The 57,671-nt window shown below is 41.5% G+C and carries 45 protein-coding genes (2 of these 45 cut by a window edge); 24 read left to right on the top strand and 21 right to left on the bottom strand.

Translation table 11 applies throughout. The features are described 5' to 3' along the window. A protein-coding gene (locus tag BMX50_RS10220; protein WP_091210435.1) for a GH92 family glycosyl hydrolase crosses the window boundary here: on the top strand, positions 1 to 618 show its final stretch. It extends 1,665 nt beyond the left edge of the window; only the last 618 of its 2,283 coding nucleotides appear in the window; its start codon lies beyond the left edge, outside the window; its stop codon occupies positions 616 to 618. Between the two features lie 261 nt (positions 619 to 879). Here the strand turns inward: BMX50_RS10220 and BMX50_RS10215 are convergent, their stop codons facing one another. Then, entirely contained in the window at positions 880 to 1,494 is a 615-nt protein-coding gene (locus tag BMX50_RS10215; protein WP_091210434.1) for a trimeric intracellular cation channel family protein, read from the bottom strand. Between the two features lie 69 nt (positions 1,495 to 1,563). Next, complete coding sequence (locus BMX50_RS10210; protein WP_091210433.1) at positions 1,564 to 2,787, bottom strand: dicarboxylate/amino acid:cation symporter; 1,224 nt, start codon at positions 2,785 to 2,787, stop codon at positions 1,564 to 1,566. 144 nt (positions 2,788 to 2,931) lie between these two features. Between BMX50_RS10210 and BMX50_RS10205 the strand changes: the two genes are divergently transcribed. Further along, complete coding sequence (locus BMX50_RS10205) at positions 2,932 to 3,507, top strand: HD domain-containing protein (protein ID WP_091210432.1); 576 nt, start codon at positions 2,932 to 2,934, stop codon at positions 3,505 to 3,507. A gap of 12 nt (positions 3,508 to 3,519) precedes the next feature. Beyond that, the gene (locus tag BMX50_RS10200; RefSeq protein WP_091210431.1) at positions 3,520 to 4,398 is read left to right on the top strand and encodes a YitT family protein; all 879 of its coding nucleotides are present in this window, start codon (positions 3,520 to 3,522) and stop codon (positions 4,396 to 4,398) included. A gap of 405 nt (positions 4,399 to 4,803) precedes the next feature. Here the strand turns inward: BMX50_RS10200 and BMX50_RS10195 are convergent, their stop codons facing one another. The 3 genes from BMX50_RS10195 to BMX50_RS10185 all read right to left on the bottom strand — a co-directional run bounded on the left by BMX50_RS10195 (position 4,804) and on the right by BMX50_RS10185 (position 7,678). After that, complete coding sequence (locus BMX50_RS10195) at positions 4,804 to 5,847, bottom strand: adenylate/guanylate cyclase domain-containing protein (RefSeq protein WP_208864682.1); 1,044 nt, start codon at positions 5,845 to 5,847, stop codon at positions 4,804 to 4,806. After that, positions 5,847 to 6,224, bottom strand: a complete 378-nt coding sequence (locus BMX50_RS10190; RefSeq protein ID WP_091210429.1) for a response regulator — start codon at positions 6,222 to 6,224, stop codon at positions 5,847 to 5,849. The genes BMX50_RS10195 and BMX50_RS10190 overlap by 1 nt, the downstream gene beginning before the upstream one ends. Before the next feature lie 68 nt (positions 6,225 to 6,292). After that, the gene (locus BMX50_RS10185) at positions 6,293 to 7,678 is read right to left on the bottom strand and encodes a sensor histidine kinase (protein ID WP_091210428.1); all 1,386 of its coding nucleotides are present in this window, start codon (positions 7,676 to 7,678) and stop codon (positions 6,293 to 6,295) included. Between the two features lie 218 nt (positions 7,679 to 7,896). Here BMX50_RS10185 and BMX50_RS10180 point away from each other — a divergent pair, with 218 nt between their 5' ends. Then, entirely contained in the window at positions 7,897 to 9,561 is a 1,665-nt protein-coding gene (locus BMX50_RS10180) for an ATP-binding cassette domain-containing protein (RefSeq protein ID WP_091210427.1), read from the top strand. Continuing rightward, entirely contained in the window at positions 9,554 to 10,609 is a 1,056-nt protein-coding gene (locus tag BMX50_RS10175) for a glycosyltransferase (RefSeq protein ID WP_091210426.1), read from the top strand. Before BMX50_RS10180 ends, BMX50_RS10175 begins: the two co-directional genes overlap by 8 nt. Positions 10,610 to 10,840: 231 nt before the next feature. On the opposite strand, the gene BMX50_RS10170 is transcribed toward BMX50_RS10175, so the two are convergent. From BMX50_RS10170 to BMX50_RS10145, 6 genes are read right to left on the bottom strand one after another with little or no spacing between them, the layout of a single operon-like run. Further along, the gene (locus BMX50_RS10170) at positions 10,841 to 11,944 is read right to left on the bottom strand and encodes a glycosyltransferase family 4 protein (protein ID WP_091210425.1); all 1,104 of its coding nucleotides are present in this window, start codon (positions 11,942 to 11,944) and stop codon (positions 10,841 to 10,843) included. Then, a complete protein-coding gene (locus tag BMX50_RS10165; RefSeq protein ID WP_091210424.1) occupies positions 11,944 to 12,864 on the bottom strand; it encodes a hypothetical protein in 921 nt (306 codons plus the stop codon). Before BMX50_RS10165 ends, BMX50_RS10170 begins: the two co-directional genes overlap by 1 nt. A gap of 2 nt (positions 12,865 to 12,866) precedes the next feature. Next, positions 12,867 to 13,802 carry a GNAT family N-acetyltransferase gene (locus BMX50_RS10160; protein ID WP_091210423.1) on the bottom strand — a complete coding sequence of 312 codons (936 nt, stop codon included), beginning with the start codon at positions 13,800 to 13,802 and terminating at the stop codon, positions 12,867 to 12,869. After that, positions 13,795 to 14,799: a polysaccharide deacetylase family protein gene (locus BMX50_RS10155; RefSeq protein WP_091210422.1), complete on the bottom strand. Its 1,005-nt coding sequence runs from the start codon at positions 14,797 to 14,799 to the stop codon at positions 13,795 to 13,797. Before BMX50_RS10155 ends, BMX50_RS10160 begins: the two co-directional genes overlap by 8 nt. Next, positions 14,796 to 15,953 carry an amidohydrolase family protein gene (locus BMX50_RS10150; protein WP_091210421.1) on the bottom strand — a complete coding sequence of 386 codons (1,158 nt, stop codon included), beginning with the start codon at positions 15,951 to 15,953 and terminating at the stop codon, positions 14,796 to 14,798. The genes BMX50_RS10155 and BMX50_RS10150 overlap by 4 nt, the downstream gene beginning before the upstream one ends. Continuing rightward, positions 15,940 to 16,764, bottom strand: coding sequence for a class I SAM-dependent methyltransferase (locus tag BMX50_RS10145; RefSeq protein ID WP_091210420.1), 825 nt, complete (start codon positions 16,762 to 16,764; stop codon positions 15,940 to 15,942). Before BMX50_RS10145 ends, BMX50_RS10150 begins: the two co-directional genes overlap by 14 nt. Positions 16,765 to 17,007: 243 nt before the next feature. Between BMX50_RS10145 and BMX50_RS10140 the strand changes: the two genes are divergently transcribed. The 4 genes from BMX50_RS10140 (at position 17,008) to BMX50_RS10125 (ending at position 22,018) form a co-directional block, all read left to right on the top strand. After that, positions 17,008 to 18,510 (top strand): B12-binding domain-containing radical SAM protein, encoded by a 1,503-nt coding sequence (locus BMX50_RS10140; RefSeq protein WP_091210419.1) that lies wholly within the window; start codon positions 17,008 to 17,010, stop codon positions 18,508 to 18,510. Positions 18,511 to 18,513: 3 nt separating this feature from the next. Continuing rightward, on the top strand, positions 18,514 to 19,566 hold the full coding sequence (locus BMX50_RS10135; RefSeq protein ID WP_091210418.1) for a radical SAM/SPASM domain-containing protein: 1,053 nt from the start codon (positions 18,514 to 18,516) through the stop codon (positions 19,564 to 19,566). 170 nt (positions 19,567 to 19,736) lie between these two features. Beyond that, on the top strand, positions 19,737 to 21,200 hold the full coding sequence (locus BMX50_RS10130; RefSeq protein ID WP_091210417.1) for a B12-binding domain-containing radical SAM protein: 1,464 nt from the start codon (positions 19,737 to 19,739) through the stop codon (positions 21,198 to 21,200). After that, entirely contained in the window at positions 21,197 to 22,018 is an 822-nt protein-coding gene (locus BMX50_RS10125) for a class I SAM-dependent methyltransferase (RefSeq protein WP_091210416.1), read from the top strand. The genes BMX50_RS10130 and BMX50_RS10125 overlap by 4 nt, the downstream gene beginning before the upstream one ends. A 10-nt stretch (positions 22,019 to 22,028) precedes the next feature. On the opposite strand, the gene topB is transcribed toward BMX50_RS10125, so the two are convergent. The 3 genes from topB to BMX50_RS10110 form a co-directional block, all read right to left on the bottom strand. After that, entirely contained in the window at positions 22,029 to 23,888 is a 1,860-nt protein-coding gene (gene topB, locus BMX50_RS10120; protein WP_091210415.1) for a DNA topoisomerase III, read from the bottom strand. Between the two features lie 126 nt (positions 23,889 to 24,014). Then, positions 24,015 to 25,097 (bottom strand): phosphotransferase enzyme family protein, encoded by a 1,083-nt coding sequence (locus BMX50_RS10115; protein WP_091210414.1) that lies wholly within the window; start codon positions 25,095 to 25,097, stop codon positions 24,015 to 24,017. 81 nt (positions 25,098 to 25,178) lie between these two features. Continuing rightward, positions 25,179 to 26,204, bottom strand: a complete 1,026-nt coding sequence (locus BMX50_RS10110; protein WP_091210413.1) for a LacI family DNA-binding transcriptional regulator — start codon at positions 26,202 to 26,204, stop codon at positions 25,179 to 25,181. A 423-nt stretch (positions 26,205 to 26,627) separates the two neighbouring features. Between BMX50_RS10110 and BMX50_RS10105 the strand changes: the two genes are divergently transcribed. From BMX50_RS10105 to BMX50_RS10070, 8 genes are all read left to right on the top strand, one after another. Beyond that, on the top strand, positions 26,628 to 27,968 hold the full coding sequence (locus BMX50_RS10105) for a DUF3472 domain-containing protein (protein ID WP_167667857.1): 1,341 nt from the start codon (positions 26,628 to 26,630) through the stop codon (positions 27,966 to 27,968). Between the two features lie 24 nt (positions 27,969 to 27,992). Next, positions 27,993 to 29,342: a Gfo/Idh/MocA family protein gene (locus BMX50_RS10100; protein ID WP_091210411.1), complete on the top strand. Its 1,350-nt coding sequence runs from the start codon at positions 27,993 to 27,995 to the stop codon at positions 29,340 to 29,342. Positions 29,343 to 29,838: 496 nt separating this feature from the next. Further along, positions 29,839 to 32,949, top strand: a complete 3,111-nt coding sequence (locus tag BMX50_RS10095; protein ID WP_091210410.1) for a SusC/RagA family TonB-linked outer membrane protein — start codon at positions 29,839 to 29,841, stop codon at positions 32,947 to 32,949. A gap of 39 nt (positions 32,950 to 32,988) precedes the next feature. Next, positions 32,989 to 34,509 (top strand): RagB/SusD family nutrient uptake outer membrane protein, encoded by a 1,521-nt coding sequence (locus tag BMX50_RS10090; RefSeq protein ID WP_091210409.1) that lies wholly within the window; start codon positions 32,989 to 32,991, stop codon positions 34,507 to 34,509. An 88-nt stretch (positions 34,510 to 34,597) separates the two neighbouring features. Further along, entirely contained in the window at positions 34,598 to 35,998 is a 1,401-nt protein-coding gene (locus tag BMX50_RS10085; protein ID WP_091210408.1) for an aryl-sulfate sulfotransferase, read from the top strand. 10 nt (positions 35,999 to 36,008) lie between these two features. Continuing rightward, positions 36,009 to 37,025, top strand: coding sequence for a c-type cytochrome (locus BMX50_RS10080; protein ID WP_208864681.1), 1,017 nt, complete (start codon positions 36,009 to 36,011; stop codon positions 37,023 to 37,025). Between the two features lie 150 nt (positions 37,026 to 37,175). Next, positions 37,176 to 40,157 carry a glycoside hydrolase domain-containing protein gene (locus tag BMX50_RS10075; protein WP_091210407.1) on the top strand — a complete coding sequence of 994 codons (2,982 nt, stop codon included), beginning with the start codon at positions 37,176 to 37,178 and terminating at the stop codon, positions 40,155 to 40,157. Between the two features lie 7 nt (positions 40,158 to 40,164). Beyond that, a complete protein-coding gene (locus BMX50_RS10070; RefSeq protein WP_091210406.1) occupies positions 40,165 to 43,266 on the top strand; it encodes a DUF5107 domain-containing protein in 3,102 nt (1,033 codons plus the stop codon). Here the strand turns inward: BMX50_RS10070 and BMX50_RS10065 are convergent, their stop codons facing one another. After that, positions 43,267 to 44,085: a helix-turn-helix transcriptional regulator gene (locus tag BMX50_RS10065; RefSeq protein ID WP_091210405.1), complete on the bottom strand. Its 819-nt coding sequence runs from the start codon at positions 44,083 to 44,085 to the stop codon at positions 43,267 to 43,269. It abuts the gene before it with no gap. 61 nt (positions 44,086 to 44,146) lie between these two features. Between BMX50_RS10065 and BMX50_RS10060 the strand changes: the two genes are divergently transcribed. The 3 genes from BMX50_RS10060 to BMX50_RS10050 are packed head-to-tail and all read left to right on the top strand — an operon-like array spanning position 44,147 to position 48,146. Further along, entirely contained in the window at positions 44,147 to 45,487 is a 1,341-nt protein-coding gene (locus BMX50_RS10060) for a TolC family protein (RefSeq protein ID WP_091210404.1), read from the top strand. 2 nt (positions 45,488 to 45,489) lie between these two features. Continuing rightward, positions 45,490 to 46,545, top strand: coding sequence for an HlyD family secretion protein (locus BMX50_RS10055; RefSeq protein ID WP_091210403.1), 1,056 nt, complete (start codon positions 45,490 to 45,492; stop codon positions 46,543 to 46,545). Between the two features lie 5 nt (positions 46,546 to 46,550). After that, positions 46,551 to 48,146, top strand: a complete 1,596-nt coding sequence (locus tag BMX50_RS10050) for an MFS transporter (RefSeq protein ID WP_091210402.1) — start codon at positions 46,551 to 46,553, stop codon at positions 48,144 to 48,146. Positions 48,147 to 48,151: 5 nt separating this feature from the next. Here the strand turns inward: BMX50_RS10050 and BMX50_RS10045 are convergent, their stop codons facing one another. Together BMX50_RS10045 and BMX50_RS10040 are read right to left on the bottom strand one after the other, a co-directional pair. Continuing rightward, positions 48,152 to 50,563: an ABC transporter permease gene (locus tag BMX50_RS10045; RefSeq protein ID WP_091210401.1), complete on the bottom strand. Its 2,412-nt coding sequence runs from the start codon at positions 50,561 to 50,563 to the stop codon at positions 48,152 to 48,154. A gap of 318 nt (positions 50,564 to 50,881) precedes the next feature. Beyond that, positions 50,882 to 51,220 (bottom strand): helix-turn-helix domain-containing protein, encoded by a 339-nt coding sequence (locus BMX50_RS10040; RefSeq protein ID WP_091210400.1) that lies wholly within the window; start codon positions 51,218 to 51,220, stop codon positions 50,882 to 50,884. Between the two features lie 852 nt (positions 51,221 to 52,072). Between BMX50_RS10040 and BMX50_RS10035 the strand changes: the two genes are divergently transcribed. Next, positions 52,073 to 52,639, top strand: a complete 567-nt coding sequence (locus BMX50_RS10035; RefSeq protein ID WP_091210399.1) for an inorganic diphosphatase — start codon at positions 52,073 to 52,075, stop codon at positions 52,637 to 52,639. 171 nt (positions 52,640 to 52,810) lie between these two features. Here BMX50_RS10035 and BMX50_RS10030 read toward each other — a convergent pair whose 3' ends face one another. After that, positions 52,811 to 53,176, bottom strand: coding sequence for a hypothetical protein (locus BMX50_RS10030; RefSeq protein ID WP_091210398.1), 366 nt, complete (start codon positions 53,174 to 53,176; stop codon positions 52,811 to 52,813). A 108-nt stretch (positions 53,177 to 53,284) separates the two neighbouring features. Continuing rightward, complete coding sequence (locus BMX50_RS10025; RefSeq protein WP_091210397.1) at positions 53,285 to 53,818, bottom strand: UpxY family transcription antiterminator; 534 nt, start codon at positions 53,816 to 53,818, stop codon at positions 53,285 to 53,287. Positions 53,819 to 54,647: 829 nt separating this feature from the next. On the opposite strand from BMX50_RS10025, the gene BMX50_RS10020 reads away from it, so the two are divergent. After that, positions 54,648 to 55,949, top strand: a complete 1,302-nt coding sequence (locus BMX50_RS10020) for a WcaI family glycosyltransferase (RefSeq protein WP_091210396.1) — start codon at positions 54,648 to 54,650, stop codon at positions 55,947 to 55,949. A 13-nt stretch (positions 55,950 to 55,962) separates the two neighbouring features. On the opposite strand, the gene BMX50_RS10015 is transcribed toward BMX50_RS10020, so the two are convergent. Next, the gene (locus BMX50_RS10015; RefSeq protein ID WP_091210395.1) at positions 55,963 to 56,184 is read right to left on the bottom strand and encodes a hypothetical protein; all 222 of its coding nucleotides are present in this window, start codon (positions 56,182 to 56,184) and stop codon (positions 55,963 to 55,965) included. A 156-nt stretch (positions 56,185 to 56,340) separates the two neighbouring features. Between BMX50_RS10015 and BMX50_RS10010 the strand changes: the two genes are divergently transcribed. Continuing rightward, entirely contained in the window at positions 56,341 to 56,730 is a 390-nt protein-coding gene (locus BMX50_RS10010) for a response regulator (RefSeq protein ID WP_143065141.1), read from the top strand. Between the two features lie 19 nt (positions 56,731 to 56,749). On the opposite strand, the gene BMX50_RS10005 is transcribed toward BMX50_RS10010, so the two are convergent. Beyond that, positions 56,750 to 56,980: a hypothetical protein gene (locus BMX50_RS10005; RefSeq protein WP_091210393.1), complete on the bottom strand. Its 231-nt coding sequence runs from the start codon at positions 56,978 to 56,980 to the stop codon at positions 56,750 to 56,752. Positions 56,981 to 57,183: 203 nt separating this feature from the next. On the opposite strand from BMX50_RS10005, the gene BMX50_RS10000 reads away from it, so the two are divergent. Next, positions 57,184 to 57,671: the 5' portion of a polysaccharide biosynthesis/export family protein gene (locus BMX50_RS10000; RefSeq protein ID WP_244280936.1), read on the top strand. Its footprint extends 304 nt past the window's final position; only the first 488 of its 792 coding nucleotides appear in the window; the start codon lies at positions 57,184 to 57,186; its stop codon lies off the right edge, out of view.

Here is a 57,671-nt window from a genome sequence, read left to right as displayed (position 1 = left end):
GATTTAATTGGTGGCAGGCAGAAGTTTATCGCCAAACTGGATTCAGTGTTTACCATGCCGCCAGTGTTTGATGATAGCTATTATGGCGGAACCATTCACGAGATCCGCGAAATGCAGATCATGAACATGGGGCAATATGCGCATGGCAATCAACCTATCCAGCATATGATTTATCTGTATAACTATGCAGGTGAGCCATGGAAAACCCAGTTCCACGTGCGTGATGCTATGGAGAAGTTATACAAAGCAACTCCTGATGGTTATTGCGGCGATGAGGATAACGGTCAAACATCGGCCTGGTATGTATTCTCGGCCATGGGCTTTTACCCGGTAACTCCGGCCAGTGACCAATACGTTTTGGGTACGCCGCTGTTCAAGAAAATTACACTAAACCTTGAGAATGGTAAAAAGGTAGTGATTAATGCAGCTAACAACAGTCCTGCAAATAAATACATTAATACCTTAACTGTTAACGGTAAGCCGTATGATTTAACATGGTTAAGCCATTCTGAGTTTAAAAAAGGCGCCGTGCTTAACTTTAATATGGCACCTCAGCCTAACAAAGCAAGAGGTGTTAAGGTTAGTGATGTTCCGTATTCGTTAAGTACGGAAAAATAACAAATATTTCGTCATTGCGAGGTACGAAGCAATCCCAAACCGTACAGAGGGATTTACGTAGCCGCTCTCTAATCGGGGATTGCTTCGTGCCTTGCAATGACGTTTTTAGATATTAACAACAAAGGCGAGGTAAAACCTCGCCTTTGTTGTTAAACGGCAACTGCCGCGGGCTTTCAGCCCGTGGTGAACCATAGTGTGTTAGCTTTCAGCTGACGTAAAAACAAAATCCGAAATCGAACATCCCAAAACCAAAATCCAGAATCAATGCCATTCTTCACGATATACAAACTTGGGCATTTGCCAGTTATATTTGATAGAGAGCAGGCGTAACGCTAACCCTATAACACAAGCTATTACAATAGATACCCCGGCTGGGGCACCCAAATGTTCAATCCCTAAATAAAATGCCCCGGTTACAATGGATGCACTGGCATACACCTCTTTACGGAACAACAGTGGTACTTCATTACACAATACATCGCGCAGGACACCTCCCGCACAACCTGTTATCATGCCGCTTAGTAAAATGATAATGATGGGCAGGTTAATTTGCTCCGCTATCTGGCAGCCTATAATAGTAAATACTACAAGCCCTAAAGCATCGAGATACAGGAATAGGGTTTTCATTTTGGTCATGAGGCGTGCAATAACAGCGGCCAATATGGCGGCCACAGCAGTAATCACCAGATACTCGGGGTGTTCAACCCAACTCATGGGATAGTGATTAAACAAAATGTTTCGTACTGTACCACCGCCAAGCGCCGTAACCCAGGCAATAATGCAAACACCAACCCAGTCCATATCACGCCTCCCGGCAGAAAGGGCAGCTGTCATGGCCTCAGCAATGATCGCGATGATGTATAGTATATGCAGCATATAGGTAGTGTTAAAGGTTTATGTAGAGCAATTTAATAAACAAAAATTGAAACCACCATAGTTTATCTTTTAGGGGGCTTCGGGCTTCATCCAACCTCTTCCCTCGGTAAACCGGGCTACCAGCATAGCGGCAACAGTATCCCCGGTGGCGTTCAATAAGGTTGCCATAGGGTCTACAAGTGTACCAATGATAATAGCCGGAGGAAGGGCTTCCGGAGGGAAACCATAGGCCGAAATAAAAAGCAGTTCGCCTATATAGCCGCCGTTGGGAATACCACCTTCAACAAGGCTCACCAAAACGGTCATGGCAAGGGCTATGATTATAGTTTCGGCATTGTTAAAGCTTTTGCCAAACAGCGCAAATACCACAGCCATTTTTACTATAGATGAGATGCTTGAGCCATCTTTATGCAAAGTGCCCCCAAGCGGGATAGTGATGTTGGCAATAGCATCAGAAATGCCCATTTTTTTAGCGGCATCCAAATTTGCCGGGATGGTTGCGATGCTGCTGCAGGTTCCCACTGCTGTAGCCGACGGAACAATGTTGTTTTTCCAATACCGTTTAACTGCACTTACGCCACCGGCAATAAAGGCGTATAAGCTGAATATCGCCAAATAATAAAACGCGCCGACACCGTAATATAAAGCCATGGAGCGCGCATAGCCACCAAACAATTGTGGACCGAACACGCCGACCTGATAAGCAAAATAAGCACCCAGACCAATGGGGCCAATCCTCATAATGAGGCTGAATATATTTTTGAAAACCTCATTACCACTATGTAAAAAGGCTGCAAATGCTTTGCCTTTTTCGCCCGCATGCAGTGTTGCAAAGCCGGTGATCACCGCAAAAATGATCATGGCCAACATGCTTTTGCGTGATAGTAGTTGGTAAAATTCGCTGGTGGTAAAAAGGCTTGTTAACTGGTCGCCGAAAGGTTTTTTGGTGATTGCTTCAGTTATGGGACTGGCGACCAGATGCTGATGAATTGGGAAGATCCAGATAGCTATAATAGTAACTATAGCGGCTACTAATACGGTAGACACAAATACAGCTGAAGTAACGCCTAATAATTTGCCCAGTTTTTGCGAGCGGTCTAATGCAGCAATTGCCGAAGCTATGGCGAAGAAAACCAGCGGCACAACGGCAGTGAACAGCAGGTTCAGAAAAATATCGCCTATCGGTTTTATAACCTCAACTTTATTGCCTAAAACAGCTCCGGCAATACTGCCAATAATGATGCCCGTTATTAATAGGATAATGCCTTTGTAGTTTTTAAACCAGCTGTTCATTGTGCTAAGATAATTGTTAGGTTTTGTTTTTACTGTAAGTACAAGTATCGGCATCCATGAATATTTACCCTGACCAGACTATTTGCAAGTGTATTTGCCGCAAATGCACTTGCTCGTTATATTAGCGTCCCATTATAACACCGAATGCAAATACTACAAGCCGGGGATTTTATCCTCGACAAAATAAAAAACGAACTCCCCGAACATTTTCATTACCATAATGCCGATCATGCGCTTGATGTTTATACTGCTGCAAAACAAATTGCGGCAGGCGAGGGGATAAGCGGATATGATCTTGACTTATTACTCACCGCTGCTTACTATCATGATTCGGGTTTTTTGTTCGGGCAAGCCAATCACGAGGAATCCTCCTGCAAAAATGCCCGGCAGTATTTACCTCAATTTGGTTATACCTCTGATGAAATTGAGCGGGTTTGCGATATTATTATGGCAACCAAAATGCCGCAAAACCCTCACAATCATTTGGGCCAGATAATTTGTGATGCCGATTTAGATTATTTGGGCCGAAATGATTTTTTTATCCTTAGTAAAAGGTTATTTTCGGAACTTGTAATTACAGATCACCTTGAATCAGAATTGGAGTGGGACAGGCAGCAGGTGAAGTTCCTGCATAGTCATCATTATTTCACCCAAACAGCGCTCAGGCTCAGGGATGAAGGTAAAAACGAGCATTTGAAAATTATCACAACAAAAATTTAAATACTGCTATTAATGACACAACCGGGTTTAAAAATTGAAGAAGTTTTAAAGGACGTAGTAACAGTAATTATCGGCATTTTATTCTGCGGGTTCGCTTTAAAGGGATTTTTGGTGCCTAACAGCTTCTTTGATGGCGGGGTAACCGGTATTTCGCTTCTTCTTCATGAGCTGTATCATTTCAACATAGCCTATGTAATCATCATAGCCAACATCCCTTTTATTATTATGGGGATGTTCCAGGTTAATAAATCTTTTGCGCTAAAAACGCTTGCCTGCGTAATTGGTCTTGGCCTGTGCCTGCAGTTTATAGAGTACCCGGTTATAACTCAAGATAAATTGCTGGTATCTATTTTCGGTGGTGTATTTATGGGATTGGGTGTGGGGTTATCGATAAGAGGAGGCTGCGCGTTGGATGGTATCGAGATATTAGCTTTATACACTTTAAAACGTAGTAGCTTTACCATCAGCGAGATTATTTTAGGTATCAATATTATCATCTTCCTGGTAGCAGCAGTTGAGCTTGGTTTACCTACGGCGTTGTACTCCATTTTAACCTATTATACGGCATCGCGCACCATCACTTTTGTTATTGATGGTTTGGAAGAATACACAGCGGTAAATATCATCTCTGGTCAAAGTGAGATCATTAAAGAACGACTTGTGATGGAACTCGGTCGCGGGATTACCATTTACAAAGGTGAACGTGGCTTTATGAAGGAGAGTTTTGATGTTCATCAACCGGTAGATATCATCTTCACCGTGGTAACCCGTTTGGAAGTACGCCGGTTAAAAAACCTGGTGCATAGCATCGATCCTAAAGCTTTCGTATTTACTAATAGTATTAAAGAAGCTGCGGGCGGCGTGTTGAAGAAAAAGGTAAGGGATCATTAATATCCCAATTTGTCATTGCGAGCGAAGCGTGGCAACCGCACGGAAGCAGAATGGCTCTGTACAGCATGCGATTGCTTCGTCGTTCCTCCTCGCAATGATATGTAATATAAACACAGCAATGCCATCCCAAAAGGATGGCATTGCTGTTAAATAACAAGACTACTTCGGGTTTAGCGGAGCGTAACCCGGAGTGGGCATTACTTAAGCTTTCAGCTTAAGTATTTCATGATCCAGCTCTGTTTGGAAATCCGATTTGTGTATAATAAATTGTTGTTGATAATATCAACAATCGCAGAATCTCGCCCTGCGTCTGTAATCGATGGTAAAAATGATAGGTGAAGTTGGAAACTTCAATGATACTACACCACGGGTTACGCTACGCTAAACCCGCGGCAGTTATTTTAATCAATCCACAACCTCGTAGATCTCCACTGGCTTTAACTTATTCTTTAAGCTCACCTCTCCAATTTTATTGAGGGCGAAGGAGCCTTTTGCCTGCTCATAAACATCGGCACTAACAATGATTTGGTTGGCCTGTGCTACTGTTTGCAGGCGCTGGGCCAGGTTTACAGTATCGCCGATAACAGTATAATCCAGCCGTTTTAGCGTGGCCGAACCTATATTGCCCGAGATCATCTCGCCCGAGTTGATACCGATAGAAACAGAAGGTTTAAAAGTTTTATCGCCCGCCTGGATTTCATCAGCCCCATGCATTTTGTCACGGACGGCCAAAGCTGCATCAATGGCACGGTCAAGGTGGTAATCGCCGCGGAAAACAGCCATAACGGCATCGCCCATAAACTTATCTATATGGCCATTTTGAGCAATGATTTCTTGCACCATGACGTCAAAGTATTTATTGATCATGCCTACAACGGTGTTGGCAGCAACGTGCTCGGTAATGGCGGTAAAACCGCAAATATCAATGAATAGAACCGTTGCTTCGATTGTTTCATTACTTAGCAGGCTGTTCTCAAACTCCTTGTGCGTCATGAAGTTGAGCACATTCTCGTCAACGTACATGCGCAGGATATTGTTTTCCTTAATGGCCTGCATGGTTTTTTTGAGTTCGATAACGTGTTGCAGTGTTTTTTCGATGGTGATATCAAGATCTTCAAAGTTTACAGGCTTGCAAACAAAATCAAACGCGCCACGGTTCATGGCTGTGCGGATATTATCCATATCGCTGTACGCAGAAACCATTACCGCTTTTAATATAGGATTGGCATCGGGCAATTTGGTAAGCAGGGTTAGCCCATCCATTTCCGGCATATTGATATCGCTTAAAACCACATCAATATCGGGGTGGGAGGCCAGTTGAGTTAACGCTTCAAAACCGTTTTGGGCAAATACAAATTCATACACGCCTTCCCGTATCTTTTTCCTGAATTTTTGCCTGATCAGTAATTCCAGGTCCTGCTCGTCATCTACTACCAGTATCTTGGCCATTATTGTTCTAAGTGTTTAAGTTTGTCTTTTAAATTGTTAAAATCAAGCGGCTTGGTTAAGAAATCGTTGGCACCAAGTTCCATTGATTGTTTGTAGTTTTCGTCATCGCCATAAGCGGTGATCATCATTACCACCGGTGGTGGTTTTTCATAATTGTGCCTTATGTTTCGTAATAGTTCCAAACCACTCATGCCAGGCATGTTAATGTCAGATAGGATCAGGATTACCTGCGAATGGTGCTCTTCCAAAAAATGAAGTGCCTCTTCTCCGGATAGCGCAAAATTGAACTCTACTTCGCCGCTTTTGATCTCTTTTCTAAAACGTTGTAAAAACAAGGGCTGAACATCGGCCTCGTCATCAACAACAAGTATTTTCATAGTACTTCAAAGTTAAATTTTTGTGTGGTTTTATTTGGGTTAAACGTAAAAATTACCTGCGTTTAACTTTAGGCAATATTGCCAACAGGTATACAAATTACAAACCGCGCAAATTCGCCCTCGGCCGTTTCAACCTTCAACTCGCCGCCATGCCCTTTGGTAATAATATCATAGCTCATAGAAAGGCCGAGCCCCGTGCCCTGCCCGGTAGGTTTGGTAGTAAAAAAAGGTTGATAAATTTTATCCAGCACCTTTTGCGGAATGCCTGTACCATTATCTTCCACCGTAATTTGCACCATATTGACACCTGATGGCGACTGTACTTTTTTGGTATTAACCGTTACTGTCGGCTCATACCCTTCGCCTAAAACCCTTTTCTTTTCGGTAACAGAGTAAAATGAGTTATTAAACAGGTTAAGCAACACGCGGCCCAAATCCTGCGGGATGGCCTCTATTTTACCAAGTTCGGGATCAAAGCTGGTTTTCATGCCGGCATTAAATGATTTGTCCTTGGCACGCAAACCATGATAGCTCAGGCGAAGGTATTCATCGGCCAGGGCGTTGATATCGGTTGGTTCTTTTTTACCGGTTGTTGCGCGCGAATGCTGCAGCATGCCCTTTACAATGGCGTCGGCGCGTTTACCGTGCTGGTTTATTTTGCTCAGATTTTGGGTGATGTCGTTGATGATATCGCCCGCATCTTCCTTCACATTGTCGGGTAGTTTGTCAAGCACTTCTTCTTTTAGTTCTTCGAGCAGTTCGATACTTACTTCGCTAAAGTTGTTCACAAAGTTCAGCGGGTTCTGGATTTCGTGCGCTATGCCAGCGGTGAGCTCGCCCAGCGAAGCCATCTTTTCCGATTGTATAAGCTGCGCCTGGGTACTTTGAAGTTCTGATAGTGCCTGTTTAAGTTCTTCGGTTTGCTTGGTTAACTCGGCAGTGCGCTCACGTACCTCACTTTCAAGGTTTACCTTCATAGCCGCCATCATGCGGTTTTGCGCCTGCTCTGCAAAGCGCTGTTTACGCTCATTTTCGAGTGCTTTGGTTTGTTTTCGGCTGATGAGCCAAAGTGAAAATGCCCAGATGAGGGAGAACACAACTAAGCTTTGTATCATATTGTCGTGGTTCCCATAAAACGTAGGGAACCATTTTTCTAATAAATCTTGTATTAAACCGGCAATAGCATAGGGTATCAATGCAAAGGCAAGTTGTTTGCCCGATTTCAGGTCGTCGATATAGTAAGGACATATTACCACGCCTAAAAAAAACAGGTGAGAAATTATCGTGGTCAGCTTCTCGCCATGGTCAAAGCTTACACCAAATATGAAAATTGCTATAGCTACATAATAGCCTATGTTAAGGTATTTGTTCCATTTGGTTAGCAGCCCGTCATTCTTCAGGTGTCTCCTGTATTGGGTAATCACAAATACGGCAAGGAAAGGTTCTAAACTCATGAAGGTTGTTTTACTTCTTTATATAAATGCGAAGCCGAAATTTAACAATTTTACAACGATTATTAAACTATGCCTGTAATTTATCGGAGTAGCAGATTGAAACAGTGCATTTTTAATTGTTTACTGCTCGTCTTATCTTACAAAGCAACCCTAAAGCTGTGTAAAACGTAATCAATAATGAAACCAGCGATGAACCTGGTTTTATTGTTATCGCCCACTTGAAGCAAATTTTAAAAAGTATTCTGCTCATTCTTAATCAGTCTGAAAAGCGAAGGCTTATTGGGTTAATTATTGCGGATATTGTTATCGCCCTGCTGGATGTTACTTTTTTAGCAATGTTGCTGCTAATAGTTAATTTTTATACACAGCAGGGTGTCAGGAATAACTATGATTTTTTACCGGCCGGTCTTGTCAATGATAAATCATTGTTGCCTATTGCGATTTTCCTGGTGCTTTTTGCCATTAAAAATTGCATAGGTTTCTTTGCTCAAAACGCACAGCATCATTTTTTTTACCAGGTAGCGTCGAGACTGTCGGAGCGTAATATCCGAAATTATCTTGATGCAGATTTTGATCAGTTTATCCAGGTTGATTCATCGATACATACCCGGCGAATCAGCCAGCAACCTATTGAATTCAGCCATTATATCCTCACCAATTTTCAGCAAATAATATCCCAAATAGTATTGATACTTTTTACCATCGGGGCCATTATGCTATATCATCCGGCTTTGTTTGTTTTGTTGTTTGTGTTGCTGCTGCCGCCCGTTGCAGCTTTGGGTTGGTTTATCAAAAGCAAGCTAAAATCCATCCGCGGACAAATCAAAACCATGAGTGAAAAAACGCTTCAGCATTTAAATGAATCATTGTCTGGCTATGTAGAAAGTAATATCTATCAAAAAAACGATTTCTTCAGTCACCGTTTTTTTAGCTATCAGCAGCAGCTTAATCAAAATATAGCATTGCAGCAAACCTGGCAAAACCTGCCATCGCGTTTGATGGAAGTATTTGCTGTGCTGGGCTTTTTTATTCTCATCGCAGTAAATAAATTAATCGGCGAAACGTCTGTAGTTAGCATCCTTGCCATAGGCATTTTTGTAGCCGCCGCTTATAAGATCATCCCCGGTATTGTAAAAATTCTGAATAGCGGCGGGCAAATGAAAACCTATGAGTTTATCCTGGCCGATTTGATTATTGAGCAAAGTGGAAGGTTACAGATAAATGAAATTATTGACGATCGTATCACATCGCTGAAATTTGAAGGCGTAAGTTTTAGTTACCCCGACAAATCCGTTTTGGACGAACTATATTTTAAGATGCTTTCTGGTGATATTGTAGGTGTTTCAGGAAACTCGGGGCGTGGTAAAACAACTATCATTAACCTCATCGTAGGTTTTTTAGAGCCGGCTTCGGGGGGGATCTTTATCAATGGTAAAAACGCCGATGCGGTAATGCGCAGGCTTTACCGTAAAAACATCTCACTGGTAAAACAACAACCTTTTTTTATATACGATACCATCCGTAAAAATATAATACTTGATGATGTAGCCGCGGATGAGCAAAAGCTGGCAGAGGTATTAGCGTTTTGCGGTTTAAATAAACTCATTGCCGGATATCCCGAAGGTGCGGGCAAGATCGTTACCGAAAACGGCAAAAATATAAGCGGCGGACAGCGGCAACGTATTATGCTGGCACGCGCACTCTATCACGATCATGATTTATTAATACTGGATGAACCTTTCAGTGAGGTGGATGCTGATGCCGAAAATGAGTTATTAACCAAATTGCAACAACTGGCCCTGCAGGGCAAAATGATTATGCTTATCACTCACAACAAAGCCAGTTTGGCTATTTGTAATAAAATAATATCGCCCAATGGATAACCGTAGTAAAGCATTAGTTATCCTAAGCCCGGGTTTCCCTGAAAACGAAGCTGACACTACCTGCTTGCCACCTCAGCAGGTTTTTGTCAGGGCATTAAAGGCCGAAAACCCGGAACTGAATATCATTGTATTAAGTTTTCAATATCCATTTTTTGCCGCCGAATATGATTGGCACGGCGTACATGTAATTAGTTTTGGAGGAAAAGGTCGTAATAGATTGTTCAGGCTGAAGATCTGGCTGCGGGTTTGGTTCAAATTATTGCATTTAAACAGGCAATACAAAATAGCGGGCATTTTAAGCTTTTGGCTTGACGAGTGTGCTTTGATCGGGCACTATTTTGCCCAGATGAAAAATATTAAATATCGCAGCTGGATGCTGGGGCAAGATGCTAAAGGCGGAAACCGGTACGTTAAGTGGATAAAACCAAAAGGAGAGGAGTTGATAGCACTGTCAGATTTCATAGTAAGGGAGTTTAACGCAAATTATGGTGTAAAGCCAGCTAATATTATTCCGGTAGGGATAGACACATCGTTGTTTGGTCCGTTGATTGAAAATAAGGATATTGATATTTTGGGTGTGGGATCACTGATTCCCTTAAAGCGCTTTCATCTTTTTATCGAGGCTATTGCTATGTTGAAGCAATATTACCCGGACATCAAAGCCACCATTTGTGGCGATGGCCCGGAAAGAACGAAATTGTTATCTGCGATCGGGTTAAACCATCTTGAAAATAACATCACCCTGGCAGGTGAACTGCCGCATGATGAGGTGTTTAAAATGATGCAGCGTTCAAATGTCCTGTTTCATCCGTCAGAATACGAAGGTTTTGGAGCTGTTTGTCTTGAAGCTTTATATGCTGATGCCAAAGTGATAAGCTTTGTAAGACCGATGGATGCTGATATCTCCAACTGGCACATTGTGAACAGTATGGACGAAGTTAAGACGGTTATTTGCGGTATTTTAGATAAGCCCGGCTTGAGCAATGAGCCCGTATTGGTTTATGATATAAGGGACAATGTCAAAAAGATGGTGAGCTTGTTTGAATAAATGTTAGTGTGAAAAATATGTCATTGCTGTACGAGGAGGGGCGACGAAGCAATCTCGTAGCTATGTATATCCGATATGCATAGCTACGAGATTGCCGCGCTACGCAATGACATGGCTTTTATTTGTTTTCTACAACTGGTCGAGGCTTAGCGATAGCGTAACTTCGACCTAATACAATGGAAGCATTCAGCTTCCAAGTTTACTCTCTTATGTACGTTGTGAGCATAAGATCTATACAAGGCTCGCTGCTATCCCTTCAATTCTTTCCGCAATGGCTTCAAATGATAGGTTTTGCTTATAATATTCAATGGATAGTTTTCGTTTTTCTGCAACGTTTATTTGGCTTGTTTGCATGAGTACCTCAAGCAAGGCAGCTTCATTCCCCGGTTCATATAACATACCGCATTCACCATTATTGGTGATCATCCTGAACGAAAGGATATCGGTAACCAGCGGCACACATCCGCATGACATGGCTTCGCAAATAGCAGTGCCGCTGCCTTCATAATGCGATCCGGATATAATAAAATCAGCACGATTATACCAGTAAAGCAAATCGGCATGAGGGACTTTACCTATCAGTTCAATAGCTCCTTTATTTGGCGAAGCGCTTATTAGTTCCTTGATCTTGGGTAATAGCTCTTCTGTATGATAGATCATAAATAGCTTTGCCTTGGGATAACTTTGGGCAAAAGTTAAGAATGCCCTCACAACATTCAACGGATCTTTATTATCATTTAAACGGCCTACCCATAAAAATACAGGTGCGCCTTTTGCGCTCATCGGAGATTCAGCTTCTGAACGGTCAGTCGGGAAAAATACGGAGGAAACTTCCATCACCTCGTGAATTTTATCCGCCGATTTCAGGTTGCCGGCGGTTACCCATTCCAGCCCCATATCATGTGAGGCAAACAGGTAAGCATCTGCATATTTATCGGCCAGCTTTTGCAGCGTTTTTTTGATTCCGCCACGGAATGGTTTTTCGGCGTGGTTTTGAACAATGATGGGCGTGTGTTTACCCAACATCAACCCCAATTGAATCAGTTGTACCGGTTGGTGCAAACCATGGAATATCACTATATCCGGGTTTAAGCTTTTAACATACAAGTTAAGCCCGAAATTAAAATGAAGCTTTTTTTTGCTGAAGTTTACAAAATGGTAGGCAATGTTATTGTGATTAACAATGCCTTCATAGTTGATCTGCTTCACGTTGATCACCTCATGTCTCTTGCTTAGCTGGTCCATAAGTCCGGTATAACCCAGGGTTCGGACAAACCAGGCTTGCGGATCACTAAACTCGGGTGTATAGTTATAGCTAACGAAAACGTATCTCATTAAAATAGTCCTTCTATGCTGTTGTAATTGCTGTTTTGAAATTGTAGGAAACCTACATGGTATAATGATTCGGGATTAGTCTTTATAGCCTTGTTGTTGATCACCTTACCAATCATGAGCATATGGTACCCCATTTTTTTATGCTCAAATACCTGTATCTCTTTATACCCACCCGAACATGCCGGTACGGGAAATCCAAATGTCTCGCTCCTAACAGTGGCAAATGGTAACTGATCAACCGGTGTTGGAGATGTACTGGAATGTTTCCCCAAATTATAAACCGAATTGATATCAACTGTATCCGTATCGCAAACCACAACTTTACCGGCGTTCAGGATCTTATCTAATGTGATATTGGTTGTACGTAACCCCAACAGATAAATGCCCTCTTCCTCAATAAAACCATGAATGTCCATCGGGAATACATTACAATATTCATCATCTGCATACGAAACAATAATAATACTGCGGGGATAGGAGTACAGGGCACTCACTATCTTCCGGCTATCGTAAGTGTTCTTTTTTGACCGAAGAAAATACCTGAAAAGCATTTCCCGTTTCAGTGCGTTGAGCTGATGGTTCCTGACATGCTCTATTCTGAACAAAAGCAGGTTGCCTTTTCCGGTATCTATCGTTTCTATAAGCGATACGTTTATAGAAGCGCTCAACATTCCGTTGGTTTTAAATTCGACAACCGCATTCGCTACGTTCAGGTTTATCGCTTCATTAGCAGGCAACCAGGCCGCCATACAAAACGGATCGAGGCAAATCATGCTGTTGTTGCGGGTTATATCAATGCTTTTGCCTGCAACGCTCAAAAAAACCTTCTCCCTGATCTGGCTTTTTTGCAGCCGGGTTATGTAGAAGGTTTTGACGGGATTCCCGTTAAACAGTAATTTTTTGATAGGTTGAGTTATCATATCTAAAAAATATCTATATCAGCAAAAGCGAATGCAATTTTATCAAGCGGCATTCGCGCACCAAGGTCTTTAACAATTACCGGGAATGAGGGGATTGGGTTAGCATAACGTTTCAAAAATGCATTTAGCGCCGATCGTTTATCGGCCTGAAACTGTAGTTTCCTTAGTCCCAATTGCCGGGCTATTTTCTTAAGCTTGGGTATAATATCCGGTAGGTCATCAGCCTCAATGTCAATATCGCCTACCACCATACCGTCTGCAATCCTGAACCAAACCGAAGAGTTCCCTGCTTTTATAGTGAAACTTTCGGTATATGTTTTATGGCCAAGGTAGCTGCTGTCTCTGTGCAAGCCACTGAAGCCCTCGCCAATTAAAGAGCTTGTGAAACCTTTTTGATGAGATGCATGCTTTTTAATTACGTTTTTAGCATAAAACCGGTACAGCCCTTTCAAAACCGGGAATTTATTTGCCAATTTTTCCAACGGGAGTGCTCTAACCGGGATAATAAAACATTCCATCTGTGCCGATACCTGCCAGTTGAGCTTGTTTACAAAGCCCGGCAGGGAGTTTTGATTGGGAAATCCAAACGCGATCAGGATTTTTTCATGATAACAAAGCTCGTAGGTAAGTTCGGCCAGTTTAATGAACAGCCCTTTGCCCCTGTGATGGGGATGGGTCATCGTATCTGCCGATTGCGCCGCTAAAACCGGCTGTCCGTCATAGTCAATAAAACAGGGGATTACACCATAAAAGGCCGCGGGTACATCACCTGCATAGGCCAGGTAGCCAGTGTACATTGCACCGGTAAATGCCGTGTTATACTTTCTGGCGAAAAAGTCCGACGGTACTGTTTTGCCATAGACAGCTTTGTGCAAACTGGTCATGTCAGCAAGCCGTTCGCCGGTTAAACGCTCTATCCTGTACCCGTCGTTATACATATCTCCCCCTTATTATGGCGTTTAACTGGTTAGCCGTAGATATGAACGAATTAACGGTTAAGCGTTCACGCATGGTGTTATCCTGCCCGTCTTGGGGTTTAATAAAATCTGTGGCAAGCAGCTGAGTGTACCCGGCTGCTTTGGCATCTTTTAAAACCTGCTTATGGTATGAACCATAAGGGAAAGCAAAACTGTTGATTTGCCTACCGGTTAGGTTTTCAAGATACTCCTTGCACATCGCCATCTCGCTGGCTGCGGCTGCCGGGTGGATACATGCAAGATCATTATGGTAATAGCTATGGGCTCCAATAGTAACAAATGCTGAGGCAGACATGGTTTTAATTTGCGCGGGAGTCATCTGCAGCCAGTAGTCATCATCCTGTTGGTTTGTTTTAAAGCCGGTGAGTTGCTCAAGGAAACTCATTAGTGAAGCTTTTTCGTCGAAACTGCCGGCTCTTAGCTTGTCGGCGTAAGGAATACCATTTACATCTACGTATTTGTTGTTCCGGTTTTTGTGATAGGTGTCATTTTTATACGTAAACCTGTCAGGGCCATAATACCCGGCAATGCTCAGCATATCGTTCCACAAAATATCGAAACCCGCATCGCGGATGGCTGTAACAAAAAAAGTAGCCGGGACGCGGTATTTGGTAAGCAAAGGCAAAACGTAATGGTAATTATTGGCCAGCCCGTCATCAAAAGTAATGCAGACGTTGAATTTTTCATTACTGAAATTCCCCGCATAGTAATCATTGAGAGAAACCACGTTGAAGTGCTTTTTATAGTACTGCAGATGCTCTTCAAACCTTTCGGCTGTCAAAAACAGCGTGTTGAATTTATGTGGATCGCTTTTGCAAACATTGTGATAAAGGACAATACGACTTCCACGGGCATTTTCATATAATGCCTTATCCAACCCCAAAACATGCCGGGCATCGCCGCTTAAATAAGCAGCCTTACGCTTTGATCTTGACCATATTTTTTTCAGTATGCTCATGCTGCGGGCTGGACTGGGTAGGGTACAGGAAAGTCTGCGTCGGGTTTGTAGCGTTTTATTTCGGCTATCAACTCATGAATATTGCCTTGCACATATTTGAAATGAGTGCCGGTGAATACCTTGCTGTAGTTTTGGGTAAGCATACCGGTAAGCTGGTGATAAAGGGATTCATCAAACAATAAGATTTCACCCTTATGCATCACCAGTAAAATATCATCAGGAGTTACATTATAAAACGCCTGCAAACCTGGTTTACGGTTTGCTTTGGCTATAACAATATCAGCATCAAGTCCGGCGGTAATGCTGCCGGTATTCAGTTTCCAGGTTTGGGCTGGTAATGATGTAAGTGAATGGTACAATTCATGGTCGGTAAGCATTTTAGTTTTGCGTGCAAGCCGTATGTGATACCATATATCCCAATACCCGGTTAGCGTACTATCAGTGCCGAATAAAATACGGGTTTTTGTTTTCAGCTGATCAATGGTCGCCGTTTTATTCAGCAGGAAGTAATTGGATTCGGGACACCAAACCAGTGCTTTAAAATGTTTGGCTTGTTGGGCATCCATCGCTACGCCATGTATCCCTATTAGTTTGCGCTTAAACAAATTCCATTTAATCAATTCGTCAATTTCGGTGTGGGCTTCAGCGTTTGTCCCTTCGCCGGTGTGGATCACCACCGGTTGGCTTATTTTGAGCGGATGGTTAAGCCGTTTTTTCCAGTTTTTCTCGAATTGAACCGAATGGATATTCTGGCAGTTCTCAAATATGGTGATCAGCGGATCAGTTATCGTTGTTTTTTCGCCATGGTTTACAACCGTGGTTACGCCGCAAAGCAGGTTTTTATAAACGCCCCAGTGTTCGCGTAGGGTAATGGGAATTTTTAGTACTGATGCAATCTCATCTGCATATGCCTTGTGGATGTGTTTTCCCCACTCGGTATAGCTGTCATATATTTTATTCCCAAATTGCGGAAAAAGATTAAAGTCAAGATGGTCATGTGAGTTTATAAGTCCCGGAAAAGCAATGGCGTCAACAAAGGTTAGTTGTTCGCGATCATCAGCAATGGAGGGGGCAACCTGCGTAATTTTGCCCTCGCTTATGCTTATGCTCACGGCAGCATCGTTTTCCGGTATTGTCACATTATTCAGTACCATTTGTTCTTCTTAAATGCAATCCGTAAATAATGGGGAAGCCTTTATATCGGTCATAGACATGAAGCGCATTTTTATCAGCATAATAATGCTTCATGCTTTCAACTATCTTAATTTCTTCTTCGGTAATCAACTCAAAACCGTTTGTGAGCAACAGGTTTTTAATAGTATTTACCGGGTGCACATAGTTTTCAACCGCTATAAAACTGCTGCCATGTTTAAATGTGCGTTTGCCGCCGTTTGCCAGTGTTTGCGGATGGAAATCAGTTATGATGATATCGCCGTTTGGTTTCAATATCCGCATCCATGCCTGCAATGCTGCCTCAATGTTTTTAATATGGGCAACAGTAAGGGTTGAAACTATAGTATCAAAACTGCCCGAAGGCATATCACTAAACAGATCATCTGTAATGCGGTAAATATTTGCTGACGGAAACTTTTGCTGCAAACGGGCCAGCATTCCGCCCGACGTATCAAAGCCCGTTAAAATTCCGGGATTTAAAGCAAAAATCTTTTTCCAATGCCTGCCTGTGCCACAACCTATATCCGCTACTTTTTTATCTGTAATAATTGTACCTGTAACCAGTTGCGGGAACAAAATCTCATCCAGGTCGAGCATCAGGTTGCCGGGCTGTTGATCATAATTCTCGGCCCAGATGTCATAGGCATCCACCGAATTTTTCTCCATGATGTTGGGAGGAAAAAAACGCTGCTTAATATAATTCTTTACAGTTTTGATCACGGTACCGGGGTGTTTAATGATGAACCTTATATCAGCAAATACGGCTGTTAAATAATAATGGTTGCCAGCCATTTTATTTATAACAGCAGGCAACCCTGGGAAAAACCGGGGCGTATTTATTAATGTGAAAGCGATAGTGCAGAAGCTCAGATTAATTGTTGTATGGGCAATCCCCCGTATTTGTGATTGAGTATGGCAGTGGGTTTTATTTGGATGTAGGCTTTGTAATGGCAGGGGTGCTTTACAGGCCGCTTAAACAAAAAATAGGCCCATTGCCGGGGGATTGAAGGCAAAGCAAAGTTTTGATACTAACAAATGAATAAAATATTATTATTTAATCCGCGCAGCGCCAATAACAAATATCGTATACCAAATTCGATATTGAATATTGCAGCCTCGGTTGATGGGAAATATGACTGGGTTATTGTTGACGGTAATTGTGAACATGACCCAATGGTGAAGATAGACAGCTATTTGAGCACCGGCGAATTTAAATATTTCGGCTTCACGGTAATGCCTGGTCCGCAGTTAAAGCAGGCTATTACAGCTGCCAAAACAATCAAGCAAAAATATCCGGATACTAAAATGATCTGGGGCGGGTATTTTCCTTCAAATCAGCCCAACGCGGTTTTATATTCTGGCTATGTCGATTTTATTATCAACGGCCCCGGCGATCACGCATTTCCTGCATTGATTGATGCTTTGGAAAAAAATGAGCCCTATGAGTTTATCCGTAACCTCATTTATAAAGCAACAGACGGAAAGATCATCAAAACGGCTAAAGAAGACCTTTTAGACCAGGACAGCCTGCCGCCGTTGCCATACAACAGGCTTAATGATTTTTACCCTATCACCAAGTTTTTGGGTAAAACCTATCTGGGCGAAAAAACGATGGCCTATCACTCCAGTATTGGTTGCCCTTTCACATGCTCATTTTGCGCCGTGGTGCCTATTTATGAAGCGAGGTGGAAGGCAAAATCGGCCCAGAATGTTTATAACGACGTAAAGTATATTAAGGACAAATGGGGGGCGGATGCTATTGAGTTTCATGATAATAACTTTTTTGTATCAGAAAAGCGGGCGGTTGAATTTGCCCGTTTGATAAAACCCGAAAACATGACCTGGTGGGGTATGGCCCGCATCGATACCATGTCTAAATTTAAAGATTCGTCACTGGCCGCTATCCGTGAGTCGGGATGTAAGATCATCTTCTTTGGAGCCGAGAGCGGGAATAATTCTATCCTTGAGCAAATGGACAAAGGAGGTACCCAAACCGGCGAGCAGATCATCGAGTTTGCCGAGCGCCTGAAAAAGTTCGACATCATTCCCGAATATTCATTTGTGCTTGGCACGCCGGCTCCAACGCAGGAACAGGTACAATCGCAAATTGATTTTGAGATAGATTTTATCAAAAAGGTAAAGGCGGTGAACCCTAAAACCGAGATCGTGATTTATACCTACAGTCCGGTGCCTACCGAGGGTTCTGAACTTTTTAAGCAGGTAATGAAAAGCGGTTTCCGTTTCCCGGAAACGCTTGAAGACTGGATTAGTCCGGCCTGGGAAGCCTTTGATCTTCGTAAAAACCCGCTTACGCCCTGGCTCACGCCGGAGATGATAGATAAGATCAGGAATTTTGAAACGGTACTGAACGGGGTGTATCCAACAGTAACCGATATCAGGCTGAATATGATCAAACGCATGGCTATTAAATTGGTGGCTACTATGCGCTATAAGGCAAGTATGTACCAGTACCCTTACGAGATTAAGTTACTACAAAAAGTCTGGCGCTACAGGCAGCCCGAAATACAGGGATTTTAATTTATGCAGATGACCGGCCAATCATTATATCATACCTTTCAGCGTTTCCGTACACTGCAAACGCACCGCATTGCGGCTTTGCCCATCGTGATCCTGATGCCGCATAGCGCCTGCAACTGCCGCTGTGTGATGTGCGATATCTGGAAGGATAATAAAAACCTGAAACAGCTTACCGAAGCCGATGTAACCGATCTTTTAGGTGCTTTAAGGAAATTTGGCACCAAACAGGTACTGATGTCGGGAGGAGAGGCTTTGTTGAATACTAATTTTTTCAGGCTATGCGAAATCTTACGTGCCGAAAAGATCAAGGTTACACTGCTTTCAACTGGCTTATCGATTAGGAAAAACGCGTTCAATATTTTAAGATGGGTTGATGATTTGATTGTTTCTTTAGATGGTGACGAGCTTTTGCATGATGCTATCCGCAATGTTCCGGGGGCGTTCAGTAAGTTAAAGGAAGGAGTGGAGTACATCAAATCTCTCGAACCCCAATATCGCATTACAGCACGCACGGTAATTCATCGGTTAAACTACAGGAACTGGCCGGCTATTATTGAAGCAGCAAAGCAGATGGGCATAGATCAGGTAAGTTTTTTGCCTGCCGATGTTAGCAGCCATGCCTTTAATCGCCAAACGGCATGGGCCGAACCCCGGCAGCACGAGATTTTGCCCACCGAAAATGAGCTTGCCGAATTTCAGGAAATAACAAATCAGGTACTTGCCAATAAAGGTGATTTTACCAACAGGTTCATTGCCGAATCGCCTGCTAAGATCCAGGATATTTACGGTTATTACGCCGCTTTTTACGGTCATAATGCGTTCCCGTTTAAAAAGTGCAACGCGCCCTGGGTATCGGCAGTAATTGAGGCTGATGGTGAGGTTCGTCCCTGCTTTTTTCATGAGGCGATAGGTAACATCAGAGATAATGCATTGGAAAACATTTTGAATAGCAAAGAAGCGATCAACTTTCGCAAAACATTGGATATGGCTAATGATCCTACCTGTGTTAAATGTGTGTGCTCGCTTAATTTATCGCCATTGGCGAGGTTGGATTAATAAAATAGAAAAAGTACGGGCTCGTGCGATTCCCTCCCTTGGGAGGGTGTAGGGAGGGGTTTCATCTACAAATTTAAACGTTTTTGAAAAGACGGATAAACCCCTCCCTGCCACACCGTCCTACGCGCCCCCTCTCAAGAGGGGAGTTAAAACAAAGGGCTTAAAAACGTATGAACAATATACTGTTTACACATTCTTATTTTTTACGGTTCGATCCCAAGCAATGGGGTATAGGGCAGCCTTACGCTCCTTTGGGAACCATATATGCAGCAGCTTTAATGCGGGAACATGGTTATAACGTAAGCCTGTTTGATACCATGTTTGTAAGCAACCCCGATGAGGTAATACCGGTCATTGAGCAGAATAAACCCAATTTTTTTGTGATCTATGATGATGGGTTCAACTACCTCACCAAAATGTGCCTCACCAACATGCGCGAAGCAGCCTTTAAAATGGCTAAGCTGGCAAAGGAAAGAGGCTGCACCGTAATTGTATCAAGTTCCGATTCGACCGACAGATATGCCGCCTATCTTGCCGAGGGTGCCGATTTTGTTATCCTGGGCGAAGCCGAGCAAACCCTTGTTGAGCTTACCGAACACATCCAAAATGGTAACACCGATCATTTTGCGATAAAAGGCTTAGCATACAGGAACGGCAGCGAGATTATTAAAACACCGGCCCGCACCGTGATGAAGGAGCTGGACAGCTTGCCAATGCCAGCATGGGACCTCGTAAATATGGACGGCTACCGGGAAATGTGGGTGAAGAACGCTGGCTATTTTTCAATTAACGTGGTTACCACCCGCGGTTGCCCTTTTAAATGTAACTGGTGCGCAAAACCTATTTACGGCAATCGGTATAATTCACACAGCCCGCAGTATATCGTGAATGAGATCAAAATGCTGAAAGAAAGATATGGTATGGATCACATTTGGTTTTGTGATGATATCTTCGGATTGAAATCGGGTTGGGTGCAGGAATTTGCCAACCTGTTGGGGCAGGAAAATATCAGGATCCGTTTCAAGATCCAGTCGCGGGCCGATTTGCTGGCAGAGGAGGAAGCCGTAGAAGCCCTGGCTATCGCCGGTTGTGAAAACGTTTGGATAGGCGCCGAAAGCGGATCGCAAAAAGTACTTGATGCCATGGATAAAGGCATTACTATCAACCAGATCCACACTGCCACGCACCTCATGAAGGCGCATGGAATTAAACCATCGTTCTTCATCCAATTTGGTTACCCGGAAGAAACCCGCGATGATATCACGCTTACTATTGATATGATCAATCAGCTGCTGCCGTACGAGATTGGTATATCTGTATCGTACCCGCTGCCCGGTACCGGTTTTTATGAGCGTGTTAAAACAGAGTTGAAGAAGAAAACCAACTGGACGGATTCCGACGAGATGGCGTTGATGTTTAAGAATACTTATCCTGCATATTACTATAAGCAACTGCATAAATACGTGCATCGTAACTATCATAAGCATCTGGCCAAAAACAGCCTCGAAAAACTGCTTAAAGATCCGTTTGGAAGTTCGGCAAACAGTATTAAGAAGGCATTATCTATGCTTTATTATGCACCGCTTACCTATTTTGAAAAACTGAAGCTGGAAAAATTTGAAAAAGCAATATGACCGGAGCTTCATCACATATAAATGAGCAATTTGCCGAAGCTGCGTTTAGCAATCAGTCGGTAATTTTTGATGAGCTGTACTCGGGCGATACCATTATAGCTTACAAACGCAAACGGGTGCGAGATCATATTTTGCAATACCTTAAACCCGGGGGCAATATCCTGGAACTGAACAGCGGTACCGGAGAGGATGCCCTGTTTTTTGCGAAGACAGGTTTTAAAGTCCATGCTACCGATATTTCAAAAGGGATGCAGCAGCAACTTCAGGAAAAGGTAGTAAAACATGGAGTACAGCATTTAGTAAGCAATGAACTTTGCTCGTATACCCAACTTGAACAGCTCGACAATAAAGGCCCTTACGATTTAATTTTTTCCAACTTCGCGGGCCTTAATTGTACTGGTGAACTGGACAAAGTATTAAGTTCATTTGCCGGATTGTTAAATCCGGGGGGGATGGTAACTTTAGTGATATTACCAAAGCTCTGTCTTTGGGAAACCTTGTTGGTATTTAAAGGTAAATTTAAAACGGCTTTCCGCCGTTTTTTTAGCAGCAAAGGCAGAAAGGCGCATGTTGAGGGAGTATATTTTGACTGTTTCTACTACAATCAGTCGTACGTAAAAAAACGCTTAAAGCGAGATTTTTATGTATTAGGTATTGAAGGATTGTGTACTATAGTGCCGCCATCTTATATCGAAGGTTTTGCCGAAAAGCATCCGCGTGCTTATAAAATATTGACCGGTTGGGAAGATAGCCTAAAAACTACCTGGCCGTTCAAATACATGGGCGATTACTATATTATTTCGCTCAGAAAAAGGTAAGCCAAACCATTTATGCAGTTGCTTTAGTTTCGATGGTTTGTGCAGTTGGAATTTTTAATGATTTTCCTTGTGCCAGCAATTCAGAAGTAATAGCCCTTGTGTAAGTTTTGATCTCGTTCTGAAAGTCAGTAACAGACGCACCTGAACGGATCTCTTCCAATCGTTTTTCCCATGTTCCGGTAAGTTCGGCCTGGGCTATCTGCTGATTTTTTACTACTTCATAAACCGCAATGCCGGTAGTGGTAGGCACCAGGTTTTTCTTTTCCCTGATAATGTAATTGCGTTTTAACAGGGTTTCAATGATGGCTGCCCTTGTTGCCGGCGTACCCAAACCGCTGTCTTTCATGGCATAGCGAAGTTCTTCATCGTCAATTTCTTTGCCGGCTGTTTCCAGCGCCTTCAGTAAGGTAGCCTCGTTATACAACGGTCGGGGTTTGGTTTGCTTTTCGAGGAGGGCTTTGGCTGTTATGGGCAGGTTTTCACCCTGGGTTACTTTTGGTAGCGTGGCGTTTTCTTCGTCTTTTTTATCGTCTTCTTTATCGTTGAACACAGAACGCCAACCTGCAGTATGGATCACCGTACCACTGGCGTTGAACTTCGCGCCAGATTGTACCACAATTTTGGTTACCTCTTTAATACAATCCTGATGAAATGCCTCCAGCATACGGCCTGCTACCATATCATAAACAGCCTGCTGGTCTGGCGAAAGTTGGTGCGGGTTCTCGCCTGTTGTAAGTACAGCATGGTGATCGGTTACTTTTTTAGCATTTACACTTCGTTTGTTGAGCGTAGCGCTGCCTAATGCAATGGCTTGTTTACCAAAAAGCGGGTGCTGTTCCAGTTTTTCAATTAATGCAGGTACACCTGCAAAAACGTCGTCACCTATATAACGACTGCCTGTACGCGGGTAAGTAACCAGTTTATTTTCGTAAAGGTTTTGGAGGATGGTAAGGGTTTGATCGGCAGTAAAGCCTTTACGTTTGTTGGCTTCCTGCTGCAGGCTGCTCAAATCATGCAATAGCGGAGGTGGTTCTTTGCGCGGTTTCGCCTCCACCTGTAAAATATGGCCGCCCTGCGGAAAGCCGCCCTCAACATCCTGTACCTGGTCAAGCACAGCTTGTGCTTCCTCTTTTGTTTTATAGTTTTCGGAAGATATGGCTTTAAATACCTGCCCGTCTTTATCAGGATGGATACTTACCTGGTAAAATGTTTCGGGTACAAAGTTTTTGTTTTCAAGATATCGCGAACAGATCATGGCAAGGGTGGGGGTTTGCACCCGGCCCAATGAAAGCACTGCGCCGCGAATGCCCGATGAAAGGCTTAACGCCTGCGTGGCATTCATCCCCACTAACCAATCCGATTGTGAACGGCAGTGGGCCGAATTGAACAAGGTATCATAATCACTGCCCGGCTTTAGGTTACGGAAACCTTCTTTAATCGCCTCATCTGTTTGCGATGAGATCCAGAGCCGTTTAAACGGCTTTTTGCATTTTAGATAGTAATAAATATAGCGAAAGATGAGTTCCCCCTCGCGCCCGGCATCCGTTGCTACTATGATCTCAGTGGCTTCGTCAAATAGCTTTTGGATGGTATCCAGTTGTTTTTTTACTGATGGGTCATCTACCACGCCATCTTTGGTTTTTACCTTACGAATGGAAAGTTTGAATTTTGGAGGCAGCATAGGCAGGTGCTGAACGCTCCAGCCGTAATAACCATATTCCTGTGGTGCAGCAAGTTGTAACAGGTGGCCGAAAGCCCAGGTAAAGGTGAAACCTTTGCCTTCAATATAACCATCCTTTTTGGTGTTAGCCCCAAAAACTTTGGCAATTTCCCTGGCTACTGATGGTTTTTCGGCTATAATTACTTTCATGAATGCTGCTCCCCATGCATTAGTTTATACCAATGCTTACTAATACGGGCATCGAAAGTATGAATTTAGCGAGGGCTGTGCAAGGTTTGTTGGTAACATTATGCCCCCGGTTCTCATATCTAACTGTTAAATACTATTGGTGGCGGCCAGTAATTCCTTATTAACGTCGGTAATGATGTCATTAAATAAAGGTTCGGCTTTAATATAACCTTCCAGGAGCCTAAACTGGTTTTTAGCCCTCAGCAAATTATGCCCGTCATATTGCGCACCGTAATAAATATCATTATTCAAAAAGTCGGTTAAGAAGCGGAGCCCTTGCATATAGATCATCATCTTACCCGAAAAAATAAAGTATTTTTTTTCATTTTCAGTAAGAATAGTGCCTATTTCGCTCATGTAGCCTTTGTATATAGCCCTGAAAAAATCTGTTCTTATCACAATTTTGTCCAGATCTTGTTCTTCCTCATTTGCAGGCGAAAGATAGGTGCGCATCATATCACCAACATCACTTAAGTAATAGCCTGGCATTACAGTATCCAGATCAACCAAGCAAAGCGCGTTTTGCGCATCATCAAACAATACATTGTTTATTTTGGTATCGTGGTGTATAACCCTGAGGGGGATTTCGCCGTTAACTGTAAATTGGTTATACGTATGCAATATACCAATATGATCATGAGCTGCTTTTACTTCTTTAGCAGCCCGTTCCAGTTTTTGAGGTTCGGCAGTTTTTAAAGCTTGCTCAAATTGTAAAAAACGCAATTTCAGGTTATGAAAATCCGGAAGTGTGTATTTAAGTTTGGTAATATCAAAGAGGTTTAGCAAGCGGGTAAACCTGCCAAACTGTACAGCTGCGCTATAAGCCTCGCGGGTATCCTGTAAAAAATTTACCGTATGTGATCCTTCAATAAATGGGAAAAGTCTGTAAAACTTATCATCAGAATAAATAACCGATTCCCCTGTTATGCTTTTTAATGGTGCTACAAACAAGTAATCCGGATTAGTTTCATCCAGGTATTGCTTTATTAACGCCAGGTTGTTATCAATGTAAGCGGGATGTTTAAAAACCGAGTTGTTGATCTGCTGAAGAATAAATGACTGATGAACACCACTTATTTTATAAGTATGATTTATTAAACCTGAGCCAAAAGGCAGTATATTGTAGTCAGAAACGTTTAATCCAAAATTTATAAGGATATCATCAAGCATATTATGGGCGTTAACTCATCAAACATAACTAATTGTAAAACGATAGCCATGCGCAAACGTTTGAGTGTTTTTTAAGAATGCTTATTTTTTGTTTTCGACCAGTTGTGATTCAATAATTACCTTGTAAAAGGCGCTTGGTTCGGTGCTGCCAGTGTCCTGGTGGTGCAGCAGGTCCATCAGGATATCGGTTGCCTTTTGCCCTTGTAAATAAGGGAATTGCTCAACAGAAGCGGCAGGGATGTTTTCCATATAATGGATGAGCGGTAAATTGGCGTAGCTTACAAATTCAAGGTCTTTATTAACCCTGATGTTTAATTTGGTTGCATGTTTAATGGCAAAAAGCGCCACATAATCGTTAAAGGTTACAATAGCGGTTGGTTTACGTTTGCTGGCCAGCAGCTCATCCAATGCTTTTTTTGTGCCCTCTTCGGTAAGGTCGCATGAAACTATAAGCGACGGATCGTATTTAAGCCTGTTCTTGGTCATGGCTTTGATATAGCCTTCTTTGCGTTCGCCGGTGGCTACCATGGTTTGGGGCCCGTTGATCATGCCTATTGCCCGGTGTCCTTTTTTTAGCAGGTAGCTTACGGCTTCAATAGTGCCGATTTCCATGTTGCATGCCACGTAGTGAATGTTGGGAATGGAAGGGATCCTGTCGAAATAAACTACGGGAATATTGTATTTCTTTAAATTTTCAAAGTGTTGATAGGATGAGGTACTTTTCCCCACGGATACGAGCAGTCCATCAACCCGGTGATTTTTCATTTTTTCAACCAGTTGTTTTTCCTTTTGCTCATCATCGTGCGACTGTGCCAGCAACACCGTATAGTTTTTTTTGTAGGCGGTATCTTCAATGGCACTTATGGCCGATGAGAAAAAAGCTTCCGAAAGTTCTGGTAAAATAACCCCGATAGTATGGGTTTTACCCTTTTGCAAAAAAATGGCGGTTTGGTTTGGCTCGTAGTTTAATTCGCCAGCCAGTTTTTTAACTTTTGCCCTTGTGGTTAACCCTATGCTTGGATGGTCATGCAAGGCCCTGGAGACTGTAGACACCGAGATACCTAATATTTGCGCTATCTCTTTTATAGTAGTTGGCTTTGTTTGCATTAATGATGGGCTAATAGTGTTTATATAGTTAAAGTTAAGCGATTATTATGAAATTATGGCTTGTTGTGGCTGTATTGCAAACGTTTGCGTAGTCTTTGTTAGTCCCGATCACCGGTTTGCAAATGTTAATTGATTGGTATAATGGAGATTTTAGCATTTGCTGTGTTGCAATTTAAAGTATTGAGATTACCCGGACTAAAAACCGGCGGCCAGCATCTGCAATGAAAATATTGAGAGAAATAACCGGTTGGCAGAGCTGTTTATCTTCGTTTTTCAATTAAAAAGCATAAACTCCTGGATGCTTGATAAAAGCCCGTTTTTCAAATAATGCCAGTTATAGGATAATTACAGCCATTTTTCAAACGTTTGCGTTGAAATTGAAGCATTTAATTCTTTATGAAAGCCACTAATGCGACTACATTTATGAACCGATACTTGTGTTATAATCTGATGATGAAGAAAACCATTATAATTTGCCTCTCGCTACTATTCATTATTGTAAGCAACAGGTTTGCCAGCGCGCAAACTGCACACATCGACGCTTCAAAACTGCGCCACGTGATCCCACTTGGCGGTAATGCCTGGGTAAATGCTCCTGATACCATTACCGACGAAGGATTAATTGGCCTGAAAAGCGCTAAATCAACAGCCAATATTTATTTCAGGGTTAGTGTTGCGCAGAATCTGCAGCTTGCGCTGGTGATACGGGTGCCGCAAGGCAGCAGCACTATACAGCTATCGGCAGGAAAAAACACCTTTGTTAAAAAATTAAATAATACCGCATTTGATACCATTAGTTTTGGAAAGCTTCATATTACAGAACCTGGCTATATAAAAGTAAGTTTAAAAGGGATCAATAAAACAGGTGCTGTTTACGCAGATGTATCTGACCTGGTAGTTACCCTGCAAAAAACGGATAACGATATTGCTTACGTTACCAAGGGAAGTTCATTCCATTTTGGCAGGAGGGGGCCATCTGTACATTTGCGTTACCCAGTGGCAGCAGATAAAGAGAATAAGGTAAAATGGTTTTATAACGAAATTATAGTACCAAAAGGACAGGACGTGATAGGTTCGTATTTTATGGCCGACGGATTTGGCGAGGGCTATTTTGGTATGCAGGTAAATTCGGCAACCGAACGGCGTGTATTATTTTCGGTATGGAGCCCTTTTAATACCGAAGATCCTAAAAGTATCCCTGATAGCATGCGTATTAAACTTGTTAAACACGGCAGTAATGTACACATCGGCGAATTTGGTAACGAGGGCTCGGGCGGACAAAGCTATATGCGTTTTCCATGGAAAGCAGGACAGGCTTACGCTTTCCTGCTAAGCGCAGAGCCTGACCAGGCGAAAAAAACAACTACTTATACTGCATACTTTAAAGATGTGGCTGCTGATAAATGGTTTCTGATAGCCAGCTTCAACCGTCCGCAAAAGGCCACTTACTTAACGCATTTGTATTCGTTTGTGGAAAATTTTGAACCCGAAAACGGTGATAAGACCCGCAAGGCATATTTTACTAACCAATGGATAGGAGACAGCGAAAATAACTGGCTGGAGCTTACGCATGCTATTTATACCGGCGATGCTACAGCCAATGCCAACTATCGTAAGGATTATGCAGGAGGGAAAGAAGGCGATAAGTTCTTGTTACAGAATGGCGGTTTCTTTAATAATTATGTCCCGCTTAAAACTCCGTACGATCGCAGCGCAACAAAGCAAAAACCTTTAATTGAATTTGAAAAACTCCCCAATAAATAAGCCCCAAAAACCTCAAAATTATATATGGAAAGAAGACAATTTTTGAAAACCAGCGCAATTGCGGCAGCCGGTTTTAGCATTTTACCTTCAGGAAGCCTGTTTGCTTCGGCTCCTGCAAAAGTCCGTTTAGGTTACATTGGCGTAGGTGCCCGTGGCATGAGCCATATTGCCGAAGGTTTGCTTCGCGATGATGTGGAGATTATTGCTATTTGCGATACGCAGGAAAGTTCACTGAAAATTTGCCGCGAATACATCGCGAAAAAAGGCCATGCACCTGTAAAGGAATACACCGGCGGATTGGATGCCTATAAAAAGGTGCTGGATCATAAAGATATCGATGCGGTAATTATTGCTACGCCATGGCAGTTTCACCACTCCCAGGCTATTGACGCTATGAAGGCAGGGAAATATGTAGGTTGCGAGGTAATTGCCGGCCTTACGGTTGAAGACCACTGGGATATCGTTAACACTTCCGAAAAAACAGGTATCCCATACATGACGCTTGAAAATGTTTGTTACCGTCGCGATGTGATGGCTGCCTTAAATATGGTGCGCCAAGACCTGTTTGGCGAGATTGTCCATTTAGAAGGCGGATATCAGCACAATTTACGAGGCGTATTATTCAATGACGGCAAGCATTATTACGGCGGTGGCGTTGAGTATGGCCCTAAAGCTTTGAGCGAAGCACAATGGCGCACCCAGTTCAACATAGATGTAGATGGCGATATTTACCCAACCCATGGTGCGGGCCCATGTATGCATTATGCCAATATCAATGCAGGTAACCGTTTTACCAACCTGGTATCGTTCAGCAGCAAAGCAAAAGGTTTGGCGGCTTATGTAGAAGAATTATCGCCCGGCCACCCGAACGCTAAAATCCATTACAAAAACGGCGATGTAATCACTACCATGATCAACTGTGCCAATGGCGAAACTGTAATGCTGAGCCACGACACTCACCTGCCGCGCCCGTATTCATTAGGTTTCCGTGTACAGGGTACTAAAGGTTTATGGATGGATGTAAACAAAAGCGTGTATATCGACCATAAATCAAAAGAAGATGATTCATGGGATCCGGCAAAAGAATGGTTTGATAAATATGACCACCCGCTTTGGAAAAAATACGAAAAATTTGCCGAAGGTGCGGGTCACGGTGGTATGGATTGGTTTGTGTTTAATGCTTTCGTAGAATCGGTTAAGCAAAAACGCCAAACGCCTATTGATGTTTATGATTCTGTTACTATGAGTGTAATTACTCCTTTATCAACAAAATCCTTGAAAGAAGGTAATGCCAGCGTAGCGTTTCCTGATTTTACCCGTGGTAAATGGAAAGAGCGCAAAAACACCTTTGCGTTTGATGATAGCGGCTTTTAATTATCGTTTATATTTTTTGCATGTTTTATGTTTAGCCTGGCCAAAAGCCGGGCTTTACTTTTTTAAGGGGTGATAGTAAAAAAACATGTGCGAGCGCAGCGTGGCAATCGCATGCTATACATAGCAGAGCTGCCCTGCATCCTTGCGATTGTTACGCTGTGCGCTAAATGACGTATGTCCATTTCAACCCGCTCATAATCAAAATTTTCCATTGTTGGCTCTAAATACGCCGATTGCATAGCATTGATGCCCCATCCTCAATGTTAAATGCTTGTTTAAGACCTCAAATAATCTCAATTATTGACTGTTGTCATCGCAAAATACTTTGACTCAAACGTTTGCATAGGCCTGATTTTGCCGAAAACAAACGTTTGCGCTGTGTTTGCAGGGGCGTTTTTTTGCTTTCAAAATCCGGTATCTCTAATTTCCAATATTAAAAAACAAGGCTAAATCGCAACAGAAAACTAACAATTAATTAATACTAACACCACCACGTATGATTAAAATTTACTCAAACCCCGATCAGGGCTTCAGCAAACACATTTATTTAAGGAGGCAGATTAGCGGCCTTTTTAAATTGATGTGCTGTTGCCTGCTACTATTATTGCCGGTACTTGCCAATGCGCAAACAGTAATCAACGGTAGCGTAAAAGATAAAGACGGTCCCGTAATTGGCGCCACCGTTACCCAAAAAGGTGTCAAAAATACTACAACAACCGATGTTAACGGCAAATTTAAAATTACATTAAAGGGCAATTCAACAATATTGGTTGTTTCTTATGTTGGGTATAAACCACAGGAAGTATCAATTAGCGGTTCCTCTGACGTAACTATTACTTTGCAGGAAGACCTCAATAAACTGAACGAAGTAGTAGTTGTAGGCTACGGTACCGTTAAAAAAGGCGACCTTACCGGATCCATCAGTTCAATCAAAAGTGATAACCTCACGCTTGGCGGTACTACATCTAACATCGGCCAGGCTATTCAGGGTAAAGCAGCCGGTGTGCAGGTACAACAGGCCAGCTTTGCGCCGGGCTCAGGAATCAATATCACCGTAAGGGGTGGTAACTCCATCAATACTTCTACAGCACCGCTGTATGTGGTTGACGGTTTCATTAGTGAAGCCGGTAGTCAGGTTAACCCGAACGACATTGAAGATATACAGGTGCTGAAAGATGCATCTGCAACTGCCATCTACGGTTCAAGAGGTGGTAATGGTGTTGTTTTGATCACTACCAAAAAAGGAAAAAACGGTAAAGTTTCTTTAGATGCTGATATATCTGGCGGTACGCAATATTTAACCTATAAGCCCAAGCTGTTAACCGGTCAGCAATATACCGATATCCAAAATGCTACCGCCCTTGAAGATGGTAAGCCCCAACCTTATCCATCAAGTTTCCAGGTGGCCAATACCAACTGGTTAAAACTGGCAACCCGCAATGCTACAGTTCAAAATCAAAGCGTTAGCTTAAGTGCAGGCGATCAGAATTCAAAATTATATATCGCCGGTAACCACATTAAACAAGTTGGTGTGCTGCAACATACCGGTTTTGAAAGGTACACCGCAAGAATAGGCGCCGAAAAAACGGTGAATGAAAACATTAAGATCAGCGGTAATTTTTACGGTGCAAATTCAACTTCAACTTTACAATCATACACTGGCGATATCACCGCACCATTGTTCAGTTTACTTACGGCACCACCAAACGTAGCACCATATAATGCCGATGGTACTTACAATTATTACGTTACCCAGGGCACCAAAACCAATGCATTAGCAGGTTTACTGGAGCCAACTAATAACAGCGGTAATAAGCTGATCAATGCCAATGTTGGTTTGGATTATAAAATCATCAATGGCTTAACTTACCATTTGACTGCAGGTACAGAGTATAATCAAACCACTACGGGACAATACCTGCCAACAACAACAATTGCAGGCGCAAAACAGGGTGGTGTGGCTGCAGAGCAGATCTATTCAAACTTCAGGTGGATTGCTGAGAACTATTTGACTTATAAGTTCAATATTAAAAAAGACCATGATTTTACCATATTGTTAGGTACATCAAACCAAAAAGATGTTGCCGAATCATTACTTTCCGGTGCAAAAGGTTTCTCAACTGATGCGTTCCTTTATTATAATTTAAATGCCGGATCATTAAGCAATGGTTACGGAAGCAGCAAAGCGGAGGCTTTTCTTACCTCGTACTTCACAAGGTTAAATTATGCTTATAAGGATAAGATCCTGGCGTCATTCTCTTATCGTGATGACCGATCATCACAATTTGGTTCAAACAAGCGCTCAGGCTTTTTCCCAGCTGGCGCTGTGGCTTATAAATTAACTGATGAAGATTTTGTAAAAAATCTGAATACCTTCTCTAATTTAAAAGCCCGCGTAAGTTACGGTGTTACCGGTAACGACCGCATCCCTGCAAGTTTATATCTCGCAACCTTTGGCTCCTATAACACAGTAATCAATGGAAGCGGGCAATTACAACCAGGTATCGAGCCCAAAAACCTTGCAAACCCTAACCTTCAATGGGAGGCAACAAGACAATTGGATATTGGTTTAGATATGGGTTTTGCTAACGGCCGTATCAACGCAAGTATTGATTATTACAGTAAAAAAACTACCGATCTGCTTATCCAGGTACCGATTGGGGCACAATGGGGCGCTACTAACGGAACACAATGGATAAATGGCGGTGCTATCCAAAACAGGGGTATTGAGCTTTCGGTAAATACCAGCAACCTGCGCAGCAAAGACCTGTCATGGAATACTACAGTTACATTTGCTTACAACAAACAAAAGGCGTTAGATTTAGGTCCGGGGGTTACAATAATAAGCACTAATACCTCCAACCCAAGCGGTACTGTTTCGGGCCAGGAGTTTACAAGGGTTGTACCAGGCATTGAGCTGGGTGAATTATATGGGTATGTATACCAAGGTGTTATAAAAACAGGGGAAAGCTATGCCCCGCAACCAAATTCAAAAGCAGGTGACCCTAAATACAAAGATGTTAATGGCGATGGTGTAATTACTCCGGCCGACCGTACTTACCTGGGTAACTCAAACCCGCATTACATGGCCGGTTTTGGTAACGATTTTCATTATAAAGGCATCGATCTGGGTATATTTTTCCAGGGGGCGTTTGATTACTACCTGTACAATATGAACAACATGGTACTGGAATCAACAACCGGAGCAGCTGCATTGAACAGGTTTGTTGCAGGTAAAAACGAAAATACATCTATCCCGCGTGAAGGTTATTACCTGAGCACCTATGGTAGCTACGTAAACTCACGTTTTGTTGAAAATGCCTCTTATGTGCGTTTGAAATCGCTTACGCTGGCATACAACTTCCCAGCCTCGTTATTTCAAAATATGAAAATTTTACAGGGCATCAGGATTTATGCCGAAGCGCAAAACCTGTGGACCATTACCGGTTATAAAGGTACCGACCCGGAAGCAAACGTACATGCCGATGACACTGGCGCGCACCCTGGCCAGGTTCCAATCCGGTCGGCTCTCGGAGGTGGTTTAGATTTTAACTCCTTCCCGGCATTTAAAACGATAACATTCGGTATTAAGGCATCTATCCATTAATGAATTATCCATTTAAGGGATCAACAAAATTTAAATCAAATGAAAAAATATAATATTCTACTCCTTGCAGCTGCGGTGGTTACTCAGTTTTCCTGTAACAAATCCAGCCTTGAACCTAAGATATACAGCAGTTTAACAAGCCAAAACGCGTTTCTTACCAAGTCAGACGCTATTGCGGCTGTGAACGCGGTTTATGCACGCCTGAAAGGTCCTTCGGTCGGCGATAACTATGACTATTGGACAGTAAGGCATTTCGCCCTTACCGATTTAACCACCGATGTAGGCCATTGTAGTTATGCAGGCGACCCTGGACAATTATCGTTGGTGCAATGGAACTCGGCCAACGGTTTGATAGCTGAGGATTACAAGCAGATTTATAAGCTTGTAGCCAATGCCAATAACGCTATCTACAATATCGGAGCAATGAAGAGTATCACAGATGCTCAGAAAAGTCAGTTTTTGGCTGAAATGAAATTTCTGCGTGCTATAGCTTATTCTGATCTTACGGATGCCTGGGGGCCGGTGATCTTAAACACCGAAAAAGATATAGCCAATCCTGACTATAAAGCCCAGACTCCTCCAAGTCCTGTTGCAGATGTCGATGCGCTGATGATCAGCGATCTGCAAAATGCAATCAATGTATTGCCTACAGATTATACCAAAAGCGATATTTATACAAGTAATGATGTTGGTCGTGCTACCAAAGGTGCAGCGATGTTTCTGTTGGCCAGGATCTATCTGCGTGAGCATCAATGGCAAAAAGCTGCTGATTTAACCAAACAGGTAATGGATTTGGGAATCTATCAGTTATATCCAACCTACGAAGGTTTGTTTAAAGAATCGAACACCTGGTGCTCTGAAAATATCTTCTCGGTATTAAGCGATGCCAACGTTAATGGCACTGAATTATTGAACCACTTCGGTCCGCTAAGTCATCCGGTATTAACCGACAGGTGGCAGTACTATGCGGTAACCTGGGATTTTTACAACAGTTATGGCGATGAGGATGACCGTAAAAAAATGTTTTTTACCCAATACCAGGGTGTTGACGGATTAACGCACAAACAAGCTCCATCGCAGGGTGCTACCGCTCCGGATGGCGTATTATATATGCCGGATGTTGCAACCATGAAATATGCGGATCCAAACGGAGCCAACGCATATTATGATGGACATAGTGTTGACATTTTACGCTATGCTGATGTGTTATTGAGCCGTGCTGAAGCTTTAAATGAACTGGGCGGCCCAACTGCCGAGGCTGTTTCATTGGTAAACCAGGTTAAAGGCAGGTCACACGCCAAGTTATTGGTGCAGGCTAATCTTACCCAGGCAACTTTCCGCGACGCTTTATTACAGGAACGCGGTTGGGAGCTATATTACGAGGGTAAAAGAAGGGCCGACCTGAAACGTTTTGGAAAATATGATGTGGTCGTGAATGCTTACTTAAAACGTATTGGCCAAACCAATACCGTACAGTTGCCGCGCGACGAGTATTTCCCATATCCGCTTAACCAGGTTAACATTAACCCTAACCTGAATAATTCGGGCAGACAACAATAAGCATACAATTCAAATATTGGTAAAGAATATACAGCCTTTAAAAGGTTGTATATTCTTTACTGTTTAACCGGTATTACAAATTTTAGTGATGAAGGATTGGTTTAAAGTCTTAGCGGCGGGGTTATTAGTTTCAATCATCTGCGGGTGCTCTGGCGGTAACCTGATAAAGGAAATTCATATAGGTTTGTACAACAACAACGAGTTAAAGATTAAGCTTGATGTTATGACCAGCAAGCCTGTTGACCTGTACGCCGAATACTGGATAGAAGGTAAGCTGCCGGTAAAATACCGGTCGACCACTACTGGTAACGGCACATCGTATAAGCTTGTACTTTGCAATATTTTGCCTGATACCACTTACTCATATCATATCGTAACTGTAGATGGTGGCGATACGGTTGTGAGCAAACCTCATACCTTTAAATCGCACCAGTTACCTCTGTTTTTGCAGGAGCAATTTAATGCAAAAGTTGCTGCTAAAGCCACCTTGCCAGCTCAGTTTAATGATGGCTTGATGCTAATCAACAAACGTTACGCACCGGGTGTGGCGTTTTTGGTTGATGCCAAGGGACAGATCAGGTGGTACCACATGATTGATAGGCTGGGATTTAAGGTGATCAACTTTACAAAGGATAAAACCTTGCTTTCTATTTTAGGCCGCAACGACGAACCTACAAGTTACGGCAGCGAGATTTTGGAGATCAATATGCTGGGCGATACTTTGCTCCACCTCACCAAAGGACAAGGAGATTTTAAACAAACCATTCATCATGAAATCCTGAAGAATGATAAAGGCCAGCTGGTAACCATTTTTGTTGATAAAAAAATCATGGACCTCACATCTGTTGGAGGTGATAAACAGGATACCGTTAACGGCGATGGGATTATGGTGATGGATAAAACCGGTAAGCAGCTTTATAAATGGAGCGTGTTTGATGTAATGGATCCGCTGAAAGATCCGAAGATCCTGAAAACTAAGAAAGACTGGATGCATGCCAACAGTTTAAATTATGATGTTGATGGCAATTATCTGATGTCGTTTTATAACAACGGGCAAATCTGGAAGATTGATGCCCATAATGGTAAAGTGATTTACAAGTTTGGTAAGGGTGGCACCATTGCTATGCCTGCCGACTGCAACTTTACCCAGGCTCACGCTGCCCACATCAATAAGCAGGGAAACCTCATGTTTTTTGATAACGGGGTGGAGAAACACCAGTCGGGGGTGTATGCAATGAAAATTGACGAAAAAAATCAAACGTCGACCATTGCCATGCACATAAAACTACCTAAAGAAATTTTTAACGGCCGTATGGGCAGTGCCTATATGATCAATGATACAACCACATTGGTATGTTGCTCCAAAAGGCACATTGTGGTGTTGGCAAATGATAAAGGCGTTTTACAATGGACGATGGAAACATCGGTGCCAACTTACCGTGCCGGTTTTATCAAATACGAACAACTTGATCCATTTTTAAAACCATAGATCATTAAAAATGAAAAAGAAATATCAATATATAACTTTCCTGTTGCTATTATTTGCTTTGGCTAACGCGATGCAATTAGTATCATGCAGCGGCGGCAGGGCCGAAGAGGCGGATAAAGTTGATTCGGCAGCGGTGAATAACCTGGTTGCTGTGGATACCTCCAAAATGCCCGGTGGTAAATACGGTGATGCGGTGCGTTATGGTCGTGAATTGATGTTGCATACAGCATACTATATCGGCCCTGAAGGCATTAATGGCCATTATACCGGCAATAAAATGAATTGCACCAATTGCCATCGTGATGCAGGCACACGGCCATATGCTTTTAACCTGGTGAGGTCGTTTCGTGATTATCCACAATATAGGGCAAGAGAGGGCAGAATTTTATCTTTGGCCGAGCGCATCAACAATTGTGTAATGCGCCCTAATCTGGGCAAACCTTTACCTTTGGATGGAAAGGAAATGATCTCGATCATGGCCTACCTGAAGTTTTTGAGCGATTCGTCAAATGTGTCTAAAACCACCAAAGGTTTAAAAAATATGGAGGTTGAGTTGCCGGATGTAGCCGCATCATCAGACAGGGGCGAGGTTTTATATGCTCAAAATTGTGAGCGCTGCCATGCCAAAAACGGCGAGGGTAAAATGCGTTTTGATAATGTAACCTATGAATATCCGCCGGTATGGGGATTATTGGCCTATCGTCCGGGTTCAAGTATGCACCGTGTGGTTAAATTAGCGCAATGGTTAAAGGGTAACATGCCTTATGATAAAACCGCCGAAGGCAAACCGTTCCTGACCGATGCCCAGGCGCTTGATATTGCCGCTTTTGTTAACGACGATAAAAAGCACAAACGTCCGTTGCCTAAAACCACCAAAGAGGTTGATTATCCGCATTACGAAGAAAAAGCGATTGATTATGATAAAGGGCCCTTTAAAGATCCTTTCTCAGAACAACAGCATAAATATGGGCCGTATAAGCCGATAATTGATTATTGGGAAGGCAAGGGGATTACGCCTTCTATTTAAAAACAATACAAATCCAACTATGTCATTGCGAGGAGGAACGACGAAGCAATCTCGTAGTTATGCATCTTTGATATGCATTGGCTACGAGATTGCCACGCTGCGCTCGCAATGACATAGTTTTATTATAAAAAGACTGACTAAATTTATTTCATGAAAAAACAATTTTTAGCTATCACTTTCCTTTTATCGGGCTTTGCTGCATCGGCACAAAAAGTACCTTATACCAATTGCGAAAAATGCTGGCTGGCCGATTCATTAGGTAACCATCGTGTGGTGTTAACCTTTAATGGCACAGGTAAAGTGGCTAAAGCAATCATCAATTGGAGACGCAGGGATAATGAGCCCGAAAACAAGCGAATTATCATTGAGGATGCTAAAACCAAACAAAAAATTACTAACGTAAAAATCGGCTCAATAAACCGTGAAAGCGGCGAACTGTATTTTGAGCCAACATCGGGCAAGGGCACTTATTTTGTGTATTATATGCCTTATAAAAATGAGGGGCGCTCAAACTATCCTAAAGGAGTCTATCTTAAACCAGAAAATACAGCCTCGACTGAATGGCTTAACGCTGTAAATGGCAAGGCACCCTTAGCTTCGGTAAAAGAATTTCAGTCGATAGATGCTTTTAACAGCTTTTATCCGATGGAGGTGATTGCCACTAAAGCAGAGACTGAGGCATTGCTGAATAAGCATAAGTCTGAAGCATTTTTAGTTTTTCCGGAAGATAGAATGAATTCCATCCGAATGACCAAAGACCTGCCGCAACGCTGGATGGAGTTTGGTCCGCGGACCACATATACTGGTGAAGCTGCCCGTGGAGAAAACTTTGCATTTCAGCTTGGTATTTATGCGTTGCAGAATATCGAAAATGTACAGGTAACATTCAGTGACCTTAAATCAGCCACTGGTAAGGTTATTTCAGCTTCGGCACTGTTTTGTATTAATACCGGAGGTACTACATACGATGCTAAACCGCTTACTAAAGTTGTAAATGTAGCCAAAGGTGATATCCAGGCCTTATGGTGCGGTGTTGATGTACCGGCTGCGATATTACCTTCGGTTTATACAGGTAAAGCCACCATCGCCATAAACGGAAAACCTGTAAAAACAATTGCTTTATCTATAAAAGTAAATAACAAAGTATCAAAAGATGGCGGTGTAAGCGAGCCTTATAAAATGACCCGCCTCGGTTGGTTAAACTCAACCATGGCACAGCAAAATACCGTTATTGCGCCGTATACTCCGCTTGAGATTAATGGTAATACAATAAGTTTGTTAGGCCGTAAAGTAGAAGTAAACAAGGATGGTTTCCCAAAACAGATCCAGACTTACTTTACGCCCGAAATGACGGAGTATGCAGCAGCTCCCAATAACCTGCTTACCGAGGGTATCCACTTTCATTTTATTGATGCCGCAGGGAAAAAGATAAACCTGAAAAGTCATGGCCTACAGTTTACCAAAAAAGAAGCCGGAACAGTGCAGTGGACGGCAGTAAGTGCCAATGATAGTCTGCAGATGGACGTAACCGCTTCGCTGGAGTTTGATGGCTTTATGTCTTATACGGTAAAAGTAAAGGCCCTGCAGGATGTTAGCCTGAAAGATATTACCATGCACATCCCTTTTAAAAAGGATTTTGCCAAATACATGATGGGCTTGGGGCAAAAAGGTGGCTATCGTCCTGAAAACTTTGAATGGAAATGGGATGTTGCTCATAAAAACCAGGATGGTGCCTGGATAGGCAATGTGAACGGCGGTCTGCAATATTCATTGAGGGACGAAAAATATGTCCGTCCGCTGAATACCAATTTTTACCTGCAAAAGCCTTTATTGCTCCCAACTTCATGGGGTAATGATAGCAAAGGTGGTATTAAGGTAGCTTTTGATGGTAAAGCAGTATTAGCCAATAATTACAGCGGCGAGCGCGACCTGAAAAAAGGCGATGAGCTTTATTACAACTTCACGCTGTTGGTAACGCCTTTTCATACCATCAATACCGATTTTCAGTGGGCTACAAGGTTCTACCATTCTTACAAGCCTATCGATACTATTAAAAGTGCAGGTGCAACGCTTATCAATATTCACCATGCAACGGCAATAAACCCTACCATCAATTATCCGTTTATCGCATGGCAAAAAATGAAGGCCTATGATGATTCGGCACATGCTGCGGGGTTAAAGGTGAAGATCTACAATACCATCCGTGAGTTGTCAAATCATGCATACGAAACATTTGCTTTGCGCAGTTTGGGGCATGAAATTTATTCGCCCGGGAAAGGCGGTGGTTTTAGCTGGTTGCAGGAGCATGTGGGCGATGATTACATAGCTGCATGGTTTGTACCAGAAATAAAAGATGCAGCCATCATTAACAGTGGCATGAACCGCTGGCATAACTACTATGTAGAGGGAATGAACTGGCTAACCCAAAACGTAGGTATCGACGGTATTTACCTGGACGATGTGGCTTTCGACCGTGTTACCATGAAACGTATAAAACGTGTATTAACCAAAGATGGTCACCCGGGTATTATCGACTTGCACTCAGCTAATCAATACAATAAAAGCGATGGTTTTAATAACAGCGCCAACCTGTATATGGAGCATTTCCCTTACCTGAACCGCCTTTGGTTTGGCGAGTATTTCGACTACGAAAAAAATGATCCTGATTTCTTCCTGACTGAAGTAAGCGGTATTCCGTTTGGTTTAATGGGGGAGATGCTGCAAGGCGGAGGTAACAAATGGCGTGGTATGGTTTACGGGATGACTAACCGTATGCCATGGAGCGATGGTGCCGATCCGCGCCCCATCTGGAAGGCCTGGGATAATTTTGGCATGAAGGGCACAAAAATGATTGGTTACTGGGTTGATGATAACCCGGTGAAAACCGATAAAGCCAAAGTAATTGCAACCGTTTACAAAAAAGACGGCGCTGCCATGGTGGCTGTTGCCAGCTGGGAAGATGCCGATACCGATTTTCAGTTAAATATCGACTGGAAAAAATTAGGCATCGATCCTGCCAAAGCAACTATTACTGCTCCCGAAATTAAAAGCTTTCAGCCAGGCAAAACATTTGGCTTGAATGACAGGATCCCGGTTGAAAAAGGTAAAGGCTGGCTGTTGATCATTAAATAACACGGTAATGAATAAAAAATGGTTTATCGCCGTATGCCTTTGCATTGGCGGCCTGAGCGCTTTTGCCCAGCAAAGGGCAAGTGTGCGTGAGTATACTAAGGGTATTACCACTTATCCCTTTTCGGATCCTAACCCGATACCGGCATTCACCAATATTTATCCGTATTTCCGTTACGACGGATTTACGGATAAACCGGTGCAAAAGGAATGGAAAGTGGTTGAGCTGGAAAACACGTACATCAGGTTAACCATTTTACCGCAGATAGGCGGCAAGATCTGGTCGGCCATTGAAAAATCGACAGGTAAACCAATTGTTTACGAAAATCATGTGGTGAAATTCAGGGACATTGCCATGCGCGGCCCCTGGACAAGTGGGGGCATCGAACCTAATTATGGTATCATTGGGCATACACCAAATTCGGTTACCCCGGTCGACTACCTGACCCGTACCAATGCCGATGGCAGTGTAAGCTGTTTTATCAGCGTACTCGATCTGCTTACCAACACCACCTGGACTATGGAAGTAAATCTTCCGCCAGATAAGGCTTACTTTACGACCAAATCATTCTGGCATAATTCAACACCAATTGAACAGCCTTATTACCATTGGATGAATACCGGGATTAAAACAAGCGGTAAACTTGAATACATTTTCCCCGGTACCAAATACCTTGGTCACCAGGGCGAGTATGCCGAATGGCCCATCAACAAGCAGAACGGGAAGGATTTGTCCTTTTATGATAATAACAACTTTGGCGGTTATAAATCATACCATGTGTTTGGCAAGTACACCGATTTTTTTGGCGCTTACTGGCATAACGATGATTTTGGCATGGCCCGTTATGGCGGTTATGAGGATAAAGCCGGTAAAAAGATCTGGATCTGGGGATTATCAGATCAGGGCATGATCTGGGAAAAACAGCTTACTGATAACGATGGGCAGTATTCCGAAATTCAATCGGGCAGGTTATTTAACCAAACTGCTGCTAAGAGCACGTTTACGCCGTTCAAGCACAAAGGCTTTGCGCCGGGCTCATCAGATACCTGGACAGAATATTGGTATCCGGTATTGAAAACCAAAGGCTTTGTACAGGCCAATAACTATGGTGCGCTTAATGTTGAGGCTGATGCTGGCTGGTTGAAACTTTACTTCAATCCAGTTCAACAGATTGCCGATACGCTAACGGTAAAGCAGGGCGACAGGGTGGTCTACAGTAAAAAGATACGCTTAAGCCCTTTACAGTTATTTGCCGATTCGGTTAAAGCAGATGCCGGGGATGTGCTGGTAACTTTGGGTACTAATAAGTTAATCTACAATTCAAAGCCTGAAGCTGATAACCTTAACCGTCCGGTTGATTTGCCAAAAGATTTCGACTGGAACAGCGCTTATGGGTTATATACTCAGGGGAAGGAATTCATGGATCAAAAAATGTATCCCGAAGCTGAAGAAAAACTGCAGGTAGCATTAAAGAAAGATTCATACTTTTTACCTGCTTTGGTACAATCGGCAGCATTGATGTACCGTAATATGCGCTATGCCGAGGCTTTGGCTTTTGCCAAAACTGCTTTGAGCATCAATGCCAATGATGGCGCTGCAAACTACTATTATGGCACTATCAATGCGCAGCTGGGTAATGTGACTGATGCTAAAGATGGTTTTGATATGGCCGGTTTATCTGTTGAATACCGCAATGCTGCTTACTCGGCTTTAGGTAGTTTATATCTAAAAGAAAAGAACGATATAAAGGCTCTGGAGTTTGCTTCAAAGGCTCTGGATTTTAACAGATACGATGTGTCTTCGCTACAGGTGCAGGCCATAGCTTACCGCCATTTGAACGAGCGCAAAAATGCCGAACAGGTTTTAGATACGATACTGGCCTGCGAACCACTTAATCACTTTGCCCGCTTTGAGCAGTATCTATGGCAATCATCTGAAGCTGCTAAAAGTGGGTTTACCTCAATGATCCGAAATGAGCAGCCTATTGAAAGTTACCTCGATCTGGCGGATCTGTACGATCATAATGGCTGTACCGTAGAAAGTGAAAACGTTTTAAAGCTTTCGCCAGCCAATGCGCTTGTGGATTACAAGCTGGCCTTTTTGCAGTATAAGCAGGCAAAGCCATTTAGTGAGGCGTTAAATAAAGCCAATGCAGCAACGGCTGCATTTGTATTCCCTTTCCGCAATAGCGATGAAGAAGTGTTGCAATGGGCTATGCAACAAAGCAATAACTGGAAGCCAAAGTATTTCCTCGCGCTGCTTTATAAAGACCGTAATCGTATTGATGAGAGCAAAAAACTATTTGCTGAATGCGGTAACCAGCCCGATTTTGCGCCTTTTTATGCGGCAAGAGCTGCCATCGAAACAGGCGACAATGTCCTGGCCGATCTAAACACGGCAGCCAAGCTTGATAAAGGCTGGCGCTACAACAAGTTGCTTGGCGAGTATTATGTTAATAATAAGCAATATGTCAAAGCATTAACTACCGTTGAGCCGTTTTATAGATCGCATCCCGATAATTACATCATAGGCATGTTATACGCCAAAACATTGCTGCTCAACAAGCGCTATGGAGAATGCGGCAAGCTTTTATCGCGGATTGATATTTTACCGTTTGAAGGCGCAACTATTGGCCGGGAGTTATACAGGGAAACAGAATTAATGCAGGCGGTTCAAAAGATTGACACTAAAAACTATAAGGCAGCTTTAGGTTATATTGCAGATGCCAAAAAGTGGCCGGTAAACCTCGGCGTAGGTAAGCCTTATGCCGAAAATATTGATGAACGTTTGGAAGACTGGATGAGCTATTTGTGCTATACAAAAATGGGCAACACTGGTGAAGCTAAACAGTATCTGCAAAAAATAACAGCCTTTAAGCCTCAAATTGATAATACGGTAAGTAATTTCCTACCGGCTAATCATTTGGTGACTGCATGGGCTATTGAAAAGATAAATGGCAATACAGCGGCAGTTAATTGGTTAAACGCGGAGATCAAAAAATATCCGGATGATAAAGTGATTGAATGGTGCAAAGAGGTTTATGAGAGTAAAGCTTTTAAACAAAGTGATGTGAGCGATGCGAGCATCAGGATATTAAAGCGGTTGATGTAATTACCTCAGCTGTTTAGCAAATTCTGATGGCCTGATATTAGTGAGCTGGTAAAATATTGCGCTAAAGGCCGATAGACTGTTATATCCCAGTTTATAAGCGATTTCGCTCATGGACATATCAGTTTGAAGCATCAGCTCAATGGATTTAACCATTTTTAGTAGCTTAAAATACTGTAAAAATGAAGTATGCAGGGTTGACTGAAACAGGCGCGAAAGTGTCCTTTCGCTGAAACCGGTTTCTTCGCTAACAGATGAAAGGGTTAAAGGCTCAAAAGCGTTTTCGTTGATATAATCCAATACCGGGTGCATGCGGGAATTATCGGTAGTGGGCAGGGCTACAGGTAATGCTTTTTTGCTAATCTCTGGTAGTATCGCTTTTATTCCCGCTAAAAAATGAAATGCCTGTTCATCGGGGTGTACATCTCCGTTCCATCGTTCGGAGTAAATAAGCATCTGTAATAATAAATTGTTGATAGGGTAGATGCCGCCTTTCGTGTAAAAAGGATTACTATCATCATCGTGCCAGTAAAAATACACCGTGCGCGTAACTGCCGATTTATGCATCTCCACAAAATGCATCATACCACCCGGGATCCACACATAGTGCCTTGCTGGTATCACTAAAGTTTTATCGGTTAGGTGGATGTATGCGATCCCGCCTTCAATATAAATCAACTGTCCTTTTTTGTGGCTGTGGTTTGGGAAGTTTCGTTCTGTTTTCCAGTTAATTACATAAACTGATTCAGGATGTTTATCTATATCCCTGAAAAAGTTTTCGGCAGTAACCGCATCTATGTTTTGGCTGGAATGAATAAGCATTTGGCAAATTTAAATAAAATAAGCTTTTAACAACTACCGAACTTTGTGCTATTAAATCACCATGAACTTTAATAGTAAATTTTATCTGGCCTTGTTGCCAGTTTTGTTGTTGGGCATTTCAATAAAAGCACAACAACCCATAGCTGATACCAGCAAAAACCTTCCTTTAACCATAGCACAGGTTTGGCAAAAAGCAGCAATTAACAGCAAAGCTGTTCAAATTAAGCAATTACGTGTAACAAGCAGCGCGGAGGCCATTAAAGATGCCAAAGCCGAACGTTTGCCCGAGATTGGCATTAACGGCGAATATGCCCGTGTGAGCAATATGCCGGTTTACGAAAACGGTATTTTTAATACGCCTACTCAATTTCCGGTTTTGCACACTACCTATACCGTGGGTGGAGAGGCTTATTTAAACATTTATAACGGCAATAAAACCAACCTGGAAATTGACGCCCGTAAACGTGAGAATAATATAGCCGGCGAACAGCAAAAATTAACCGTATCTGAAGTGAAGCTACGTGCCGCGGCTTATTACCTCGATATGCAACGCAGTATCATATTTAAAGATCTGCTGTTGAAAGATATCGCAGCGCAGGAAAAACAGCTTTTACAAATCAAAACGCTCCAAAAAAATGGTGTGGTATTAAAGAGCGATGTGTTGAGGGCCGAGTTAAAACTCTCCAAACAAAAACTCTCGTTGGTTCAGTTAGATAATGACCTCGCGATAGCCAATCAAAAGTTGAACATCCTGATAGGCTTGCCTGATGAGCAACGTGTTGTACCTGTTGAAGCGGTGCAACTGGATACCACAGGAAAGGAAACTTACGACGAGTACTTAACTGATGCGGGAAAGAATGCTTATCAGCTTAAGATCTCCGAACAGGAAACAGAGCTAAGCAAACTGAAATTGAAGAATATAAAAGCCAATGTATCTCCAAAAGTAGGCCTGTTTGCAGCTTATAATTATAGCTATCCGCAGATCCTGTTTTATCCGTATTCGCCAAGCTTGTACGGTTTGGGTTTTGCCGGTGTAAAAGCTTCGTTTTCTATTTCATCATTTTATCATAACAGCCATAAAGTAAAAGTGGCAAGGCTCGATCTGGAAAGTCAGGAAATTGAACATGCCCAAACTGAAGATGGCATCCGTCAGCAGGTAAACGAAGCCTGGCTCAGATATAAAGAAGCGTTAAATAGGGTAGACGTAAGCAAAACCAATGTACAGCAAGCCACCGAGAACAGACGTATTGTCAATAACACGTACTTCAACCAGCTATCGCTGATAACTGATCTGCTTGATGCGGATACGCAATTATTACAAACCCGCTTTGATCTGGCTGCTGCCAGGATAGCCGCTCAACTTCAATATTATCAATTACAAAACGTAACCGGGAAACTTTAATCATGAACAAGCATATAAACACTTATACCGCAACTGATAAGTTAATAACTAAAATAACCACATGGATAGCCGGCATTGTTGCTGCTGGCTTACTGATATGGGGTATTATAACGTTGGTGCACCTGTACAGCTATGAAGAAACCGACGATGCCCAGGTTGAAGCTTACATAAACCCGATTACTGCAAGGGTAAGCGGTTTTATTAAAGAAATACGGTATGATGAAAATCAGGACGTAAAAAAAGGAGATACCCTGCTTATTATCGATAACCGTGAATATCAAATACAACAAGAGGAAGCCGGCGCAGGACTTCAAAACGCGCGCGAGCAGGTGAGTGTGTTGGAAAGTAATGTAGAAACTGCTGCTAAAATAGCGGAAGTAAACAAAGTACAGATAGCTGCCACCAAAGCTAAATTGGTTAAAGCCCAGCAGGAATTTGACCGGTTCACCAAACTATATGAAGCAGAATCGGCCACTAAACAACAATTGGAGAATGTACAGAGCGCGCTTGATGTAGCCAGGTCTGATTATCAGGCCTCGTTAAATAACTACCAGGCATCGCTGTCAAAAGTAAATGACAGCCGCTCGCAAATTTCGCCGGTACTATCCGAAATAAAACGCCGTGAGTTGGTATTGCAGCGGAATAAGCTCGATGTTTCCTACACTGTTGTAACTGCGCCCTATGATGGCAAAATGGGTAAAAGGACTATCCAACCGGGGCAGCAAATCCAGTTAGGCCAAACGCTTGCTTATATCGTTGATAAAGAAACCGGGTTATGGGTAGTAGCTAACTTTAAAGAAACACAGTTGCATAACATGCATATAGGTGGTGGCGTGGAAATTACTACAGATGCTTATCCCGACAGGAAAATAAAAGGAGAAATCCTTTCATTATCACCGGCCACTGGTTCGCGTTTTTCGTTGTTGCCGCCTGATAACTCTACCGGTAACTTCGTGAAGATTGCCCAACGTATCCCTGTAAAAATAAAAATTGATAGTAAAGCCGCTAACTTTTTAAGTGCAGGCATGAACGCCAGTGTAACCGTACCCAAAAACTAACAGCCATGAGCAATCTAATCCCTGTTTTTAAGCCCTGGGTACCCGAATGGTTGATCCGTATCACATTGCTGTTGGTGGTACTGCCCGGTATAATTTTGTTCTCCCTGTCTATTAGTAATGTGGGGGCGGCTGCAGGTTATTACGGTATCAGTCCAAATGATGCGCAATACTCGATGATCATACTGTATGCTGCAACAGCAAGTTTTGTGGTATTGGAAAAACGCTTTTTCAGAAATATTGCCAGTAAAACTTATTTGCTCATCAGTGTATTGCTGTTGGTAACTACCTGTTATATCTGTTACTACGTGCACACCTTTTTTGTTTTGTTAATTTTTAGATATATACAGGGCATGCTCACTTGTGCAAGCCTCAGCATTACACTCACGCTTATGTTTACCCGTTTGCATAGCGAACGATCAAAGGAAATTGGCTATTCGGTTGTTTATTGCATCCTGTTATGCGTATCGCCCCTGTCAACCTTATTTACAGCATCTATTATTGATGATTTTAATTTCAATGTAATATATAAATGTGCTATTTACTCCTTTTTACCGGGAGCGATATTGATGTGTATCATCATGAACAATGTGCGCCTTAACCGTAAGCTGCCTTTGTACCAATTGGATTGGGCCAGTTTTGTTATCTATTCGGCCGGACTTTGTTTGATAGGCTACATTATGGTTTACGGTCAGCAGTATGATTGGTTTGATGACAAACGGATTGTTTACAGCGTTGCCATAGTTATCGCACTGTTTGCCGTTTTTGTTTTTAGACAGCTCAGTTCAAAGCGCCCTTATTTTCACATCCAGGCTTTTAAATCCCGCAAATTTGTGTTGGCAGCGCTGTTGCTGTTTGTGTTTTATATCTGTCGTGGAGCGTTTGGCGTTACTACGTCATTTATGAGCAGCGCCATGGGGATGGATCCAATCCATGTTGGGTATCTGCTTATTTATAACCTGGCGGGTATTATTGTCAGTGTAACCATATCATCGAGATTTTTGCTGATGAAAAAACCTTTGCGGCATATCCTTATTTTAGGCTTTACCTTGTTGCTGGCGTTTCATGTGTATATGTGCTTTGTTTTCTCATCACAGGTTAATACCGAAGATCTGATAATCCCGGTTGTATTACAGGGATTAGGAGCAGGTATGCTGATGACCCCGGTAATCCTATTTGTAATTTCATCATCTCCGGTTCAATATGGTACAACCGGTTCTGCAGTTGGTATTTTTATGCGTTTTACGGGTTTTAGCAGCAGTATCGCGCTTATCAATTATTTTCAATTATACAGGCAAAATGATCATGCCAATCGTTTCCAGGAGCAATTGAGCCAGTTAAACCCGCTTGCTGTTCAAAAGTTAGCTGTATATAAGCAAGCTTTAACAGGCAAAGGTATAGCTGCCGATCAGGCCACGAAAATAGCCAACGGTTTGCTCAACAAAAATATCAATGCGCAAGCCCAGCTGCGTTTTGCTGTTGATTATTATCAGCTCATCAGCTGGGTGTTGCTTGCTCTTATTTTGTTGGTGATTTTATTCCCATCGGCTAACCGCACAATCATAAACCTTAAATCACGCCAACCTGCACCGGTAGTTTATTGATCGTTTTATTCACTTCTTAAACTCTTTACCGGGTTTTCAAGCGCGGCCCTGATGCTTTGATAACTTACCGTAAACAAAGTTATCAGGAACGCGCCTGCTGCTGTAGCTGCGAATACCCACCAGGAAATTTCGGTGCGGAACTGATAATGCTGCAGCCACTTGTTCATGAAATAATAAGCAAGGGGAGAGGCAATTAATAAGGATATCATCACCAGTAAAACGAAGTCTTTAGAAAGCAATCTCCATAAATTGAATACAGATGCGCCTAAAACTTTGCGCACGCCAATTTCCTTCACCCGTTGCTCGGCCATAAATGAAGCCAAACCAAAAAGACCAAGGCACGAAATAATAATAGCCAAACCTGCAAAAACGGAGGCCAATCTGCCTATGTGTTCTTCGGCCGCAAATTTTGCAGCATATTCGTCATCTGCAAATTTGTATTCGAACGGGGCCGATGGAATTAGCTTTTTGAAAACCGCTTCTATTTTAGGTAATGCCTTGCTGGCGCTTACATTCGGTTTAATTTTGATATTGATCAAGCTTGTAGGTACATGGCCTTTGATCATGAATATAGTTGGATACATTGGTGCATAAGGCGATTCCATGATCATATCTTTAACCACGCCCAGTATTTTATAATGTTTTACTGCCTGATCCTGAAACTTCCAGCTTACCTCTTCACCAACTGGGTTTTTTAGCCCCATGTATTTAACGGCTGATTCGTTGATGACGATGCCAGATGAATCAGTTATAAAATTCCTCGAAAAATCGCGCCCGTTTACAAATTGCCAGCCAATCGTTTTGCCATATTCAAAAGTTACAGGTAAAGTGCCAAATTGGTCTTCAAGGTTAGGGTTTTTGCCCCGCCAGGTAAAGCCGCCATTGCCTGAAGCTATTTCGGTAACCTTGCCGAATGATTCGGACATTTCGGTTACTACACCGGTGTTTTTGAGTTCGGAGCGGAGCAGGTCGTACTTTCCGTCAAAATCGCTTGATTTTTTTTCGATCATCACCAGGCCTTCGCGGGTATAACCTACCGGGCGGTTTTTGGCTACCTGGATTTGTCGGTAAACAATAATGGTACAAATGATTAAAGCAACCGATACTGTAAACTGTACTACTACGAGTGCTTTGCGCGGAATTGCTGCAAAACGGCCAACCTTAAATGTGCCTTTCAGTACTTTTACCGGATTGAATGATGATAAGTACAATGCAGGATAGCTGCCTGCTATAATACTGGTTATGAAAATAAAGCCAGTACAGGCAAGCCAGAAATAAACATTTTGCCATGGCATCATTACCTGTTTTCCTGATAGATTGTTGAACCATGGTAACGATAATCTCACCAAAATGAGTGATGCGAGAAACGAGAGTAACACAACCAGAAAAGATTCGCTATAAAACTGACCTATCAGTTGTTTGCGCATAGAACCGATGGCTTTCCTTACACCTATTTCCTTAGCGCGTTTTTCTGAACGGGCAGTGCTTAGGTTCATGAAATTGATACAGGCCAGGAGCAATACAAAAGTACCGATGATTCCAATGAGCCATACCATTTGCATCGGCCCGCTATCGGCAAAGCCCCTCTTATAGCTATGCAGGTGCCAATCGCGCATGGGGTGTAAAAACACCTGCGGGTTTAGTTTAGCCTCGTCTTTGAAGTTGCTCAGATTTTTTATTTCAGCGTCTTTGATATTTCTTGAAACCTTTTCAAAATCTGTGTTAGGACTGATTTCTACATAAATTTTCAGAAAGTGGTTTTGCCAGTCAGTTGAGGCCTGTTTTATCCATGGATTATCAATTACCCATAAATCGGCAGGTGAGATAAACTTAAGATCCTTGAATTGTGTGTTTAGCGGCAGATCTTCATAAACGCCGGTAACTTTCACATTCAATTTATTATTGATCTTCATTACCTGATTTACAGGGTTGCTATCACCAAAAAAAGCCTGTGCGGTTGATTGCGACAGCATGATAGAATAAGGATCTTTTAATCCGGATCTTGAACCGTAAATCATTTTGAGGGTAAGCATATCTGGCGCACCCGGATCCATAAACAAGCCTGTTCTGGATAATTTCTTATCGCCGGCAGATAAAATATCATCAACATCCCATGATGCCATAACGATATGCTTAAAATTATCTTTATAGTTGGTTTTCAGTTCTGTTACCATCGGGACCTGCATTGATGAATTAGCATAGGGATCCTTGGTATGAGGATCGAAAAGCCACGTCCTTACCTGGGCAATGCGCTCATAGTTTTGATGATATGTATCGAAAGAGAATTCATCCCAGATCCATAAACTGATCAGGATAGTAACGGACATACCGATAGCGAGCCCGCCGATGTTGATCAGGGACGAAACCTTATTTTTTAAGAGATTTCTCCATGCAACTTTTAAGTAGTTTTTAATCATGACGTTACGATTTTAAACAGAAATAAAAGGAAGTTTCAGTAACGCTGTTTAAAATATAATGCCAGTGATTTAAGTTGTTGATTTTAAGTTTGTTGTATTGTGTTTTTGGCTATGCTAATGTATCGAAAACGTACATAGTGCGTTCGCTTTTATAACAAGCTTATAATATGTAGTGAATTACATGTTGTGGCGCAGATAGCGGAATGGGAAAATTTATTTGATTTCTTCTGCTTTTGAAAAAAGCAAAAGAAATCAAGTATTAATTGCGATTTGCTTAGGCGGCAATATTATCCCCTGGGGTAATTTGAGAAATAATTATTACTGTTCTGTGGATAATAATTGAATATACTGTTCCAGCAAAACGATGTATTTATCTTTCCAAAGGTTAACCCTGTTTTGATTTGGACGCATCATTTCCCTATTTCTTGTATCATAGTTACCACTATTAGTTTTTTGGAAATATTCCGGAAATTCGTTCGAAAAGTCATGATCTACAATTCGGCCAATGCGATGAATAATATCTGCATTTAATTCTTTTCTGTTGAACCATTGGTATACCACGCTTCTGCTTACATCTGAATGTTGTGCAAGTTCTGTAATACTGAAACCTTTTTTTCTAACGAGTATTTCTACAATTTGACCGTGATGTTTTTGCATAATTTTTAGCTGTAAAAAAGTTAAAAAACTAATTCAAAATAAGCTTAGGTGCTAATTAATAATTAGTTACCAAATTAATTGACTAACTATCATTAGGTGAACACATATTGCAACATCTATGCCAGTGGCTTTAATTTAATCTTGACGAAATTGATAGGAGAAGTTGGTTTGACGGCAAAAGGCATTTCCAACTTTTAAGAATAATTTTAACTTTTATGATATTTATTTTCTTTGATGTGTTTTTCAAAACAGAACGCTGTGTATTTAATTGCGCACACGGTGTGGAATAATGTATGCATTGTGTGAAATTTTATTCCCGTATTGTGGGGCTTGAAGCTTTTGTGCTAATTAGTGAAAGAAATAGTGGGAAGAAAAGGCTCGATGTGTTACAATAATGTTACAATTTTAATGCTTGTAATGCAATTTGTGAAAATATGTGCCACATGATTTGCTACTAAATTTTGTTATATTAATAGTTAATTAATATGGAATTAACCTGATAGCCAGCTAATTTAAAGTGCTATGCTTAATTACCTGCCATATTTTATTAAAATGAAACCCAGTGTTAATTGGTGGCCGTTTAATATATAGTTGTTTTTGGGGTAAGTTATCGTGATTCTAACTGCAATTATTGTTTTTTTTGGTACCCGATATGTTAGTTGAAGGGTTTTTTATTGCAAATATATTTTAACGTTGCATGGACCTGTAAATCAGGATAAAGCAATGAGAAATATACGTTGAGAAGTGACTGAGTAGCAAAGTGTATAAAAAATAGAATAGGGATTTGGCAATAAAATTGCCAAATTGTTAGTACTTTCATAAAAAAATAATCAGAAGATTAAATTACTACCAATGAATACACAGCATCCATGGCATGAAGTTTCAACAGGGCCTAAAGTTCCTTACGTTGTAAATGCCGTTATTGAAATCCATAAGGGCTCAAAAGCTAAATATGAGATTGATAAAGAATCCGGCCTTTTAAAATTAGACCGTGTTCTTTTTTCATCCGTAATGTACCCGGCTAATTATGGATTTATCCCGCAAACCTATTGTGACGACAAAGATCCGCTTGATATTTTAGTTTTATGTTCGGTTGACGTTTTTCCAATGTCTATCATTGAGGCAAAAGTGATAGGTGTAATGCATATGATTGATAATGGTGAGCAGGATGATAAAATCATTGCTGTTGCTAATAATGATATGTCGGTAAATTATATAAACGATTTAAGCGAGTTGCCCCCTCATACTATTAAAGAGATAGAATGTTTCTTTAAAGACTATAAAGTTTTAGAAGGTAAAAATGTAACGGTCGAACGCTGGATGGGCGTTAGTTACGCGCACCGTGTTATAGAAGACAGTCAGGTGTTGTATGATGTTAACTTTAATTCGGCTCAAAACAAAGTTAAAGTTGCCGGCTAAGTATAGCCTGAAATTAAAAATGCTTAATTGGGCTCTTATATTAGTTAAGTAGCCGAATTAAGCATTTTTAGTTTAAGTTTATAAGTTGGTGTTATTTATGGAGATTTCTCTCTGTTTATCTATAAAATAATTTTAGCGCAGAAGCTTAATCAATTTAGCCACGGCACATTCCTAACGCTGATTAAATTTCTTTTTTGAATTTTCAAGAAGACTTTTGTTGTACTTCTCCAGCAGTTCAATATATTTATCTCTCCAATAAGAATCTTCTACCTCGTCTGCACGATAGTCAGGTGCCTGATAACCTTGATTTTTAATATTATCAAATTCTCCCTCTGTAAACAAATGAGGAAATTCGATAGAAAAATCATGTTTCAGGCAAAGTCCAATTTTGTATATGATTTTTGGCTTTAAATACTTTTGATTAAACCAGTAATAAACGGAGCGACGGTTTACGTTAGTGAATCGTGCGATTTCGCTTATGCTGCAGCCTTTGCGCCTAACCACTTTTTCCACTATTTCACCATGGTGCAAATCCATAAGTTTTTATAAAATAAGTTTTGAACTACTTAATAACAACCTTAATCGTGATTAAGTTGATAATTATAATAAAAAATAAACAACAAGTTAATAATACATCTTAAAAAGTTAGCTTGCAACATTTAAACATATTTGATCTATGTTTACTTTCACGGTTAAAACACAATTAAGCTGCTCAATGGTCATTAATATGTTTTTGCCCATAATTTGAGAAACCACGCCCTGGTAATTATATAGCAGGCCATCTTTTATTTTAACTTTATTGCCAATGTTTAAATTCTGAATGCTGATAAGTTCAACTTCCGAGTAATTATCAACTATTGATTTTATGCGTTCAATTTCCGCGTCATTTAATATTACCGGCTTTCCGCAATACGATACAAAATTTATAACCCCGGGAACCTGCTTCACCTTAAGTTGTTCGCCATGGGTTACTTTCACAAACACATATGAAGGAAATAAAGGCGTCTCTATCATTTTATTTCTGTCGGCCCATTTTTTTAGTGATTTAATCACCGGACAAAAGGAAGTGATGCTGTTGTCGTTAAGGGTTCTGTCTATTTTTTTCTCAAATCTGGATCTTGTATAAATAACCATCCAATTGGGTGATGTGGGCTTGAGTAAAACGGCGTTCTTCATCATATTTATTTGAGTGTTGTTTTTATTTGTTTGAAAATGAGGTGGATAATCAAACTAATATTTTTCAATTTGTAGTGCATTATTTTCATAAAAATCGCCAATTAGTTTAATAATTCGCATGGTTGCGCACAACTTGTTTTTAAATTGTGAAAAAGTGTGGTGTGAAAAATACACTGTTTTGTAATGGGTGTTTAAACAAATAGCAGTTGCTGGTATCCCCGGTTTTTAACCAATGAGATAGCGAGGCTGGTAAAAAATTTAAAGAATAGTTATGTGAAAAGTGTTTTTAACCTATAGTTATTATAGGGATAGGGCTGTTTTTCCTTGTTGTTAAACTGGAAGAGAAGAGGCTTAAAAAAAGGCATTGCTGGGCTTGTTTGTTTGCCTTGTTTTTGCAGGGCCTTTCCATACGTAAATGAATGTTTCTTTGTTACAGGAATGTGAATAATATCACACTTTTGTACATTTCACAACAATCGGCAGTTTTATTGAAGAAAAGTAAATTATATGGCTAATTTTGTATTAATGTGTTAAATAAAATTCATGTTTAATTGAACATTGATAATGAATTGACAAGCAAACGCATTGACTTTTAATTGGAAATAGCTCATTGTAAGCGAAATGGCGAAGCTATACACAATTATCAATTAACCATCTCTGACCAATCCGAAAGTTATTGTAACCGCAGCTTCCACATTGATGTAGTGTTAAAAAAGGTATAACCAACTGAGTTTTGGCTTAGTACCGGTGGAATAATAAATTAACTTTTAAATGAATTGTAATCAGAGCAAAACATGATTCTAATTAATTTCCTCGCTGATACCTTAATCAAATGAATAGGCCAAACGCATCGAGCAAAAAGATATTAGTTATAGGCATAAACTTTTCTCCAGAATTGACCGGTATTGGAAAATATACCGGAGATATGGTTGAATGGTTCGTTGAAAATAATTATAAATGCACTGTAGTAACATCTTTTCCTTATTATCCATTCTGGAAAGTACAATCACCTTATTCAAATAAGTTTTACAAACGTGAAATATTAAAAGATGGTATGCTGACCGTTTACAGATGCCCTTTATATATACCTGAAAAACCCGGCGGTTTAAAACGATTGATTCATGAAGCCAGTTTTTTTCTATCGGCTTTTTTTACACTCATCTACTTATTGTTTAAACCTAAAAACGATTATATATTTTGTATAGCTCCACCTTTTCATTTAGGATTTTTAGGATTGTTTTACAGGTTTTTTAAACGGGGAGAGATTATTTACCATATTCAGGATCTGCAAATTGAAGCCGCAAGAGATTTGAATATGCTAAAATCAAAAAAGGCATTTAAAGTTTTGTTCGGAATGGAAAAACTTATAATGCGGAAAGTTGATTTTGTAAGCTCAATTTCTAACGGAATGCTTAAAAAGATCAGCAATAAGATTAATCGTGAAATATCTTTTTTTCCCAACTGGGTTGATACAGATACCTGTTACCCATTAAATAACAACGCCGAATTAAAATTAGTTTGGAATTTTGATGCGAATGATAAAGTGATATTATACTCTGGCAGCATAGGCGAAAAGCAGGGGATTGAGGCTATTTTAGATGTAGCCGAAAAGCTTCGGACGTTTAAGTTTATAAAGTTTGTTATCTGTGGTACGGGACCTCATAAAGATAAGCTCATTCAGCGGGCTAAGATACAACAGCTTGATAATGTGAGTTTTCTTCCGCTGCAAGAGCGTCATTTATTTAACAGCTTTTTGAATATGGCCGATGTGCACCTGGTTTTGCAAAAAAAGAGTGCCGCCGACCTGGTTATGCCGTCAAAACTTACCACCATTTTGGCGGTTGGTGGGGTAGCATTGGTAACAGCCGAACAGGGCACTACTTTATACGACGTAATAACCGACAATAGCATGGGGGTTGTTATTCCTCCTGATGATATTGATCATTTGAAAGATGCCATCCTGGATTGTTGTACAAAGGACAACGCTCAAATTAAAATAAATGCCCGTAATTACGCCGAAAATCATCTTAACATAAGCAAAGTGATCAGAAGGATGATGTCAAATATGCAAAAAACTGTATATTCTGAACCGAAAGGAATTAAATATTTGAGATTAGACAGGGATGCTGATTAAGACAAGAAATAGGTTATACTGCATCTTCAATGTGGAAGCGCGACGCAGGCCCCGAAAGAGAAATTTCAGATTGAGCATATAAATAATTAGACGAGGAGTATTCATATACGGTAACATTATTCAATAAAGCTGTAATGTTTCCATCCTTATTTTCAAGGGCTTTAATCTCACCCAAAAATGTAAGGTTAACATTCAGGTCGGTTATATATATCCTTTTTGTAACGGGCTCACTCATAGTTTAATTATTGGCGCAAAGAAAATAAAATTTTATGTCAATCTTTTTCAGGATGAAAAGAAATGAATGTTTTTAAAGAGTTTTTAATTGTTTTTAAATGACATATATAGGCTACGAATGCCTGTTCAATAATAACCTCTGCAAAACCTAACCTTTGTGAAATTAATATTTATTGATGATGAGCCAATTCAACATTTTATTATTCAAAGAATGATTGAAACGTACCTGTCATATCTGCCTTCAACTAAATATTATTTCGATGCAACAAAAGTTCTTGACTTTTTGAATGAAAACAAAACCAACAATGACGAATTACCCGATATGATATTTGTTGATATCAATATGGGTATCATGAGCGGCGTTGTATTTCTACATAAATATAATAAGCTAAGGCATCGCCTGGTAAAAAAAATAGATGTTTATATTATGTCATCGTCAATTGATCCAACGGATCTGGCCTTATCAAAAAAATATGATTTTGTTTTAGATTATATCATAAAGCCTTTAAACAAGGTCACACTCAAAAAGATATTGGAGCCTCAGTAATCTACAAAAATCAATCGCTTTAACAGGCCGGAATAATGCCCTCAATATAAATTTTACGCTTGCTCCTTTTTAAAGTGATTTCCTCCAAACAGAACAATGGAGTTGAAGAAACGTAGTCGTAAACTTCAATATCCTGCAATGTGGCAATAACCTTATTATTTACTTCTTTATATGATTTAAAGAAGCCCGCAAAAGTCAGATTTTGTTCAAAGTCGGTTAAATAAATTTTTTGTTGAGGGCTTAGTGTCATTGCAAATCTGCTTTTTGATAACGAGTAATATGTTTTTGTACTGCTATACGGTTTTCCTCTAATAATGTTGCAACAATTACTTAATCATTTGACGTTGCGTTCCTGGTAATCATAGTCTGCTAACAGCCAAGCTGTAATAACATCTTTTAAGGTGCCGGGGGATAAACCAGCGGCCTGTTTTTAAAGAAATAATTAAATCAATCATGATGAAAAATCAATTATTTGCTACTTGTGTAATTTTAATGGTGTTGCTGACATCCTGCGCCAGCTACAAGGAAAATATTTATTTCCAGGGACTTGAAAGAAACCCGGAAATGAGCTATAAGATCACCAATTTTTCTCCGCCCACCATACAGCCAGGTGATGTTTTGGCATTAACTGTTAAAAGTTTAAACTCTGACGGATCGGCTATTTTTAACAGCGGTTCTGCAAGTACTGCAGCGACAACTAAAGGCAAAGACGGCGGTAGCGCTGCGCAATCTGGTAATGACGGGTATCTTGTAAATAAAGATGGCGAAATACAGCTCCCTTTAGTTCATGGAGTTAAAGTTGGCCAGCTTTCACTTGAAGAAGCTGCTGCAGCCATCAAAAGTAAAATTTCGTCATACCTGAAAGAGCCCGAAGTATCTGTTGCTTTAATGAATTTTAAGGTTTCTGTTTTAGGTGATGTAGCACACCCCGATGTACTTTC

The sequence above is a fragment of the Mucilaginibacter gossypiicola genome, from assembly GCF_900110105.1.
GTDB classification, from domain to species: domain Bacteria; phylum Bacteroidota; class Bacteroidia; order Sphingobacteriales; family Sphingobacteriaceae; genus Mucilaginibacter; species Mucilaginibacter gossypiicola.
This window is presented reverse-complemented; position numbering and strand designations above follow the sequence as displayed.

What these genes read in the sequence shown, in the direction of transcription:
- BMX50_RS10215 (WP_091210434.1), bottom strand. Translation starts at nt 1,494, where the DNA reads ATGCTGCATATACTATACATCATCGCGATCATTGCTGAGGCCATGACA.
- BMX50_RS10210 (WP_091210433.1), bottom strand. Translation starts at nt 2,787, where the DNA reads ATGAACAGCTGGTTTAAAAACTACAAAGGCATTATCCTATTAATAACG.
- BMX50_RS10205 (WP_091210432.1), top strand. Translation starts at nt 2,932, where the DNA reads ATGCAAATACTACAAGCCGGGGATTTTATCCTCGACAAAATAAAAAAC.
- BMX50_RS10200 (WP_091210431.1), top strand. Translation starts at nt 3,520, where the DNA reads ATGACACAACCGGGTTTAAAAATTGAAGAAGTTTTAAAGGACGTAGTA.
- BMX50_RS10195 (WP_208864682.1), bottom strand. Translation starts at nt 5,847, where the DNA reads ATGGCCAAGATACTGGTAGTAGATGACGAGCAGGACCTGGAATTACTG.
- BMX50_RS10190 (WP_091210429.1), bottom strand. Translation starts at nt 6,224, where the DNA reads ATGAAAATACTTGTTGTTGATGACGAGGCCGATGTTCAGCCCTTGTTT.
- BMX50_RS10185 (WP_091210428.1), bottom strand. Translation starts at nt 7,678, where the DNA reads ATGAGTTTAGAACCTTTCCTTGCCGTATTTGTGATTACCCAATACAGG.
- BMX50_RS10175 (WP_091210426.1), top strand. Translation starts at nt 9,554, where the DNA reads ATGGATAACCGTAGTAAAGCATTAGTTATCCTAAGCCCGGGTTTCCCT.
- BMX50_RS10170 (WP_091210425.1), bottom strand. Translation starts at nt 11,944, where the DNA reads ATGAGATACGTTTTCGTTAGCTATAACTATACACCCGAGTTTAGTGAT.
- BMX50_RS10165 (WP_091210424.1), bottom strand. Translation starts at nt 12,864, where the DNA reads ATGATAACTCAACCTATCAAAAAATTACTGTTTAACGGGAATCCCGTC.
- BMX50_RS10160 (WP_091210423.1), bottom strand. Translation starts at nt 13,802, where the DNA reads ATGTATAACGACGGGTACAGGATAGAGCGTTTAACCGGCGAACGGCTT.
- BMX50_RS10155 (WP_091210422.1), bottom strand. Translation starts at nt 14,799, where the DNA reads ATGAGCATACTGAAAAAAATATGGTCAAGATCAAAGCGTAAGGCTGCT.
- BMX50_RS10150 (WP_091210421.1), bottom strand. Translation starts at nt 15,953, where the DNA reads ATGGTACTGAATAATGTGACAATACCGGAAAACGATGCTGCCGTGAGC.
- BMX50_RS10145 (WP_091210420.1), bottom strand. Translation starts at nt 16,764, where the DNA reads ATGGCTGGCAACCATTATTATTTAACAGCCGTATTTGCTGATATAAGG.
- BMX50_RS10140 (WP_091210419.1), top strand. Translation starts at nt 17,008, where the DNA reads ATGAATAAAATATTATTATTTAATCCGCGCAGCGCCAATAACAAATAT.
- BMX50_RS10135 (WP_091210418.1), top strand. Translation starts at nt 18,514, where the DNA reads ATGCAGATGACCGGCCAATCATTATATCATACCTTTCAGCGTTTCCGT.
- BMX50_RS10130 (WP_091210417.1), top strand. Translation starts at nt 19,737, where the DNA reads ATGAACAATATACTGTTTACACATTCTTATTTTTTACGGTTCGATCCC.
- BMX50_RS10125 (WP_091210416.1), top strand. Translation starts at nt 21,197, where the DNA reads ATGACCGGAGCTTCATCACATATAAATGAGCAATTTGCCGAAGCTGCG.
- topB (WP_091210415.1), bottom strand. Translation starts at nt 23,888, where the DNA reads ATGAAAGTAATTATAGCCGAAAAACCATCAGTAGCCAGGGAAATTGCC.
- BMX50_RS10115 (WP_091210414.1), bottom strand. Translation starts at nt 25,097, where the DNA reads ATGCTTGATGATATCCTTATAAATTTTGGATTAAACGTTTCTGACTAC.
- BMX50_RS10110 (WP_091210413.1), bottom strand. Translation starts at nt 26,204, where the DNA reads ATGCAAACAAAGCCAACTACTATAAAAGAGATAGCGCAAATATTAGGT.
- BMX50_RS10105 (WP_167667857.1), top strand. Translation starts at nt 26,628, where the DNA reads ATGAACCGATACTTGTGTTATAATCTGATGATGAAGAAAACCATTATA.
- BMX50_RS10100 (WP_091210411.1), top strand. Translation starts at nt 27,993, where the DNA reads ATGGAAAGAAGACAATTTTTGAAAACCAGCGCAATTGCGGCAGCCGGT.
- BMX50_RS10095 (WP_091210410.1), top strand. Translation starts at nt 29,839, where the DNA reads ATGATTAAAATTTACTCAAACCCCGATCAGGGCTTCAGCAAACACATT.
- BMX50_RS10090 (WP_091210409.1), top strand. Translation starts at nt 32,989, where the DNA reads ATGAAAAAATATAATATTCTACTCCTTGCAGCTGCGGTGGTTACTCAG.
- BMX50_RS10085 (WP_091210408.1), top strand. Translation starts at nt 34,598, where the DNA reads ATGAAGGATTGGTTTAAAGTCTTAGCGGCGGGGTTATTAGTTTCAATC.
- BMX50_RS10080 (WP_208864681.1), top strand. Translation starts at nt 36,009, where the DNA reads ATGAAAAAGAAATATCAATATATAACTTTCCTGTTGCTATTATTTGCT.
- BMX50_RS10075 (WP_091210407.1), top strand. Translation starts at nt 37,176, where the DNA reads ATGAAAAAACAATTTTTAGCTATCACTTTCCTTTTATCGGGCTTTGCT.
- BMX50_RS10070 (WP_091210406.1), top strand. Translation starts at nt 40,165, where the DNA reads ATGAATAAAAAATGGTTTATCGCCGTATGCCTTTGCATTGGCGGCCTG.
- BMX50_RS10065 (WP_091210405.1), bottom strand. Translation starts at nt 44,085, where the DNA reads ATGCTTATTCATTCCAGCCAAAACATAGATGCGGTTACTGCCGAAAAC.
- BMX50_RS10060 (WP_091210404.1), top strand. Translation starts at nt 44,147, where the DNA reads ATGAACTTTAATAGTAAATTTTATCTGGCCTTGTTGCCAGTTTTGTTG.
- BMX50_RS10055 (WP_091210403.1), top strand. Translation starts at nt 45,490, where the DNA reads ATGAACAAGCATATAAACACTTATACCGCAACTGATAAGTTAATAACT.
- BMX50_RS10050 (WP_091210402.1), top strand. Translation starts at nt 46,551, where the DNA reads ATGAGCAATCTAATCCCTGTTTTTAAGCCCTGGGTACCCGAATGGTTG.
- BMX50_RS10045 (WP_091210401.1), bottom strand. Translation starts at nt 50,563, where the DNA reads ATGATTAAAAACTACTTAAAAGTTGCATGGAGAAATCTCTTAAAAAAT.
- BMX50_RS10040 (WP_091210400.1), bottom strand. Translation starts at nt 51,220, where the DNA reads ATGCAAAAACATCACGGTCAAATTGTAGAAATACTCGTTAGAAAAAAA.
- BMX50_RS10035 (WP_091210399.1), top strand. Translation starts at nt 52,073, where the DNA reads ATGAATACACAGCATCCATGGCATGAAGTTTCAACAGGGCCTAAAGTT.
- BMX50_RS10030 (WP_091210398.1), bottom strand. Translation starts at nt 53,176, where the DNA reads ATGGATTTGCACCATGGTGAAATAGTGGAAAAAGTGGTTAGGCGCAAA.
- BMX50_RS10025 (WP_091210397.1), bottom strand. Translation starts at nt 53,818, where the DNA reads ATGATGAAGAACGCCGTTTTACTCAAGCCCACATCACCCAATTGGATG.
- BMX50_RS10020 (WP_091210396.1), top strand. Translation starts at nt 54,648, where the DNA reads ATGAATAGGCCAAACGCATCGAGCAAAAAGATATTAGTTATAGGCATA.
- BMX50_RS10015 (WP_091210395.1), bottom strand. Translation starts at nt 56,184, where the DNA reads ATGAGTGAGCCCGTTACAAAAAGGATATATATAACCGACCTGAATGTT.
- BMX50_RS10005 (WP_091210393.1), bottom strand. Translation starts at nt 56,980, where the DNA reads ATGACACTAAGCCCTCAACAAAAAATTTATTTAACCGACTTTGAACAA.